The 57671-nt window shown below is 52.9% G+C and carries 43 protein-coding genes (2 of these 43 cut by a window edge); 17 read left to right on the plus strand and 26 right to left on the minus strand.

Features of this window, described 5'->3' with window-relative positions:
- The 3 genes from putA to KDM89_RS15155 all read left to right on the plus strand — a co-directional run.
- On the plus strand, nucleotides 1–2545 hold the 3' portion of the coding sequence (putA, locus tag KDM89_RS15145) for a trifunctional transcriptional regulator/proline dehydrogenase/L-glutamate gamma-semialdehyde dehydrogenase (protein WP_212688758.1). It extends 1109 nt beyond the left edge of the window; the window shows 2545 of its 3654 coding nt (coding positions 1110–3654); the start codon falls outside the window, past its left edge; its stop codon occupies nucleotides 2543–2545.
- A 407-nt stretch (nucleotides 2546–2952) separates the two neighbouring features.
- Nucleotides 2953–5016 carry an NHL domain-containing protein gene (locus KDM89_RS15150; RefSeq protein ID WP_212688759.1) on the plus strand — a complete coding sequence of 688 codons (2064 nt, stop codon included), beginning with the start codon at nucleotides 2953–2955 and terminating at the stop codon, nucleotides 5014–5016.
- A 403-nt stretch (nucleotides 5017–5419) separates the two neighbouring features.
- Complete coding sequence (locus KDM89_RS15155; protein ID WP_212688760.1) at nucleotides 5420–7420, plus strand: NHL repeat-containing protein; 2001 nt, start codon at nucleotides 5420–5422, stop codon at nucleotides 7418–7420.
- 345 nt (nucleotides 7421–7765) lie between these two features.
- On the opposite strand, the gene KDM89_RS15160 is transcribed toward KDM89_RS15155, so the two are convergent.
- Complete coding sequence (locus KDM89_RS15160) at nucleotides 7766–8539, minus strand: L-asparaginase (RefSeq protein ID WP_230427896.1); 774 nt, start codon at nucleotides 8537–8539, stop codon at nucleotides 7766–7768.
- Between the two features lie 220 nt (nucleotides 8540–8759).
- Here KDM89_RS15160 and KDM89_RS15165 point away from each other — a divergent pair, with 220 nt between their 5' ends.
- Together KDM89_RS15165 and KDM89_RS15170 are read left to right on the plus strand one after the other, a co-directional pair.
- Nucleotides 8760–9245, plus strand: coding sequence for an asparaginase domain-containing protein (locus KDM89_RS15165; protein ID WP_212688761.1), 486 nt, complete (start codon nucleotides 8760–8762; stop codon nucleotides 9243–9245).
- A 27-nt stretch (nucleotides 9246–9272) separates the two neighbouring features.
- Nucleotides 9273–9767, plus strand: coding sequence for a hypothetical protein (locus KDM89_RS15170; RefSeq protein WP_212688762.1), 495 nt, complete (start codon nucleotides 9273–9275; stop codon nucleotides 9765–9767).
- 70 nt (nucleotides 9768–9837) lie between these two features.
- Here the strand turns inward: KDM89_RS15170 and KDM89_RS15175 are convergent, their stop codons facing one another.
- The 4 genes from KDM89_RS15175 to KDM89_RS15190 all read right to left on the minus strand — a co-directional run bounded on the left by KDM89_RS15175 (nucleotide 9838) and on the right by KDM89_RS15190 (nucleotide 13360).
- Nucleotides 9838–10329, minus strand: a complete 492-nt coding sequence (locus KDM89_RS15175; RefSeq protein ID WP_212688763.1) for a hypothetical protein — start codon at nucleotides 10327–10329, stop codon at nucleotides 9838–9840.
- A gap of 195 nt (nucleotides 10330–10524) precedes the next feature.
- Entirely contained in the window at nucleotides 10525–11508 is a 984-nt protein-coding gene (locus KDM89_RS15180) for a DUF6929 family protein (RefSeq protein WP_212688764.1), read from the minus strand.
- Between the two features lie 125 nt (nucleotides 11509–11633).
- Entirely contained in the window at nucleotides 11634–12620 is a 987-nt protein-coding gene (gene phnD, locus KDM89_RS15185; RefSeq protein WP_212688765.1) for a phosphate/phosphite/phosphonate ABC transporter substrate-binding protein, read from the minus strand.
- Between the two features lie 227 nt (nucleotides 12621–12847).
- Nucleotides 12848–13360: a hypothetical protein gene (locus tag KDM89_RS15190; RefSeq protein WP_212688766.1), complete on the minus strand. Its 513-nt coding sequence runs from the start codon at nucleotides 13358–13360 to the stop codon at nucleotides 12848–12850.
- Nucleotides 13361–13571: 211 nt separating this feature from the next.
- Here KDM89_RS15190 and KDM89_RS15195 point away from each other — a divergent pair, with 211 nt between their 5' ends.
- On the plus strand, nucleotides 13572–14417 hold the full coding sequence (locus tag KDM89_RS15195) for a Dyp-type peroxidase (RefSeq protein ID WP_212688767.1): 846 nt from the start codon (nucleotides 13572–13574) through the stop codon (nucleotides 14415–14417).
- 34 nt (nucleotides 14418–14451) lie between these two features.
- Here KDM89_RS15195 and KDM89_RS15200 read toward each other — a convergent pair whose 3' ends face one another.
- The 6 genes from KDM89_RS15200 to KDM89_RS15225 form a co-directional block, all read right to left on the minus strand.
- Nucleotides 14452–17430, minus strand: a complete 2979-nt coding sequence (locus tag KDM89_RS15200; RefSeq protein ID WP_212688768.1) for a bifunctional diguanylate cyclase/phosphodiesterase — start codon at nucleotides 17428–17430, stop codon at nucleotides 14452–14454.
- A 776-nt stretch (nucleotides 17431–18206) separates the two neighbouring features.
- Nucleotides 18207–19271: an ABC transporter ATP-binding protein gene (locus tag KDM89_RS15205; protein WP_212688769.1), complete on the minus strand. Its 1065-nt coding sequence runs from the start codon at nucleotides 19269–19271 to the stop codon at nucleotides 18207–18209.
- A gap of 41 nt (nucleotides 19272–19312) precedes the next feature.
- Entirely contained in the window at nucleotides 19313–21091 is a 1779-nt protein-coding gene (locus tag KDM89_RS15210) for an ABC transporter permease (protein WP_212688770.1), read from the minus strand.
- A 79-nt stretch (nucleotides 21092–21170) separates the two neighbouring features.
- A complete protein-coding gene (locus tag KDM89_RS15215) occupies nucleotides 21171–22265 on the minus strand; it encodes an ABC transporter substrate-binding protein (protein ID WP_212688771.1) in 1095 nt (364 codons plus the stop codon).
- Nucleotides 22266–22317: 52 nt separating this feature from the next.
- Nucleotides 22318–23289 (minus strand): Bug family tripartite tricarboxylate transporter substrate binding protein, encoded by a 972-nt coding sequence (locus KDM89_RS15220; protein WP_230427897.1) that lies wholly within the window; start codon nucleotides 23287–23289, stop codon nucleotides 22318–22320.
- Between the two features lie 149 nt (nucleotides 23290–23438).
- Nucleotides 23439–24590 (minus strand): ABC transporter substrate-binding protein, encoded by a 1152-nt coding sequence (locus KDM89_RS15225; RefSeq protein ID WP_212688772.1) that lies wholly within the window; start codon nucleotides 24588–24590, stop codon nucleotides 23439–23441.
- Nucleotides 24591–24782: 192 nt separating this feature from the next.
- Here KDM89_RS15225 and KDM89_RS15230 point away from each other — a divergent pair, with 192 nt between their 5' ends.
- The 4 genes from KDM89_RS15230 to KDM89_RS15245 are packed head-to-tail and all read left to right on the plus strand — an operon-like array spanning nucleotide 24783 to nucleotide 28036.
- Entirely contained in the window at nucleotides 24783–25460 is a 678-nt protein-coding gene (locus KDM89_RS15230) for a response regulator (RefSeq protein ID WP_212688773.1), read from the plus strand.
- Nucleotides 25457–26947 carry a sensor histidine kinase gene (locus KDM89_RS15235; RefSeq protein WP_212688774.1) on the plus strand — a complete coding sequence of 497 codons (1491 nt, stop codon included), beginning with the start codon at nucleotides 25457–25459 and terminating at the stop codon, nucleotides 26945–26947. Before KDM89_RS15230 ends, KDM89_RS15235 begins: the two co-directional genes overlap by 4 nt.
- Nucleotides 26937–27248: a metal-sensing transcriptional repressor gene (locus KDM89_RS15240; protein ID WP_212688775.1), complete on the plus strand. Its 312-nt coding sequence runs from the start codon at nucleotides 26937–26939 to the stop codon at nucleotides 27246–27248. The genes KDM89_RS15235 and KDM89_RS15240 overlap by 11 nt, the downstream gene beginning before the upstream one ends.
- Complete coding sequence (locus KDM89_RS15245; RefSeq protein ID WP_212688776.1) at nucleotides 27248–28036, plus strand: substrate-binding periplasmic protein; 789 nt, start codon at nucleotides 27248–27250, stop codon at nucleotides 28034–28036. Before KDM89_RS15240 ends, KDM89_RS15245 begins: the two co-directional genes overlap by 1 nt.
- A gap of 648 nt (nucleotides 28037–28684) precedes the next feature.
- Here KDM89_RS15245 and KDM89_RS15250 read toward each other — a convergent pair.
- Nucleotides 28685–30211 (minus strand): B12-binding domain-containing radical SAM protein, encoded by a 1527-nt coding sequence (locus KDM89_RS15250; RefSeq protein WP_212688777.1) that lies wholly within the window; start codon nucleotides 30209–30211, stop codon nucleotides 28685–28687.
- 787 nt (nucleotides 30212–30998) lie between these two features.
- Between KDM89_RS15250 and KDM89_RS15255 the strand changes: the two genes are divergently transcribed.
- Nucleotides 30999–31637 (plus strand): LysE family translocator, encoded by a 639-nt coding sequence (locus tag KDM89_RS15255; protein WP_212688778.1) that lies wholly within the window; start codon nucleotides 30999–31001, stop codon nucleotides 31635–31637.
- Nucleotides 31638–31756: 119 nt separating this feature from the next.
- Here KDM89_RS15255 and KDM89_RS22870 read toward each other — a convergent pair whose 3' ends face one another.
- Both KDM89_RS22870 and KDM89_RS15265 read right to left on the minus strand, forming a co-directional pair.
- A complete protein-coding gene (locus tag KDM89_RS22870) occupies nucleotides 31757–33478 on the minus strand; it encodes a methyl-accepting chemotaxis protein (RefSeq protein ID WP_212688779.1) in 1722 nt (573 codons plus the stop codon).
- A gap of 38 nt (nucleotides 33479–33516) precedes the next feature.
- Nucleotides 33517–34029 carry a chemotaxis protein CheW gene (locus KDM89_RS15265; protein WP_212688780.1) on the minus strand — a complete coding sequence of 171 codons (513 nt, stop codon included), beginning with the start codon at nucleotides 34027–34029 and terminating at the stop codon, nucleotides 33517–33519.
- A 316-nt stretch (nucleotides 34030–34345) separates the two neighbouring features.
- On the opposite strand from KDM89_RS15265, the gene KDM89_RS15270 reads away from it, so the two are divergent.
- A complete protein-coding gene (locus KDM89_RS15270; protein WP_212688781.1) occupies nucleotides 34346–34651 on the plus strand; it encodes a hypothetical protein in 306 nt (101 codons plus the stop codon).
- Nucleotides 34652–34763: 112 nt separating this feature from the next.
- Here KDM89_RS15270 and KDM89_RS15275 read toward each other — a convergent pair whose 3' ends face one another.
- Both KDM89_RS15275 and KDM89_RS15280 read right to left on the minus strand, forming a co-directional pair.
- A complete protein-coding gene (locus KDM89_RS15275) occupies nucleotides 34764–35798 on the minus strand; it encodes an HDOD domain-containing protein (RefSeq protein WP_212688782.1) in 1035 nt (344 codons plus the stop codon).
- Nucleotides 35799–35888: 90 nt separating this feature from the next.
- Nucleotides 35889–37190 carry a glycoside hydrolase family 18 protein gene (locus tag KDM89_RS15280; RefSeq protein WP_212688783.1) on the minus strand — a complete coding sequence of 434 codons (1302 nt, stop codon included), beginning with the start codon at nucleotides 37188–37190 and terminating at the stop codon, nucleotides 35889–35891.
- Nucleotides 37191–37367: 177 nt separating this feature from the next.
- On the opposite strand from KDM89_RS15280, the gene KDM89_RS15285 reads away from it, so the two are divergent.
- Nucleotides 37368–37583, plus strand: a complete 216-nt coding sequence (locus tag KDM89_RS15285) for a SlyX family protein (protein WP_212688784.1) — start codon at nucleotides 37368–37370, stop codon at nucleotides 37581–37583.
- Between the two features lie 14 nt (nucleotides 37584–37597).
- Here KDM89_RS15285 and KDM89_RS15290 read toward each other — a convergent pair whose 3' ends face one another.
- Together KDM89_RS15290 and KDM89_RS22875 are read right to left on the minus strand one after the other, a co-directional pair.
- Nucleotides 37598–38566 carry an MBL fold metallo-hydrolase gene (locus tag KDM89_RS15290; protein ID WP_212688785.1) on the minus strand — a complete coding sequence of 323 codons (969 nt, stop codon included), beginning with the start codon at nucleotides 38564–38566 and terminating at the stop codon, nucleotides 37598–37600.
- Between the two features lie 225 nt (nucleotides 38567–38791).
- A complete protein-coding gene (locus KDM89_RS22875) occupies nucleotides 38792–40333 on the minus strand; it encodes a methyl-accepting chemotaxis protein (protein WP_329604677.1) in 1542 nt (513 codons plus the stop codon).
- A 418-nt stretch (nucleotides 40334–40751) separates the two neighbouring features.
- Between KDM89_RS22875 and KDM89_RS15300 the strand changes: the two genes are divergently transcribed.
- Nucleotides 40752–42134, plus strand: a complete 1383-nt coding sequence (locus KDM89_RS15300; RefSeq protein WP_212688786.1) for a hypothetical protein — start codon at nucleotides 40752–40754, stop codon at nucleotides 42132–42134.
- 228 nt (nucleotides 42135–42362) lie between these two features.
- Here the strand turns inward: KDM89_RS15300 and KDM89_RS15305 are convergent, their stop codons facing one another.
- The 3 genes from KDM89_RS15305 to KDM89_RS15315 form a co-directional block, all read right to left on the minus strand.
- Nucleotides 42363–42827, minus strand: a complete 465-nt coding sequence (locus tag KDM89_RS15305; RefSeq protein ID WP_230427898.1) for a DUF2721 domain-containing protein — start codon at nucleotides 42825–42827, stop codon at nucleotides 42363–42365.
- 171 nt (nucleotides 42828–42998) lie between these two features.
- Nucleotides 42999–44339 (minus strand): ATP-binding protein, encoded by a 1341-nt coding sequence (locus KDM89_RS15310; RefSeq protein WP_329604678.1) that lies wholly within the window; start codon nucleotides 44337–44339, stop codon nucleotides 42999–43001.
- The gene (locus KDM89_RS15315) at nucleotides 44336–45055 is read right to left on the minus strand and encodes a response regulator (protein WP_212688787.1); all 720 of its coding nucleotides are present in this window, start codon (nucleotides 45053–45055) and stop codon (nucleotides 44336–44338) included. The genes KDM89_RS15310 and KDM89_RS15315 overlap by 4 nt, the downstream gene beginning before the upstream one ends.
- Before the next feature lie 284 nt (nucleotides 45056–45339).
- Between KDM89_RS15315 and KDM89_RS15320 the strand changes: the two genes are divergently transcribed.
- Entirely contained in the window at nucleotides 45340–45864 is a 525-nt protein-coding gene (locus KDM89_RS15320) for a Spy/CpxP family protein refolding chaperone (RefSeq protein ID WP_212688788.1), read from the plus strand.
- Between the two features lie 25 nt (nucleotides 45865–45889).
- Here the strand turns inward: KDM89_RS15320 and KDM89_RS15325 are convergent, their stop codons facing one another.
- The 3 genes from KDM89_RS15325 to paeA all read right to left on the minus strand — a co-directional run bounded on the left by KDM89_RS15325 (nucleotide 45890) and on the right by paeA (nucleotide 50858).
- The gene (locus KDM89_RS15325) at nucleotides 45890–48115 is read right to left on the minus strand and encodes a bifunctional diguanylate cyclase/phosphodiesterase (protein WP_212688789.1); all 2226 of its coding nucleotides are present in this window, start codon (nucleotides 48113–48115) and stop codon (nucleotides 45890–45892) included.
- A 102-nt stretch (nucleotides 48116–48217) separates the two neighbouring features.
- On the minus strand, nucleotides 48218–49492 hold the full coding sequence (locus KDM89_RS15330) for an Hsp70 family protein (protein ID WP_212688790.1): 1275 nt from the start codon (nucleotides 49490–49492) through the stop codon (nucleotides 48218–48220).
- Nucleotides 49493–49550: 58 nt separating this feature from the next.
- Complete coding sequence (paeA, locus tag KDM89_RS15335) at nucleotides 49551–50858, minus strand: polyamine export protein PaeA (protein ID WP_329604679.1); 1308 nt, start codon at nucleotides 50856–50858, stop codon at nucleotides 49551–49553.
- 159 nt (nucleotides 50859–51017) lie between these two features.
- On the opposite strand from paeA, the gene KDM89_RS15340 reads away from it, so the two are divergent.
- The gene (locus KDM89_RS15340) at nucleotides 51018–52265 is read left to right on the plus strand and encodes a TCR/Tet family MFS transporter (RefSeq protein ID WP_212688792.1); all 1248 of its coding nucleotides are present in this window, start codon (nucleotides 51018–51020) and stop codon (nucleotides 52263–52265) included.
- Between the two features lie 87 nt (nucleotides 52266–52352).
- Here the strand turns inward: KDM89_RS15340 and KDM89_RS15345 are convergent, their stop codons facing one another.
- A complete protein-coding gene (locus tag KDM89_RS15345; RefSeq protein WP_212688793.1) occupies nucleotides 52353–53651 on the minus strand; it encodes a dicarboxylate/amino acid:cation symporter in 1299 nt (432 codons plus the stop codon).
- A gap of 526 nt (nucleotides 53652–54177) precedes the next feature.
- Here KDM89_RS15345 and KDM89_RS15350 point away from each other — a divergent pair.
- Nucleotides 54178–56868 carry a TonB-dependent receptor plug domain-containing protein gene (locus tag KDM89_RS15350; RefSeq protein WP_212688794.1) on the plus strand — a complete coding sequence of 897 codons (2691 nt, stop codon included), beginning with the start codon at nucleotides 54178–54180 and terminating at the stop codon, nucleotides 56866–56868.
- A 299-nt stretch (nucleotides 56869–57167) separates the two neighbouring features.
- On the opposite strand, the gene KDM89_RS15355 is transcribed toward KDM89_RS15350, so the two are convergent.
- Nucleotides 57168–57671, minus strand: the 3' portion of a protein-coding gene (locus KDM89_RS15355; RefSeq protein WP_212688795.1) for a hypothetical protein. Its footprint extends 135 nt past the window's final position; 504 of the gene's 639 nt are visible here — the last part of the coding sequence; its start codon lies off the right edge, out of view; it ends in the stop codon at nucleotides 57168–57170.

The following is a 57671-nucleotide window of genomic DNA, read 5'->3' on the forward strand; positions in this document are numbered from 1 at the left end:
GGATGCGGAAATCAAACGTGCGCAGGTTGATGGCCAGACCGGCTTCCCTGTTTACACACGCAAGGTCTACACCGATTTGTCTTACCTGACCTGCGCTCAGAAACTGCTGGCTGCCACCGATGTGATTTATCCGCAGTTTGCAACGCATAACGCGATGACGCTGTCCACGATTTACACCTGGGCCAATGCCGCCGGTGTGACCGATTACGAATTCCAGTGTCTGCACGGCATGGGCGAAACTTTGTACGATCAGGTGGTCGGCAAAGACAATCTGAACAAACCTTGCCGCGTGTATGCACCGGTCGGTTCGCATCAGACTCTGCTCGCGTATCTGGTACGCCGCCTGCTGGAAAACGGCGCGAACTCTTCGTTCGTGAATCAGATCGTGGATGAAGCGGTACCGATCGAACAATTGCTGGCCGATCCGATCACCGTATCGCGTGAACTGGGCGGCAAAATGCATTCCGGTATTGCGATGCCGGTCGCGATGTTCGGTAAAGAACGTAAAAATTCCAAAGGTCTGGATTTATCGAATGAGCAAACGCTGGCAGAAATCACCGCGCATTTTGAAGCGGTGGCTGCCCAGTCTCAGCATGCCAAACCGCTGCTGCTGAACGCGGTCAGCGCAACGGCCAGCCGTCCGGTCAGCAATCCTGCCAATTTGTCGGATGTGGTTGGCAGCGTTACCGAAGCGGATGCGCAGGATGTACAACACGCCTTGCAGGCCGCTGCAGAACACGCGCCGGAATGGGCTGCTGTCGCACCGGCGCAGCGCGCTGCTGCTTTGTTTGCCGCTGCAGACCGTATGGAAGAACGCATGCTGGACTTTATGGCACTGGCGGTACGCGAAGCCGGTAAGAGTCTGCCGAACGCCATCGCTGAAGTCCGTGAAGCGATCGACTTCCTGCGTTATTACGCAGCGCAGGTCGAACATCAGGCACCGGTGCAGCCACTGGGCCCTGTGGTCTGTATCAGCCCGTGGAATTTCCCGCTGGCGATTTTCATCGGTGAAGTCAGTGCTGCACTGGCCGCCGGTAACGTTGTACTGGCCAAACCTGCTGAACAGACACCGCTGATCGCCTTCCGCGCTGTGGAACTGATGCACGAAGCCGGCATTCCGCGCGCGGCACTGCAATTCCTGCCGGGTACCGGTGAAGTGGTTGGTGCGCAACTGGTGGCAGATTCCCGCGTACGCGGCGTGATCTTCACCGGTTCTACCGAAGTCGCACAAATTATTAACCGCACGCTGGCACGCCGTTCTGTCGAAGAAGGTATCGACATTCCGCTGATTGCTGAAACCGGTGGTCAGAATGCGATGATCGTCGACAGCAGCGCCTTGCCGGAACAAGTCGTGAATGATGTGGTGTCATCCGCATTCGACAGCGCCGGTCAGCGTTGTTCCGCACTGCGTATTCTGTGTCTGCAGGAAGATATCGCCGACCGCACTATCGAAATGCTGCACGGTGCAATGAAAGAATTGCGCATCGGCGTGACCGACCGACTGGTCACCGACATCGGCCCGGTCATCGATGCGGAAGCGCAGCGTAATCTGCAGGCACATATTGATCAGATGCGCAGCAAAGCACGCAATTTCCACAGCCTGACGCTGGATGCACAATGCAGCAACGGTACTTTCGTGGCACCGACCGTCATGGAAATCAAAGACTTGTCCGAACTGAAAAAAGAAGTGTTCGGTCCGGTACTGCACATCCTGCGCTATCACCGCGACCAGCTCGGTTCCCTGATCGATCAGATCAACGGCACCGGTTTCGGCCTGACACTGGGCGTGCATTCCCGTATCGATGAAACCATCGACTTCATCGTCAATCGTGCGCATGTCGGCAATATCTACATCAACCGTAATATCGTCGGTGCAGTGGTCGGCGTGCAGCCGTTTGGTGGCGAAGGTAAATCCGGTACCGGCCCGAAAGCCGGTGGTCCGCTGTACCTGAAACGTCTGCAGCGTCAGCCGCAGATCGGCGTCGGCGGCAATACCGTGTTTGAACGTCAGACCCCGCAGGCACTGAACGCGCTGCTGGTCTGGGCTAAAGCACAGAAACTGCCGGTCGTGGCGCTGGGTGAGCAATACGCACATCACAGCCCGTATCAGGTCACCATGCTGTTGCCCGGCCCGACCGGCGAACGCAATACCCTGAGCTTCGTGCCACGTGGTCAGATTTTCTGCGCCGCCAGCAACACCAACACCCTGCTGAACCAGATCGCTGCTGTACTGGCGACCGGTAATCAGGCCGTGCTGCCACCGCAAACCGCCGCGCTGTTGCCAGCCAATCTGCCGGCAGAAGTGAAAGCGCAGATCGTACAGGCCGACGTTGCTCAGACCAGCGCACAAATCGCACTGGTCGCCAGCGACCTGCTGCGCCAGTACCGTCAGCCGTTTGCGGATAAAGACGGCGCGATTGTGTCCCTGATCGACACCAACGAGCAGGACAACATCCCGCTGTGGCGTCTGGTCGCGGAACGCGCACTGTGCGTCAACACCACCGCCGCCGGTGGTAACGCCAGCCTGATGGCAATGGCTGCCTGAGGCAGTTCAGCTTCAGCCCGAAAACGCCGGAGTGATCCGGCGTTTTTTTTATGTCCGCGCCCTCGCCGCTGTGAACTTTCATCCGGCGTATATCGATCAAGCCAAGCCCGCCAGCACCCGCCACGCATTACCAGCCGCCCGCACACCGCTGCTACAGTCCGTCCAGGCCCCGTTTTCAGTCAAAAAATACCCCCTGGGGTATCTAAAAAGCCCCAGCATTCATGCCGACTACCAGCCGGTTTTCGTAAAAACAGGGGGGAGTATCTGTTTTCAACCACAAAGTATCCAAATTCAGCGAAATAACGATGCTTAAAATGCATCAATGTTTCATGTGAAACATCGTGGGCAGTTTTTTACATTGTTAAAAAAGTTTACAATGTTTCTTTTTTGTAAAACTCATACTCAAGATGAATTCCCTGATCAAAACAGCAGTGTGCAGTGCAATAGCAGGTATGTTTCTGGCCGCGTGCGGTGGTGGCGGTGGCGGATCCGCAGACGCAGGAAACAGCGGCTCGGGTAGTGGCAGCGGAACGGGTGGCCCGGTGACACCACCGGTTGTTACTGCTCAGGCAGACATATTGATGGGTGAAACCGGAGGTGCTGCATATCTTGACGGACAAGGAGATATGGCTCGCTTCTTCTATCTGAAAGATATTACCGCTGACAGCAAAGGCAATATCTATGTTGCTGATGGAAGTACGATCCGGAAAATTACCGCTGACGGCGTGGTAACGACATTTGCAGGTAAGCCGGGGGAATACGGATATCAGGACGGTACTGGTGGTGATGCACGCTTTAAAGCAGCTTTCTCTGTAGTTGTGGACAGTCAGGATAATATTCTGGTCCACGACTTAGACTCTGTTCGTAAAATAACACCATCGGGTGTTGTGACAACACTGGCGAGTTTTAAAGAAACCGATCCGTTCAGTCCGTTTAACTTGTATTCCGAAGACGTGGATGCAAGACCTAAAAATATGGTGATTGACAGCAAGGATAATATTTATCTTGGTATTGAGCATCAGTTCCGGATTAAAAAAATCACACCAACAGGTGTCGTTTCTGATTTTGTTGTTCCGGTCGCCAGCATTGATGGCGTAAAAGCAGTCGAAACAGGGGGGCAATACTTTTATTATGTAGGTAAGTTATTAATGGATTCTAACGATAACCTGCATATTTTAGACTTAGGAAACGGCGCTGAAATTGTTGCTTCACCGACGGGAAACATGAAAATTGACAGCACGTTTTCCAAAAATTTGAGTGATCGCGATTTTGGATACCGTCATTACGATAAGTCAGGAAATCTGTTCAGAACTGATGCAGGCACGATCGTCCGTCACGACACAGATCATATAGTTCATTTTTACGCAGGCCATCCGGGAACCGGGCCTGCTTTAAATGGCTTCGGTACTGAGGCTGTATTGCAAGATCCGCGCGCAATGATCACTACACGGAAGGGGGAGCTGTATTTTATTGACGGAAATACAGTCCGAAAAGTAGACATTAAAGGAATGGTGACGACTATAGCAGGAAAGGATATCTATATTCCGCCCCCGTATATCAAACCCGAATCTGTTCTTCCTTTACTTCGGGTTACAGGAATAACCGCTGGTCCGAATCAGACGCTATATATAGCTGATGCCGGCATCGGTTACGAAAATATTCGTCAGTACAATCCAAAAGATAAAAACTTTAAAGAGATGTACAGCTCAAGGAACTGGTTAGCTCAAAACATGGATGCATCCACAACCAGGCCAATCATTGAAATGAGTGCAGATGGAGCTGGAAATTTATATATCGTTCAAAACAGAAAAAATAATATATATAAAATTGATAATAAAGGTACTACTACAACATTACCGATTAATAAGAGCCCGCCAGAATTTCCAGAAACAGTTTTGGATGTAACAGTTAGTAAAGAAGGAAAAGTATTTTATATTGATAACTATGCCGCTATCCGACAGTTAAATGCTGATGGAAGCTCAATCGATATTGCAGGAAATCATTTTGAGCTTGGTCAGAAGGATGGTTCCGGAATACAAGCACGTTTTAGCTATATAAGAGACTTTGCTATAGACTCAAAAGGCAGTTTCTATGTTCTTGAAGATAACGCGGGAACTATCCGAAAGGTTTCAAGTAACGGGCAAACCAGTCTGTACGCGGGCTCTTACACGAAAAAAGGCCATAAGGACGGTGCGCTGACAGATGCTGCCTTTCAGTGTCCTGCCAGTATTACAGTTGATGATCAGGACAATCTGTATGTCGCCGACACGTGTGATAACGCGATCCGTAAAATCAGTACAGACGGAAAAGTCAGCACGATTGAACCGCAATGGACGACGGCTTCCGGTTTGAAGTCTCGTGTGATTCCTGCACCGCGCCGTGTATTCTGGGTTAACGGCAAACTACATGTATTTGCAGGCGGGGATGCGCACGAAACCGGTGGTGTCATTTTCCAGATAACGCTGAACTGACTCCAGGCAACCCAATATATGCCCGTCATCCCCGGCGGGCGGTTACTTTACTCTCCCTTACCACCCCGCACTTTGCTGCGGGGTTTTTTATTCCCGGAGCGTCCAACGTCCTCATAACGCTCACTTTTGCTCGAAAAATACCCCAGGGGGTATCTGAAAACCCTCAGTATTCATGCCGACTACCAGCCGGTTTTCGTAAAAACAGGGGGGAGTATCTGTTTTCAACCACAAAGTATCCAAATGCAGTGAAATAACGATGCATAAAATGCATCAATGTTTCATGTGAAACATCGTGGGCAGTTTTTTACATTGTTAAAAAAGTTTACAATGTTTCTTTTTTGTAAAATTCATACTCAAGATGAATTCCCTGATCAAAACAGCAGTGTGCAGTGCAATAGCAGGTATGTTTCTGGCCGCGTGCGGTGGTGGCGGTGGCGGATCCGCAACTGATGCGGGTACGAGCGGCGGCAATACCGGTAATAACGCGGGTGGCAACAGCGGGCCGGTGACACCGCAATTATCGTTTAAAGCTGAGCTGCTGATTGGTGATCCCGGTGGTAATTCATATCTGGATGGTCAGGGCGATATGGCGCGTTTGTCAGAACCGCAAAGCATCGTCGCTGACAGCAAAGGAAATATTTTCGTGCTGGATTTGCTGAGTGTCAGAAAGATTACTCCCGACGGAAATGTCAGTATATTCGCAGGTGCGCCATATCACGGTATTTCTGCGGGCACGACTGGCGATGGTACCGGCACCTCAGCGCGTCTGGCATACGGCATGGCGATGACGATTGACAGCGCTGACAATATTTTTGTTGCCTCAGGTGCATCGATCAAGAAAATCACTAAAGACGGAGTCGTAACGACTTACGTCAGCTTGCCGGCTGGCTACCGTTATGTAAATGGTAGTCAGCAAGCTACGACTGCCGATATTGTCGCAGACAGTAAAGGCAACTTGTACTACTACGATGGGCAAAATCAGCAAATCAGCGTGATCAGCCCTGACGGAAAAACAGCTGCATACGTGAAAGCCGCTCAGCAGATTGATGGTCGTAATGCTCAACCCGGAACTTCATTTCTCGGCAATGTGACAGCACTGACGATTGACGGTGCAGACAATCTGTATGTCGCAGATAGTATTAATGGTGTTCTCATCGCTATTTCTCCGAATAAAGCGATGTCAATTCCGGATACACGGTTATCTGTAAAAAGTCAGATCGGGCCAGTTACGAGAATGACAGCAGACCAGAAAGGAAATCTCTATATTCCGGTTCGCAGCTCGATCAGTGTGTTCGATAAGAATGGTAATTTAAATCCTTACCTGGGTAATCCCGGATTTCCGGGCGATCTGAACGGTAAATTACTGTTTGCGCTGGCACGTAAAGTCGGTGCGCAGTTCTGGACGCAACAAGGTGAAATGGTTTTTATCGATGAGAACGTTGTTCGGAAAATTGACCGTGACGGTAACCTCAGTACGGTAGCAGGCAAAAATACCCTTCTGCCACAGAATGCCGTGAGTCAGGATAAATACATCAACATTATTCGTGATCTCGCTGTTGGCCCGGACCAGAAACTTTATGCGAGCGAAGGTTACACAATCCGTCAACTGAATCTGGCTGAAAAAACATTAACAGTGATTCCTGCACTGGCAAAGTTGAATCAGACGATTATCGCAACATCACTGTCATTTAATCCTGCAGGAAATCTTTGCTTCACTTATCCGGCGAAGAATCAGATTTTTGAAATTGATGCGTCCGGGGCGATGAAAATTATCGGGGGCTCCGGAACAGATTCGGGACAGAGTTCAGCATTTGGCAAAACCGTATCACCGCGTGTGATACGCCATATCAGCGATGGCAGGACGATTATCGTCGACAACAATATGCTGCGGCAGTTGAATGCGGATGGAAGTATTACAGACATCGCGGGTGCACTCAGCAATGATCCGGCAACGGACGGAGCAGCAACAACCGCTCGTTTCGTTAATATCAAAGGAATTTCATCAGACAGCAAAGGTAATATTTTTGTCGTCGAAAATAATCGTGGCGGACAAGTGCGTCAGACCCTGAAAGACGGAACGACACGTCTTTATGCAGGATCATTTACCGAGTGGGGAAATACTGATGGAATGCTGACTGAGGCACGTTTTATCTGCCCGTCAAGCGTGACCAGAGATGATAAAGAGAACCTGTATATCGCTGATTCATGCACGAATGCAATTCGCATGATTACAAAAGAAGGAAAAGCCTATACCTTAAAAGTGCAATGGGCTACGCCTGATGGCAAACAGTATCAGGTGCTGCCGGGACCATTTCATATCGTATGGAGTGCCGGAAAGCTTTATGTGTACGGTGACTCCAATAACAGCTTAAATGGCGCGTTGTTCCAGATCCCACTGAACTGATTCCGTTCAGGCTGACACTTGCCCGTCATCCCCGGCGGGCTGGTACTTTACTCTCCCTTACCACCCCGCACTTTGCTGCGGGGTTTTTTCTTCCCGAAGCATCCAACCTCCCCAAAACCCTCACTTTTGCCCGAAAAATACCCCCGGGGGTATTTCGTAAAGCCCAGCATTCATGCCGACGACAAGCTGATTTTCCTAAAAAACAGGGGGGGTATCTGTTTGTTTGCCGGAATGACGCTGATTTATTGTTGATATCTGTATGTTTGTGCACAGGGTGTGCGATGTGCCGCAGCGGACTATCTGGGCTGGTCGTGTACAGAAAAAAGCTGGAAATCCGGGTGCGGCTTACCATTCCATCGGCAGATTCCAGCCGCGACCGGCAATGTCGTGGCGGACGGTGGCGGCTTGTTGCAGATGGGTGCTCAGATCGCGGGCGGGCCAGCTTTCTTTCCAGCCCGGTGGATAAGTCAGACGATGTACACAATCGGGTTTGCGGGCGCGTACCGGCATGGTTGGTAAATACGCTGGAAACGGTAATGTTGCATCGCCGCTGCCGAGGCTGAATGCGTAATCGGGCAACAGTTGTTCACAGACTTGTGCAAACCACGCTGCGTAATCTTCATCACGACCGAGCGCCAGCGCCAGCCCTTCCGGATCGAAACGTGCAAGCGCATCAATCAGTTCTTCGGTGCCGGCGCCGGGTGCATCGCCCCAGCCCATGACGGGATTAAAGATGTAATCAGCGCCATTCCCGTACCAGCCATGCCGCAGCGGACGCTGCAGCCACTGGCGTGGTCCGGCAAACAGATGCCAGCGCCAGTGCAGGCCGGAGGCGACCGGAAAGCTGTACAGATACAGGCGCTGATATCCGGCGCTGTGCAGTGCGCGCACCATCGCCATCAGCCGCGCATGCGGCATACGCTCCGGTGGTTGCAGACGAAAGCGGATCGCTTCGCCATCCGCATGCTGTAACTGATCGGTGGATAAGTTCAGGTCCAGACAACGTTGTTCCGCACCAAAGCGTGCACTGACCCAGCCGGTCATCAGATTGACGGCGGTCAGCACACCAAATCCGCGGTGGCGGTGAAAAATAACGGTTCCGGGGGCAATCGGCTTCATGCTTGACTCAAAAAAAACCGCAGCGGTCGCCAAAACGACCGCTGCGTGGTGCCGTGGTCCGGAAAATGCCGCTTTCTGCGTTCTGAGACTGCGGGCCGGTACACTGGCGGGGCGCGTAGCGCCTGATCGGTACAGTGTAGCAGCTTTCGGCAAAAGCGCAGGCAGGCTACAATCAGCACCAATTTGCATGACTTTCGACTTATCCACAGACAGGACGATTATGAGCTTACGTATTCTCGCCACCGGCGGCACTTTTGACAAACACTACAATGAAATCGCAGGCAAACTGGATTTCGCCGAAAGCCATTTGCCGGAAGTGCTGCAACGTGCACGCCTGACCGTGCCGGCCACGCTGGAAGTCTGCATGCTGATCGATTCGCTGGAAATGGATGACAGCCACCGTCAGACAATACTGAAGGCTTGCCAGAATGCACCGGAAAAAGCGATCGTGATTATTCACGGCACCGATACCATGCGCGAAACTGCAGAAGTGCTGGGCGCGGCCAATCTGGATAAAACCATTGTGTTTACCGGTGCGATGATTCCTTACGAAGTAGCAGGTTCTGATGCATTCTTTAACCTCGGCTTTGCCTGCGCTGCAGCGCAATTATTGCCGCCGGGTTGTCATGTCGCAATGAATGGCAAGATCTTTCCGTGGCATGATGTGAAAAAAGACCGTCAGGCTGGTGTATTTATTAATAAATAAATTGGTATCAATCAAAAGGAGAAACGGATGAAATCGCTGCTGGCTGCCCTGTTACTCAGCTGCTGCACACTGGTGCAGGCGGCGGAAGTCCGTTTCGATAATTTTTATTTTTATCAGTCTGAAGCCGTGATGACTAAAAAAGGTATCACGGTGGATAATCTGGGCCGGTATTCACGCGGCGTGCAAAGTGCAGTCTATAAAGCACTGAAAAGCGCCAAGCTTTCACCGAGCGCAGGTTATCTGGTGATTGCGATCCGCTCGGATGGCGATGTCGCCACCTGGCTGGATATGAAACCGACGGTGCACGAATACTACGATAACCAGATCTACGAAACCGTACGCCGTCTGCAACCACCGCTGATCAAAGAAGGTATTTTTGTATTCGCGATCAAAATGGCGATCGATACGCCGGTACACACCAAAAAAGCTGTACCGAATCCGCCGGGCTTTGATGAAGCGCGTAAAAAACTGGCAGATCCGAACAGCATAGAGCATCTGGTGCTGTCACTGTGGCCTGAATAAGTGGCCTGAGTAAGTGGCCAGAATAAATCCGGATTTATCCACACGGCGCTGAACACATCAGCGCCAGATCTCAGGGCCAGACCAGCGGTTCGCTGCAGTTATCCACCAGTGTTTGCTGCGTGCGCGTATCGTTCGCGACATATACCTGATTCGTTGCGGACGCCGGTAATACTTCACCGCTGGCACATTGCGCGCTCTGCCCCGGCCCGATCACTACCCGCACACCTGGTTTCAGGGTACAGGTTGCCGCCGCATTCAGCGGGCTCCACTCCGGACAAATCGCATTCTCCGCTGCATATTGAGCCCTCGGCCCCACCGGCACCTGCAAAGACCACCAGCGGCCGTATAAAGAAGCAGGTTGCGCAGCGTTGTATACACGGAACAGGCGTACCGGTTTGTCCACTTCAAATACACTGGCAGTGCATAAACTGCCTTTACCGGGTTCGCCGAGTGCTGCTTTCAGCAATGCATCATCCTGTACTTCGCGCATGCCATCCGGCGTGCTGATGACTTGCCCGTTGCATTGTTGTGCGATGGCCGGTATCGCACAGAGGCTCAGCAAACTGAGTAAAACCGTACAACCGAAGCGGCTTGTTTTTTGAGAGATTCTGAGCATGGGAATAAAAGAATATCTATATATTTAAATAATTAAGAGACAATAACACTGAACGTAAAAAAGGTGTGCATTAAGCACACCTTTTTACTGTCTGCGCTGCGGCTTACAACACCGCAGACCACACACACGCTGCGGGCGATTTCAGTCTTTGCGGCGCAGGCGGAACCCGAAAAATTCGCTCGCACCCTGATCGTTATCGCTGATCAGCGCACCGCGCACTTCATGCTCATCTGCTTTCTGGAAAGCAATCGATTCGATTTTGGTCAGCACCGGTTTGCCGTTCACCATCACCGGCATGGCGCTGCGGCTCAGATCCAGTGTCTGGCCTTCACGTAACTGATGCAGCGGAATGACGCCGACAAAGCTGCCGAGAATCGCCCCATCGCCATACGCATCACCGGTGGCTTCCACTGAAGCGGTGTATACCAGTGCGCGTGCTTCAGGCCAGTAATCGGCGCCGGATAAGCCGGCTTCAAATTTGTCGATAACAGGCAGTTTCACATCGAATTTTTTGACTTCGGCAACCTGGGTGACTTTACCCGCCAGATAGTCAGACATATCGGATAATCTGACGCGGAAAATCATATTGGTCGCAGAGTTACCCCGGTTCAGAAAGTACATATACTGATGGTCAACCGTCAGGCCTTCGATATTGATGGTCTGCGTTGGCGTCAGGCCGCCCGCCACAAAAAACTGTTTGTACAAATTTGTCAGGCGGAATTCGATTTTCTGTTTTCCGTCATACGACAGCAGGTAGCCGTATTCGCGCAGATCCGGTTTGCTGCCGGAACCGATCACCATGCTCCACAATTGCTTGTTCCAGACCAGCGGCGTCATCGCTTCAAAATCCGGTTTGATCTTTTTATCGATGCGGCCCTGCGCATTCACCGGATAGTCTTTGATGAGGGTCTTTTTAACGACCTGAAATCTCGCATCCACTTCAAACAGATACGGTGAATCATCACCGACGACCAGATAGTGCTGTTGAAAAGTCGGACTCATGCCGGAGCCGGACGGAATGGCGGTATTCAGCACCGGTGGATGTACCTGCAATTGATAAGACGGGCCGGCGGCAAGCGCCAGTCCGCTGAAGGCGAGACTGATCAGTCCTGTGAGTAACTTCATGTTTTTCCTCGTGGTCAAAATCGCAGTGCTGCTCCGGTGTGTATTGCCGGAGATTACCGCTGTCATGATGCAGTCCCGTGCGTTTGCCGGACTGCGCTGGTACGGTCTGGCGGATAGCTGCCGTGTTAAGGGGCCGCTGCATCGAGCTTGAGTTTCAGATCAAGCTTGCTGAAGCGGGCAATCAGGTTGTCGTAAGCTTTTTTACGCTCCTCTGCGGAGCGGCTGCTGTCCAGTTCATTGGTACGCAGCAAATGGAACAGTTCCAGATCAGCAATCGGAATCAGTTGTGCATTGGTGGAACTGCGAAAGCCAGACCAGCCGGATAATTCATCCAGTATGCGTGCCTGACGCGGATTATTTTTACCGAACTGAATAAAAAATTTCTCAATTTTATTTTTTATATTTTCAGGGAGATCGTTGCGCAGAATGACGGGATCGTTCGGCAGTACAGGTGATTTCCAGATGACTTTGATCTTACGTGCATCCAGCGGCCGCTCTGTCTGCATCTTATCTATGAATTCACTGCTGTTGGTGGCGACATCGGATTCGCTCTTCAGAACAGCATCAAAATTTTTCTGATGATTACCCGTGGCAACCGTTTTAAACAATTGCTGCGGCGAGGTTTTGTTTTTGGAGAACACATGGAATGCCGGCACCAGCGTACCGGAGGTTGATTTCGGATCGCCATTCATAAAGCGATACTGACCGCGCTGCACCAGTAAATCCGGCAGGCTGTTCAGCGGACTGTCAGCACGTGTAATCAGTACCGAGTGATAACCGCGTTCACCGTTCTTTTTCACAACTTGTGCAAAGACTTTGCATACGCCGGTTTCAACCAGTTCCAGCGACAGCTTATTTCCCATCGAAATCTGTGCTTTCCCCTGCCGCATTGCTTCGACCAGTTCGCTGTGTTTTTCAGAAACCAGTGCTTGCACCGGTACGCCAATGCGTTGCGACATTTCCTGCAAAAACGGTTCCCAGTCACGTTTAACCTGATCGGGATTACCTGCAGCGATAATCGCAAAGGTTAGTGTGGAGGATTCGCTGGCGAAAGCTGGAAAACACAAGGAAGACAGTGCAACAGCACAGAGGTGGCGGCGTAACCGGTTCATATCAGTCAGATTTCAGGTGGCAGACGACACGTTGTGTATAAGACCTGAGTCATGCACAACACGAGGTGCTTAAATTTAAAATACTGATGATATATTTAAAGATTGATGAAAGACATGTCCCCGAAGGAATCCCCTAAGTTGCGGTGGATTGCCTTGTTTGTCTTTATGTTTTGTGCACAGGAATGTTGTTATCCACAAACGTGCTACGCACCCGGGATTGCCGTGAATTATTTCTGTTGATTTTTTTTCTGGTAACGCCCGAGTGTCAGAAAATTCAGTACCGGCATCAGCAAAAATGCTGCGCAGAAAATTTCCATGACCCAGAACAGCCAGTGATCAGCACCACTCTCCGCAAACCGTAATCCGGTCTGGGCAGCCATCAGAAAACCGGCGGCCAGACTCATGGTTTCCAGCCACACAACCAGCGGAGCGCCGGCAGCGATTGCCCCCTGTTTTAAATCCAGTGTGGTGGTTTTGCGGACGGTGTATATGCGCCAGCCAATGTAGGCAAACTGGGCGAAAGATGCCAGCGTATAAACCCCGGCCCATTGCTCCGGTTCATCCTGCATCGCCAGAAAGAAAAAGACCGCCAGCAAGCCGGAATTCGCTCCCAGCAGCCATGGCAGCCAGCGCTGGTAATGCAGCCAGTCAACCACGCGGATATAACGCCGTGCAGGAGAAATCAAAAACGGAAAAAACGGGTTAATCCCCGCGCCCTGCCGGGTCAGAATCAAAACCATAAACAAACCTTTATTTCCTGAACAGCGAATGCTGCAGTCGCAGTCAGCGCAACATCCAATCTGTGATGTGGTGACTCTGCATACCAGTATAGCGGTTTTCCGGTATGCCTGTTCCGCCCTACCCGTCCGACATGCGCTGCTAACTGAGGCATAATGACAGGCAATCGGCCCGTTGCACCGTGCGCGGGTGACTGTTGAAGGAGAGTAAGCAATGTCGTATCAGCCAGCGATTCTGCAGGCCATTCCTGCCCACGCCAGTTATCTGACCTGGACGATCCGTTCCGGTACAGATCATTCAACCCTGCAGCAAACGGTACGCGCACTGTCTGCGCTGACCGATGGCGTACGCATCGTCACCGGTATCGGCGCATCCCTGGCGCAGGCGCTGGCGTTGCCGGTCAGCGGATTGCAGGAATTTACAGCGCCGGCAGGCAGTCTGGTAACGATACCTGCCGCACCGGCGGCATTATGGATCTGGTTGCGTGAAGATGAGCGTGGTGCGCTGGTGCATCAGCAATTGCGTATTGCCGCTGTGCTTGCGCCCGCATTTGAATTGCAGCATCAGGTCAGCGCTTTCAGGTACGCAGAAGGCCGTGATTTATCCGGTTATGAAGACGGAACCGAAAATCCGCAGGATGATGAGGCGCTGGCGGTGGCAGTCACGGAAGCCGGTGGCAGCTTTGTGGCGGTTCAGCAATGGCAGCATGATTTCGCTGCGCTGGCAGCAATGGCGCAACCGGCGAAAGATCACGCGATTGGTCGTCGTCTTTCCGATAATGAAGAACTGGACGATGCGCCTGAATCAGCACATGTGAAACGTACTGCACAGGAAGATTTTGAGCCGCCGGCATTTATGCTGCGCCGTTCTATGCCGTGGTCAGAAGGCATGCAAGGCGGTTTGTATTTTGTAGCGTTTGCGCGCAGCTATCAGGCATTTGAAGCGCAGTTGTGCCGTATGTCCGGTGCGGAAGATGGCATCACCGATGCATTATTCCGCTTCAGCCAGCCGCTGAACACAGCGTATTTCTGGTGTCCGCCACTGGGCTGGACAGTCTGAAAATCATTGTGCCGGCAAATGCCGGCACAAATCGTCATTCCTGAGAAAGCGCCGCTGTGCGGCGTTCACGTACCAGCTTTTCAAATTCCGGCAATGGTAAAGGGCGCGAGAACAAATATCCCTGAAATGCATTGCAGTGATGTGACATCAGGAATTCGCGCTGCGCATCGGTTTCCACTCCTTCCGCAATCACATCCAGTCCCAGATTCACACCCAGAGAAATGATCGCACGCACGATGGTTGCGTCATTTTCATCTTCACTGAGGTCACGTACAAACGACTGGTCGATTTTTAACTGCGTCAGCGGCAGTTTTTGCAGATAAGCCAGCGACGAGTAGCCGGTGCCAAAGTCATCCATTGAGAAACCGACACCCAGAGCGCGCAAGTCGCGCATGGTACGGATCGTGGTATCCACATCATCCAGCACCGTGCTTTCGGTCAGTTCGATTTTCAGGCGGTCCGGCGGGAAAGCGTATTGCTGAATCATTGAGCGTACCTGTTCCACAAAATCAGACTGGCGGAACTGGCGCGCACTGACGTTAACCGCCAGCGTCAGATCAGCGGTCAGCGGATCATGCTGCCACTGCTGTAACTGAGCACAAGCGGTTTCCAGCACCCAGCGACCGATAGGAATAATCAGACCAGCCTCTTCGGCAACCGGAATAAATTCGCCCGGCGAAATGAAACCACGATCCGGGTGGAACCAGCGCAGCAAAGCTTCTGCGCCGAGTAAGCCACCGGCGGCATTCACCTGCACCTGATAGTAAAGCTGGAACTGGTCCTGACTCAGCGCTACACGCAGATTCGATTCAAGCAGCATGCGTACCAGCAAAATGGCTTGCATTGCAGGATCAAAAAAGCGCACTGCATTTTTACCGGCAGTTTTGGCTTCATACATTGCCGTATCTGCGCGTTTAAACAAATCTTTGACGGTGATGTCCCGATCATTGAACAGACAGACGCCGATACTGCAGGATGCATGATGTTCAAAATCTGTGAACTGGAAAGGCTGATTCAGCACGCTGCGGATTTTTTCTGAAATCCGGTCAGTTTGCTGCACAGCTTCTTCTCTTTCTTCACTGAGGCTTTCCAGCACCACCACAAATTCATCGCCGCCCAGACGTGCAACGGTATCGCTGTCACGTACCGATTCACGCAGGCGACGCGCGGCTTCAATCAGCAGCAAATCACCGGCATCATGGCCACGCGTATCGTTCAGGGTTTTGAAATTATCCAGATCAATAAACAAAACAGCGCTGTGTTCGTGGCTGCGCTGATGCTGGCGCAGTAAATGATCCAGACGGTCGGTCAGCAAACGACGGTTTGGCAGTTGGGTCAGCGAATCATAAAAAGCCAGATTCCGGATTTCCGCTTCATAACCTTTGTGTTTGCTGATATCCGTGAACGAACCGACATAGTGGCTGAGGCGGCCATGATGGTCATGCAGCGCCGTCAGCGTGATCATGACCGGGAAACGGTCACCGTGGCAGCGGGTATGCCACAACTCGCCATGCCAGAAATGCTGGGTGGCCAGCGTTTGCAATAGCTCCGGCAAAATCTCATCAGACTGTGCACCGGTTTCCAGCAACGGTGATTTTTCACCGATCAGATCTGCGGGCGTAAAGCCGGTGATACGGCTGAACGCATGATTAATCCGCAGAATACGCCAGTCCGGTCCCATCACAAAAATCGCTTCCTGTGATTCAAAGGTGCAGGCTGCAATCATCAGATCGCTTTCTGCCTGTTTGCGGTCGGTGATATCGGTGATGAAACAATGCCAGAGCATGGCGCCGTCTTCTTCGGGTTCCGGTAAACCATCCATATACAGCCAGCGTTCGCTGCCATCTTTTCGGAAATACCGGAATTCACATTGCCATGGTGTCAGATGGCGCGTGGCTTCACGCAGCAAGGCGCGGCCTGCTTCAAAATCTTCGGGATGGGCGCGCGCCAGCAGGCGAGTGCCGTCATGCTGCACTTCTTCATAACTGAGCTCAAACATGTCCTGCAATGCGTCGCTGGCGTACGGAACCGTAATGCGCTGATCAGCGTGAATGCGGCACTGTATCGCCAGCCCCGGTAAGCGCGAGGCCAGTTTTTGCAGGCGGTTATACGCTTCATGCATTTGCTGGCTGAGGGCCTGATGTTCTTTGCGCAGTGCGGTAGTGATCAGGCTGATCATGGTCAGCATAAAGATAAAGCCCCAGCGCGTCAGCAAACTGATGCTGGTGTATTTTTCAAATACGCCGCTGCCGATGGATGATGCATAGGTTGCAGCGATTACCACCAGCAGATTCAGGCTTGCCGTCACCGGTACTTCAAACCGCATTGCCGGCCAGATCATCAGACCGAGCAGCAGGAAGGGTAAATGTAATTCCGGAAACGGGGAAAAGAATACAGCCCAGCAGGCGACGGCCATTACCATCGTCAGAATCAGTAATTCCTGTTTCTGATGACGTAAGCCGTCCAGCGCATGGCGGTTCATGGTCAGGAACACCGGTGCCGTCAGCATTGCGCCCAGTGCATCGCCACCCCACCAGACCAGTAAGGCAGACCACGGCGGCGCTTCCAGTCCGTTACCTGCGTGCCACATGGTGCCGGTGATGGCAGAGATTGCTGAACCGGCAGCAGCGCCTGCCATCAGGGTCAGTACCTGACGCCGGTTTTCCAGTGCCGGATCAAAACCGTAATGCTTCAGCAAACGGCAGCCCAGCCAGGGCCCCAGCGTACTGCCGGTGGTCAGTACCAGCACCGCCAGCAGATCGTGGCTGAATGTCAGATTCAGTATCAGGCCACCTGTGAAGATGGCAGGCAGCATTGCGCCACCCCAGCGCAACAGTGCGCCGAACGCGATACCTACCGGCAGCCAGATCAGGCTGATACCGGAGTTTTGAAACGGTACAGAGAAACTGTACAAGCCAGACAGCACATATAAGCCTGTCACCAGCAATAGCCGTCCGGCCAGAGAGCCGGGCTGACTGGTGGCAGGAAACATGCGCCGGAAAAAATTCAGCATGGATGTTCCTGTCAAAATGAACCAGACCTCAGACGTGCATAACGGTCTCCGGGTTCCGCCAGACCTTCAGAAAACGTAAACAGTCGGCTGGTTTTTGCGCATTATGCGGCATTCCGCTGAGAGGAGACAGAGGATTACAGCACCCTGAAGAAATTTCATGACGTATGCACCGCCTTGCCTGAGTCCGGAGTAATACGTGAAATGTATCTGCGTATGATAGAGCAGAGATATGACAGCGCAACTAGAACTCATTTCATAAATACCCGCGAGATGCGTTTGTCTCATAGCGCGGGCTGGCAAGGGTGCAGCAGGGAATTCATGCAGCAAAGCTGCATGCCTGCGTAACGATGTGCGCTTACCAGCGCACATGCGCCCTGCAAGGGGACAAGGCAGTGAATAGCGGTGCTATTCACAACGCGTCCAACGCTGTCCAGCGTGCGCTATGAGGCAAACCCTCCGGGAACGGAGGTGCCGGGCGCATTGCTTTGTTGCGTCGCTTGCACAGGCACCAGCCTGTGCTGCTGAGTGTAGCCTTCCGCAAATATGCGGAAGTCGCTTCGCAGGTGGATTGCGGTGCAATCCATTTATCCTGCTACGCCGCCGCGCACTGCATCCCGGCACCTCGCGTTCGCACTCGTGGCTATTTATGAAATGAGTTCTAAGACTGTGCAGAGCTGATGCGCAGGATGAATTGCTACCGGTGAACAATCCGGTGGTTTGCCGCTGAAAAACGGCAAACCACCGTAACCAGACCTGATCTGCGTTGTATCGCCGGATCAGTACAGCCAGAGTTTGTCAGCATCCAGTTGCAGCCAGTAATTACCGGCTTCCAGACGTTGCGGTGCATAGGCGCGGATACCTTCGCCAGCATGACCGAACAGGCATTCCCAGCGGTTACCCAGATACATACAGGTCGTCAGCGGCAACTCAATTGCATTGGCAGATGGGGTCTGGCTGATGCGGACTTTCTCAACACGGATAATCGCTGTTGCATCCTGACTCATATTCGCACCGCGCACGGTGGCATTCAGCTGACGACCGTTGACCTCGATGACTGCCTTGTCGCCATCACGCTGTAACACGCGTCCGCGCAGTTTATTGTTACTGCCCATAAATTCTGCCGTGAACAGGGTATGCGGCGTTTCATACATACTTTGCGGTGTGCCCTGCTGTTCGATCACACCATTGTTGAGCAACAGAATACGGTCAGAAATTGCCATTGCTTCGTCCTGATCATGGGTCACCATCAGTGCAGACAAATTCAGGCGCACGATCAGTTCACGCAGGAATGCACGCGCTTCTTCACGCAGTTTGGCATCCAGATTCGACAACGGCTCGTCCAGCAGAATGACTGGCGGGTTGTACACCAGGGCACGGGCAATCGCGACGCGCTGTTGCTGACCACCGGATAACTGGTGCGGATAGCGTTCGCCCAGATGGCCGAGTCCCAGCTGGTTCAGCACTTCTTTGACTTTAACCGCGATTTCCGCTGCCGGCATTTTGCGCAGTTTCAGGCCGTAAGCCACATTCTCATTCACGGTTTTATGCGGCCACAATGCATACGACTGAAATACCAGACCGAGGTTACGGTGTTCTGCCGGGATTTCGATATTTTTTGCACCGTCAAAAATCACCCGGTCACCGATCTGAATACTGCCGGTTTTCGGGGATTCCAGCCCTGCCACAGCACGCAGCAAGGTTGTTTTTCCGGAGCCGGAAGGACCCAGCAGCGCAACCACTTCGCCACGCTGCAATTCCATCGATACGCCTTTCAGAATCGGGTTGGCGCTGGCGCCGCTGCCATATTCCAGAGTCAGGTTTTTTACACTTAAATCAGACATGATGCTTCTCTCTTTTTCGGTAATGAACAGGCAGCGCTGTATCAGTGATTGAGTTTGACGCCAAAGCGCAGCGCAATGCCGAGGCCGATGGCAACCAGTGTAATATTAATAAATGATAAGGCGGCAACCAGATCGACCGAGCCGCCGGCCCACAGAGAAACAATCAGCGCGCCAATGACTTCGGTACCCGGCGACAACAGATACACGCCGGTTGAGTATTCACGTTCGAAGATCAGGAAAATCATCAGCCATGCACCGAGCAGACCGTATTTAATCAGTGGCAGTGTCACATCGCGTGTCACCTGACCACGGCGCGCACCGACCGCACGTGCGGCTTCTTCCAGTTCCGGCCCAACCTGCAGCAAGGCAGACGAAATCAGGCGCAGGCCGTACGCCATCCAGACTACGGTGTAAGCGATCCAGACCGATACAATGGTGGAGCGCAGCGCACGCAGTTGCGGAATCAGGTTTTCCTGCAACCAGACCGATAAACCACTTTCGCTGGTGCGCAGTAAGGTTTCCAGCCAGCTAGGAACAAACAGGAATACCCACAGGAAAGCCAGACCAGCCAGCAAACCCGGTATGGCACGCGGTACCAGTACCGAGTAATCCAGCATGCGGCTGACCATATCCGGTTTGCGGTGCATCGCCAGCGCGATACCGCTGTAGCAGATCACAGCCAGTGCACCACCGATAATGCCGATCAGCACAGTATTCAGAATGCCGCGCATCAGCGATGGCTGTTCCAGAATATCGCGGAAATGCTGCAGAGTCAGTACTTCGGCCAGCGGTACGCCTTCACCCCAGTAAGACACGAAAGAACGCAGTGCAATACCGGACAAAGGCAGAACAATGGTGAACAGCAGCCAGGCTGCGATCACACCGAATGCCAGCCATTTCCATTTGCCCAGCGGCAGTGGTTTCTGGCGTGAGCCCTTGCCTTTAATCGACACATACTTATTCGCTGATTTCAGTAACCAGCGCTGCACCATCACCAGTGGCATCGTCACGGCGACCAGACAGACTGCCGTTGCTGCCATCAGATGGTAAGAAGGTGTACCGAGTTTGTTGGTCAGTTTGTACAGATAGGTCGGCAGTACCAGATGGCCTTCCGGATCACCGAGTACCAGCACCAGACCGAACACTTCAAAACCGAGGAAAAACACCAGCACGCCGGCAAATGACAGCGCAGGCATAATCATCGGCAGCGATACATTCAGCGCGACGCGGAAAGGCGAAGCACCACTGACCCGCGCTGCTTCTTCCACATCCGAACCCAGACTTTTCAGCGCGGAAGAAGAATACAGATACACGTGCGGTACGTGCGTCAATCCGGCAATGATGACAATGCTGGTGAAGGAATAAATATTCCACGGTTCAATACCAATGAACTGTTTTGCCCATAAAGTATAAAAACCGACCGGCCCCATCGCGACCACGTAACCAAAAGCCATTACCATCGGCGATACAAAAATCGGTACCAGAATCAATGGTTCCAGCCAGCTGCGCCCCGGTAAATCGGTGCGGGTCATCAGAAATGCCAGCATACCACCCAGCGGTACAGCGATGGCGGTCAGGCCTGCTGCCAGAATCAGGCCATTACTGAATGCCTGACGGAAATCCGGATCATCAAAAATGAAGCGGAATGAATCCAGCCCCAGTTCTTTGACCGGTGCAAAAAACGGCGCATTTAAAAAGCTTTGATAAAAAATCAGTGACAGTGGTGTCAGGATAGCGATCAGTGTCAGCGTGACGACAATGGCACGCGTCCAGTGAAAGCGCTGCCACCATTGGGGTGCAGTCAGCCCGGGCGTATTCATAAGCGACCCTTAATATACAAATTAACAGTAAGAATGCCGGGTCAGAATGACCCGGATCATAGACAGAAGAAGCGGTAACTTATTTTTTACCGGCTGTTTCTTTCCATTGCTTCAGGAAGGACAAGCGTTTCGCCTGATCCAGATACTGCAGCAACATCGGATTGACCGGCAGCGGTTTGAGGCCGGTACCAATGACTTTCGCCAGTTCGGCGGAAGTGGTTTCGCCTTTCACGTCTGAACGGATCGCATACAGCTTGGCTTCATTCGCGATCATGGTTTGTCCGCGTTTGGACAGGGTGTAATCCAGCCACAGTTTGGCTGCATTCGGATGTTTTGCACCTTTGCTGATGAACATCACGCGCGACATTACCAGGGTGTAATCCTTCGGAATCTGAACACCGATGGACGGATCTTTGGCCGCGCGTACCAGCGCGTAGGAACCGAGAATGTTATAGCCGAGCAGGTTTTCGCCGGAAGAAATACGTTCCAGCATCGTGCCGGTAGAGGATTGCACACGCAGGGCAACACTGCCGAAGGCTTTGGCCAGATCCCAGAATTGCTGATTTTCGCGGCTGTCCTGCGTAATGAACATAAAGCCGACACCGGATTTTTCGATATCGTAGGCGGTGACTTTATTGCGGAATTTATCGCCTTTGGTCGTCAGCAGTTTTGCAAATTCAGCATGGGTTTTCGGGACTTCATCAGCCGTCACCAGACGTTTGTTATAGACGAACACTGCCGGTTCAAATGTGGTGCCGTAAGCGGCATTGTTCCACACCGCCCATTGCGGCATGGCCGGAATTTCCGGCGATGCATATGTCATGCCGTAACCGTCAGAAACCAGTTTGACCTGCAGATCCATCGCAGAAGACCACATCAGGTCAGCGCTGTTGCCACCGGCTGCCATTTCGGAAATGTAGCGGTTATACACTTCGGTGGAATTCATATCGTTGTATTCCACCTGCACATCCGGATACATGGCGCGGAAATCTTTGATCATCGGTTCCACTGCTTTGGTATCGGTCGCGCTGTAAATCACCAGCTTGCCTTCTTTCTTCGCACCATCAACGATCTTCTGATAATCCGCAGGGTAGCCCGCCGGAACTTGCGCAATGGCTGTACCGGAAACGCTGATCGCAGCCAGCAAGCCGGTCATAAAGTGGCGTCTTTGCATGTTGTCTTCTCCTGTTATTTTCTGGTTTGGTTTTTTCCGGGAAGTGCAGGTATTACCTGACCATCCCCAGTTCTTTTGCCTGCACCCGGTAACGTTCCACCGTTTGCATCACATAATCGGTTAAGGCTTTTCCTGTCATCGAAAACGGATATAAACCCATCGCTTTTCGCTGTTCTGTAAAGGAGGGATTTTCCATTGCTTTCTCAAACTGGCTGACCCAGTACTGATATTCACCATCACTGATACCGGGGCTCATGTACACACCACGGATAATCGGCCAGGTCACGTCATAACCTTGTTCACGTGCGGTCGGAATCTGTTCCAGTGCTCCGGGCAGGCGCGCATCTGCCAGTACCGCCAGCACCCGGATGTCACCGGCTTTGGCATGCAGACTGGCTTCTGACACATCGCCGGACACAATCTGCACATGGTTGGCCAGCAAGGCAGTGAAGGATTCACCGCCGCCTTCAAAGGCGACCAGTTTCAGTGCTTTCGGATCGACACCGGCGATGCGGGCGATCTGCGCCATTTTCAGCCAGTCCTGACTGCCGACTGTGCCACCTGCACCGATCGCAAAGCGGCCAGGTTGCTTGCGCAAGGCTTCCATCAGTTCGCGCAGGGTTTTGTACGGCGCATCTTTACGAACCGCGATCATGCCGTAGTCAGTACCGATGGCGGCGACCCAGCGCACCTGCGTCGCATCTGCCTTACCGAATTTGCCTTCAGCAATATTCAGCAATGAGCCGCCGGAAAACGCGACCATCGTGTTTGGAATGGCTTTGCGCTGACTGAGCAGTGTTGTCCATGCTACTGCACCGACACCACCCGGCAGATAGCTGATCTGAAACGCTTGCGATGGCATCACTTTTTGTACCAGTTTGCAGCTCAGATCCATTCCGCCACCGGGCTTCGCCGGTACGATACAGCGCGGACGCACCGCATCCGGTGTCTGGAAAACACTGGCGCTGGCAACTGGTACGAAAGCTGTCAGCAACATCGTGCAAAGGAGGTGGCGCATCGTCATAAGCGGTCCGGTTTTTTTTACATTCAGAGGAATGATGCACAGATCTTAAAAGGCCAAGACTTTCAGCAAGCTTTCAGATGTCTGGAGTTCCGGAACGGAGTACGGTCTTATGCGGGAAAACGACAAAAAACAGAAGAAAAAAATTGCGTTCAGCGCACAACCGTACCGTTCTTGCCCAGTATAGTCAGTTCCGCGAACGAAGAGCCAGCATGATTTTTCTTGCTGTAGCTGATCTGCAGGCCGCCCAGATCCGTCGCTGGCATACTTTCCAGTGCGCTCATGAGTTGCGACGCTGTGAGTTCTGTAACACAGCGCTTCAACCCTTCGCACAGCAGTTTTGCAGCAGCATAACCTTCGAGTGACGCATAGCTGGCAGGCATTCCTGCTTTGAACTGGCGGATCGCTTTATGAAATTCACGCACCAGTGGTACACCGATATCCTGCGGATAAGGCATAACCTGCGTGACGCCGATACCACGCCCCGGATCGCCGAGCTCACTGTAAAACTGCTGCGAGCTGACATTCGACAGCATCAGAAACTGCGGACGTTGCCCTGAAGCCAGTACCTGCTTCATGATCCTCAGACAAGCAGACGGCGTGCAGGCCATCATAACGGCTTGCGGCTGCTGGCTGATAATGGCCGCAATGATCTGATTTAACTGGGTATCCTGCCGCGAATATTTCAATTGCTGTAAGGGCTGGATCTGCAGCCGGTTCAGCTGGAGCTGAAATCCTGCGAGGCCGTCTTGTCCGAAACTGTCATCCTGTGTGACAGTCATGATGCGTTGCATTTGCATACGTTGCAGCATGTCACCCATGCGCGCAGCTTCATCGTGATAGCTTGCCCGCAGATGAAAGATATAGCCCTTGCCTTTTTGGTGCAGACTTTGTGCGCCGGAAAAAGGTGCAATTAAAGGGATCTGATACTGTTCCAGTAACGGAATAACCGCTTCGACAGTTGCCGTGCTGCGGTAACCGAATAACGCGGTTACACGGTCTTCACGGATCAGTTTTAGCGTGTTGGCACGGGCTTTTTCCGGCAGTCGCTGATCATCATACGAAATCAGTTCCAGTGGTCGTCCGTGTATGCCGCCGCGCTGATTGATCTGTTCGAAATAAAGCAGTGCACCCGAACGGTTTTCAGATGCAAGTCCCTGAATTTCTGCAGACTGGCCGATGCGGATCGGGTTATCGGCACGGGCCGGAACAGCACTGAATAATAAGGCGGGATAAAGTGATAACCAGCGGCGACGGGATAAGGGCATGGAGAATAAATGATGCATTGCGGAAACAGTGCGCAAATGTATAGATCCATGCTTTCAGTTCGCTTTCATTATGCAAACACGATTTTATGTGTTTGATCGGCGCAAAATGCACAGCCAGACATCGCATTTGACGGCAAACTGTGCCATTCTGAATTTGAAAAAATTCAGAATGTGTGCCGGTACCGACAGAAAACGGTACTGATTTTCCCTATACGATGGAATGAATATATGCGGATATTGCTGGTTGAAGATCATCAGGAATTATCGCACTGGGTGGCGCGTGCTTTGCGTGATGCGCGGCTGACAGTGGAGACAGCGGGTAATGGTGCGGATGCGGATGCGTTGTTGCTGACGCAGGAATACGGACTGGTGATTCTGGATCTGAGCCTGCCGAAAATGGACGGGCTGGAAGTACTGAAACGCATGCGCGCGCGTGGCAGCAAATGTCCGGTACTGATACTGACGGCGCGTGGCGGTTTGCAGGATAAGGTGCAGGGCTTAAATCTGGGCGCAGATGATTATCTGGCCAAACCGTTTGAACTGGCAGAACTGGAAGCGCGGGTGAAAGCCTTGCTGCGGCGTTCGCAGGGCAATGAAGCTGTGGTACTGCAATGCGGACAATTAAGCTTTGATACGGTGTTGCGCCAATTCTTTTATGACGGTACGGCGCTGTCGCTGACGCCGCGCGAATATGCTGTGCTGGAAGTGCTGATTTCGCGTCCCGGGCAGGCTGTGCCGAAAGAGAAATTATTCGATCAGGTCTTTGCGCTCGATGATGATGCGAATGTCGATGCGATTGAAATTTATATTCACCGTCTGCGTAAAAAGCTGGACGCCGTCAGTCAGGGACATGTCGCGATTGTGACGCTGCGCGGCATCGGATATTTGCTGGAAGCGCGTCCATGAGCAAACCAGCGCAGCCGGGCAGTCTGCACGGTCAGTTTTTACGCTGGCTGCTGATCCCGCTGATTATGCTGGTGGTGGTGAATGCATTTTCTGTTTACAACAATGCCTTAGAAGCGGCCGATCTGGCCTATGACCGTTCTTTGCTGTCCTCTGCACGGGCGCTGGGTGAGCGGGTGGCGATTGTGGATGGCAAAGTTACAGTCGATGTGCCGTATGTGGCGCTCGACAGTTTTGAAACCGATACGCTGGGTCGCTTGTATTACCGCGTGACCGGCATACGCGGTGAATATGTGTCCGGATATGAAGATTTGCCCGACTTGCCGCGCAATGCCGCAAGGTCGGATGTGTATCCGGCGTTGGTGCATTTTTTCCATGCCGAATATCAGGGGCAGCCGGTGCGCGTGGCTGCTTTGCATCAGCCAGTGTATGACGATCAGATGCGCGGCATCGCGCTGGTGGAAGTGGCAGAAACGCTGGATGCCCGTCGTGGTTTGTCGCGCAAAATCCTGATCGATACGCTGATGCGGCAGGCTTTGCTGGTGCTGGCGGTAGCTGGTCTGGTGTGGCTGGCGCTGCACTTTGTGCTGCAACCTTTGCTGGAACTCAGCCAGCGTGTGGCGGAACGCGAACCGACCGATTTATCCGGATTTTCGCCGGATCTGGTGCACCATGAAGTACGTCCGCTGATTCTGGCAATGAATGGCTATATGCAAAGGCTGGATCAGTTAATCAGCAGCCAGAAACGCTTTATTGCGGATGCCTCACATCAGTTACGCACGCCGCTGACAGTACTGAAAACCCAGGCCGAGCTGGCTTTGCGCGAACAGGATCCGGAAGCGATGCGCCGCATCGTCGAAAGTATTGCCACCACCACCGATACCACGGTGCATCTGGCAAACCGCTTGCTGACGCTGGCGCGAACCGGGCATGGTCTTGCTGCGGCAGATATGGCCAGCCTGAATCTGGCGGATCTGGCGCGCACAGTCTGTCTGGAGCTGGCTTTGCCTGCGGTCCGTAAGCAAGTGGATCTGGAACTGGACGCGCCGCCTGCTGTGTATCTGCACGGACATGCGCTGCTGTTGCAGGAAATGCTCAGCAATCTTGTGGATAACGCAATCCGTTATACACCGGCTGGCGGCTCCGTCACGGTCAGGTTGCTGCAGGAAGGCAAGCAACTCAGACTCAGCGTTTGCGATACCGGCCCGGGTCTCAGCGCGGCAGATCAGGAAAAAGCGTTTGAACCGTTTTTCCGTGCCAGCGGCGCACAACACACCAATCCCGGTGGCAGTGGTCTGGGGCTGGCGATTGTGCACGATATCGTGATGCTGCATCACGGACAAATTCGTTTATCCGATGCCTGCCCGCAAGACAACAGTCACACGCGCGGTTTGTGCGTGACGATACACTTTGCTTGCCTGGCTCCGCCGGATTCTGCGATACTCCCCCCAGGTATCTCACCGAAGCCCACAGAACATCATGACAACTGAGCACACCCCCTCCCCGGTATCAGAAGTATCAGGCGCGTTGCAAACGACGCAGCGCAAAGATCTGCTGCACCGGCTGGCACGGGTGGAAGGCCAGATCCGTGGCATACAAAAACTGATTGCGCAGGAACAGCCAGCCGATCAGGAACTGGTAGCGCAGCAAATGCTGGCAGCGCGTAAAGCACTGGATAAGTCATACGCCCTGTTGCTCAGTTACGCTGTGCAAAACGCCAGCGCAGACGATGCGGAAGGCTGGCAACAGCAGCAACAGCGCATTGCCCGCTTACTCGAAAAATTTGCCTGATGAACGGGCAGCGCCGCACCTTACTCTGCGGACTGGCCCTGCTGGCAGGGATGCCGGTATCCCACGCACAAATTCAGCCATTGCTGAAGATGGTGTTGTATGTGCGTGAAAACCGGAATGAAGCCGGACAAATGCTGCCGCTGCGCGACGAAGTACGGCGTCTGCTGGATCTGATTGAACAACGGGCCGGTCTGCAATTTGAGATTGAACGTTATCCGTATCCGCGCTTACTCGAAAAAACCCGTAACCATGAAGGCATTGCGTTTGGCCTCAGCATGAACCGCAATCTGAGTGAACTGATACTCAGCGACCCGTTTATGAGTAATCAGGTCTGGATGGTGGTGCGCAGTGATGCGGTGTTCCCTTTCCGCAGCATCGAAGATTTGCGCGGCAAAACCGTGGGTGTGGTGCGCGGTTCCAGTTACGGCGATGAATTTGATGCACGGCGTAACAGCCTGTTTAAAATCGAAGAAGATGTCAGCTCGCACACAGCGCGTTTGCGTAAGCTGATGAACCGCCGTATGGATGTGATGCTGTTCGGCGATTTCCATACTCGCGCTGATGAAGTCAGCCTGTATCTGCATCAGTTACTGGCCGAAGAAAAATCACCGCTGAAGCCCGGCGAAAACTTTGTGGTCATCGAACGTCCTTTGCTGATCGACGAACTCTGCTTCGCGGCAACGCCCAAGCACGAAGAAATCCTGCGTCGTCTGAATCTCGCCATCGGCCAGTTGCGCCGTAACGGTGAATTGCAGCGTGTGCTGCTGTCACCGCGTAAACCGGGCTGAAGCAGATACCGTTCAGCGCGGGATTTTCCTGAAAAATTTTATCCACCGGCTGTTCAGTGTTTATACAGCACTTATCCCTGTGTTTATCCACTGAAAATCAGGCATTTATCAGGTTTATCCTGTTGTTATTCACTGATACAGAGTACTTTTTCACAGTGTTATCCACAATGTCGTGAGCGATAGAATACGTGATGGCTGTGATTTTCCTTCCTGCTGAACGCTTGCATTGCGTGTGGTTTCTGGCAATGCAGGATTGCTGATATTTTCAGCAGCAGAGTATCTGTTTTTGCTGCTGAGGAAAAACAGCTTGCTGATCTGCTTACTTGTGAAAGGAATATTGAAAACACAGGTGTTTTCAGGTGTCTGATGCTGACAAGCAGCAAGTTATCCCTGTATTTTCCCGTACTTATCCCTGCGGATATCAACAATTCAGGCGGGGTTTATGCACACATTTATCCACAGAAAAAACAGGAAGACGTCTGACAGGCTGCCGCAGCGCTGAAAAAGGCTGAAAATGCCTTAAATGCGGTGTTCTGCATAGCGATCCGGCGGTCGTCGGCAGAAAGTCCGGGCCTCAGAAAATGCCTGATGCGGACTTCTGCACAATGATGACGGGAAAAACAGCCAGCGGGCGCTGGCTGCGGGGACTCAGGCAGCCAGATGCTGGCGCTGGCGTTGCGGTGTGGATTTGCCTTTGGCTTCTTTCGCTTGCTGACCTTTGTGGCTGGCACCCTGCTGATGCTGGGCACTGCCGGCGTAATCGCCTGCCAGCAAGGCTTTGACCTCGTCGGCCGGCATTTGATCATGCTGCTGCAGCCACTGGCTGACCAGCGCGGCAAGACGGTCGAGTGCGATACGGTGGGTAGCGTCGGTATTCGCAAAAATCCAGTCAGAGAACGCCATGAAGCGGGCAAACGGTGCATCGCCCAGCATTACCGGCAGCGTGTTGGCAAAACGACCGGAATTCGCCACCATGTCCCAGTAACGCGCAAAACGCACCAGACGCTGCATGTCAGTGAACGGAATGTCGCGGTTTTCCAGAATCGTGTACGGCGGTTGCGGATCGAAACGCAGCGCGTATTCATCGGTATGGCGGATGATCGGCGTGCCGCGCAAACGCTTCAGAATACCAAACTGAATTTCATGCGGTCCGACCTCAACCAGATGATCAAAGCCTTTACCAAAGCTTTCCATGGTTTCACCCGGCAAACCGGCAATCAGATCCACATGCAAATGCGCATGCGATTCGGTACACAGCCAGCGGATATTTTCAGCGGCTTTCTGATTATTCTGCTTACGACTGATCAGACTTTGTACTTCCGGATTAAAACTCTGAATCCCGATTTCAAACTGCAGCGTTCCTTCCGGGAATTTGCGTATGCCTTCTTTCAGCGCATCCGGCAAATGATCCGGTACCACTTCAAAGTGCGCGAACACCGGATCAGCAGGATTGGCTTCCAGCTTATCGAGGAAGAACTGCATGATCTTCAGACTGGTCTTAATATTCAGATTAAAAGTCCGGTCGACAAACTTAAACAGACGCGCACCGCGCTGATACAGCGATTCCATTTCCGCCAGAAACTGGTCAATATCAAATGGCCACGCGGTTTTATCCAGTGATGACAAACAGAATTCACACTTGAACGGACAACCGCGCGAGGCTTCCACATACAGCGTGCGGTGACGGATATCGGTGTCGGAATACAGCTGATACGGCAGCTTCAGCTCGGTCAGCGGCGGCTGCGCACCGGCATGGACTTTCATCAGCGGTTTCGGGCCGTTCAGAATCTGGCGGCACAGTTCAGCAAAAGTAATATCGCCCCAGCCGGTAATGACATAATCGGCCAGACGGATAATTTCCTGCTTATCGGTTTCATGCGAGACTTCGGGGCCGCCGAGGATGATCACCACTTCCGGTGCCACCTGCTTCAGAATCGCCACGATTTGCGTGATCTCGATCACATTCCAGATATACACACCAAAACCGACGATCAGTTTCTGATCCGGCTGACGGTGCGCCAGAATTTTTTCCACGATATCGGTTGGCCGCAAGCCGATCACAAACTCTTGTATCGTGGTTTGCTCCGTTAGTTCGCCCATATTCGCGAGCAGGTAACGCAATCCCAGCGCGGCATGGGCATAACGGGCATTCAGGGTAGTCAGCAAAATAGTCATGGTACGGCCATCAGAATCATTCAGCCGGTATTGTACGCTGACACAGGCGGCCATCACCGTCTGACACAGAATTTGACCCTGTGGCAGCGAGGCAAAAAAGGACAAGCGCGTGCAAAGTCAGCAATCTGCTGTGAAAGGAAGTGCAGCGGCACATACCGCAAAACGGGGGAAAGAATCAGAAAGAGGGAAAAACTGCCGGACAACTTGTCACCGGTGCGGAAAGGATGTGACACACATCGCACCAGGATCTTGCTGACAACGCCGTCGCTGTGGACGGGCAACTCTCCGGCGGGAGTCGCTGAACTGAACGAACGTTCAGTGGAAGACAGGAAGTACTACAAACAATCAAGCTTATGTTGCGGTGCAATAATCAGTCAGCCAGAGCAGCAGTCAGAATAGCAATACTTGCAACGATTTGAGCCAGAATCATCAGACTAATCATGGTGTTTTCTCCTTAAAGGGTTGGTTGATTCGATGTGCGTATGATAGAGAGTGAGCAGAACCGAATCCAATGACATATTCAAATAATGAGATATACGCTTTTTGAATGTCATTAGAATTTCACATTTCATATGCTTATTTTTAAATTGTGCACTGCAAAATACGCATACTGCCGTATTTCCTTCGATAAAGTCTGGTGTTAACTGAATGGAATCATTTTGTAAGCATCTGTTACGATCGAATTGTTTCAAGCCTGTCTGCACTCTTATGCCGGAAAATGCAGCACGATAGATAAAATCTGATGCATGATCCGGCATCTCATCGTTTGAAAGTCTGAAAGCCTGAATTGATACTGCAAACCCTCACTACCATTGCCCTGATGCACTGGATTTTGCTGGTTACCCCCGGCGCCAATTTTTTCTTGGTCAGTCAACTGGCCGCCAGCGGCCAGCGCCGCACCGCATTGCAGGCATCGCTGGGTATTTGCACGGTAACGCTGGTCTGGGCCAGCCTGGCCGTACTGGGCATAGGCTGGGTATTTCACGCTTATCCATGGCTGCGCATTGCCATGCAACTGGGTGGCGGTGGCTATTTACTGTGGCTGGCATGGAAGCTGTGGCCGTCTGCTGCACCTGCCGGACAGGCAGCAGCCAGCGCACCGCTGCGCTATACCGGATGGCAGGCTTACCGCACCGGTTTTCTGACCAATATTCTGAATCCGAAAACTGCGCTGTTCTTCGGCAGCGTATTTGCCACCGCTCTGCCGCATCAGCCACCGGTCTGGCTGATCGCCTGTGCTGTCCTGCTGGCATGGGCCAATGCCATGACCTGGCATTTGTTTATTTCGCTGGCATTTTCACAAACGCTGATTCAGCGCTGGTATGCCCGTTCCGCAATCCAGATGACCCGGCTGGCGGCACTGGTGATCGGGGGATTCGGCATAAAATTGCTGTGGACAAGTCTGGCGTGGTTCACAGGGAGCTGAATGCGAACCTGAACCTTGTTCAGCGTATTCAGCAAAAAGAAAAAGCGCGTCATCTTACTGTGACGCGCTTTTTTTCAGCCTGTGCAGAATGACGATCTGCATGTATGCCGATGTAAGACTCAGAATTCTTCCCAGTCTCCCGCATCGTCATCTTTGGGTTTGGCGCGGGACGGCGTAGCCGGACGCGGTGCGGGTACGGCTTTTAACGCGGGTTTGCCAGCTGGTTTGCGTGCTGCGGCAGCAGGCGCAGCCTGTGCCACGACCGGACGGCTGGCAGCCGCACTGAATCCTGAAGCAGCTTGCCCGCTGTGCTGATTCACTTTGAAACCATCCACAATGACGGAAAGCGCATGTGCCTGATCCTGCAGCGCAGATGCAGCCGCAGCCGCTTGTTCCACCAGCGCCGCATTTTGCTGCGTGGTTTCATCCATTTGTGTAACTGCCACGTTGATCTGATCAATACCGGCAGTTTGCTCCTGACTGGCAGCAGAAATTTCACTGACCACATCGGACACATGCTGCACGCTCTGCACCACTTCCTGTATCGTGCTGCCCGCCTGACTGACCAGCGTTGTGCCGCGTTGTACCTTGCCTACAGAATCATCAATCAGCACTTTAATTTCTTTGGCAGCCGTTGCGCTGCGTTGTGCCAGGCTGCGTACTTCGGCAGCCACCACTGCGAAGCCGCGACCCTGCTCACCGGCACGTGCCGCTTCCACCGCTGCATTCAGCGCCAGAATATTGGTCTGGAAGGCGATACCGTCGATAACACCAATGATGTCCACAATTTTGCGGGCAGAATCATTGATTTCATTCATGGTTTCCACGACTTCGCCAACCACGGTGCCGCCTTTGCGCGCAGTTTCTGAGGCACTGGTGGCCAGCTGATTGGCCTGACGCGCATTGTCCGCATTTTGTTTAACGGTACTGGTCAGTTCTTCCAGCGACGAAGCGGTTTCTTCGAGTGAGCTGGCCTGACTTTCAGTGCGGGACGACAAATCCATATTGCCGCTGGCAATTTCTGTGGATGCAGCATTGATGCTGTCGGTGCTGGTGCGGACGCTGCCGACCAGTGTGGCCAGCGAGCCGTTCATGGTATTCAGCGAATTGAGTAACTGCCCTACTTCGTCGTTGCTGCTGACGTCGATAGTACGGGTCAGATCACCTTTAGCCACTGTTTCTGCGATATCCACTGCGTAGTCCAGCGATGACACTATTTTACGGATCAGCGTTAAACCCATAAATAAAATGACACAGATACCTAATACAGATACGCCCAGTGCAATCATGGTGGCGTTACTGACGGTACTCCGTGCAGTATCAGCACCTTCTTTGCCAAGTTTGACGTTGTAGTCATAGCTTGCTTTGAATGCCACTGCCATTTTTTCAGGAATGGCCTGATTAGCTAAGATGTAATCTCGGGCTTCGTCCAGTTTGCCTTCTTTGGCCAGACCGACGGTCTTTTTCCGCAGATTAGAAAAATCTTCGTAATTTTTTCGGATATCAGCCAAAAGCTTTTTATCAGTGTCGTCTGATAAATTTTCTTTTTCATAATGGTTCAACGCATCTTCAACAGCTTTATCGTTGTCTGCCATTTTTGCAATGATCTTGTCGCGGGTCGCCGGATCATCCACTGCCATAAACTGCCATACCCGCAACCGGGCGAGTGCACCATTGTTCATTGCATCATTCAAATCAGCCAGGCTCGGTACCGTGTTCTGATTGCCATAATTGGCCGCATCAAACACTTTGTGAATCTGAATCAAACCTGCCGCTGCCACGATCAGCACACTGATCAGACTGGCTGCCATCAGCAGATATAAACGTTTTGCAATAGACATCGTTGTGCTCCCCCGGGTTGTCAGAGCCTGATGCGGGATTATTTTTGTCCGAACTGCAGTCCCATATCAGGTGTTTTCATGAGTAATGCGATATCGATCAGGATCACCATACGCTGATCCAGTGGTGCCAGGCCGCGCAGGAAGCTGGAGTCAATGGTTGATCCCAGTTCCGGTGCCGGTTTGACTTGCTGATCGTTCAGATTAATAACGTCGGAAACGCTGTCGACCACAATACCGACGATGGTGTTTTCAATATGCAGGATGATGACGACGGTGAATGAGTCATAGGTTGGCTCACCCAGTTCAAATTTGATGCGCAGGTCGATGATAGGCACGATAACACCGCGCAGATTCATGACACCTTTCATAAAGTCAGGTGCATTCGCGATGCGGGTCACGGATTCGTAACCACGGATTTCCTGCACCAGCTGGATATCAATACCATATTCTTCCTTACCCAGACGGAAAGCCAGATATTCTGACGTTTTTGAGCTGCCAGCGTGATGGTCGTCGTTGTGAGCGTTAGCGGTGGATGCAGTGCTGTTCAGCATGAAAATTACCTTTTGAATAATCAAATTGAAGGAAAATGCGGGCCGGCCCGACCAGAGTCAGACCACGCAACCATGATAGTGCTGTCAATTCGGAAATGCCAGCCCGTCACAGACTTAGCTTGCTCACAAGCAACGATCCTTACATTCAGGATAGTGCAAAACACACCAATTGATTGCTACCTTCACAAAAGTTCACACTCATTCCGCTTTCCCGCACTTCACGCCGCGAATTCCGCATTTTGTCGCAATGCGGTAGATAGACATCCGGTGCTCCTCTACAGTACAGCTATCCGATCACTCAACAAGGAGAACTGAAATGAAAACCACGACACTGAAATCCCGCCTGATTCTGACAATTGCTGGTTTTGCCGGCCTGATGGCAGTAGCACAAGCATGGAACACGCCGGTACAGACAAACACAGCACCGGTTGCTGATCAGGTTGTCACGGTCACCGCGAAACGCATGAGCACTGAAGAGAAAATCGCGTTTGATACACAAGGTCAGGTGCCACAGCAAGTGGTCATCAGCGCACGCAAACTGACAGAGCAGGAAAAACTGGCATTTGATCAGGCACATCAACCGGAAGTTGCACAGGCATACCGCGCCAATGATCCGAGCTGATGGGGTTTTCTGATGTTAAGAAAACAAATTGATAAGCAGCGCGAAATAAAGATCACCGCCCGGGTAACATGTGCACAGAAGGCAGCGCGGGGGATCAGAACACAATGCTTCGTCAGTGCGGAACATTGCGTTGTGATTCTTCGCCATCCTGCTCCAGTGCATCCATGGCTACCCAGCAGCGGTTCAGCGTCGGATAAGGGCTGAGCTGGAACAGGCATTCTTCACGTTCCATGACACCCGATCCGCACAGCTGATGCATACGCGCCAGTTGCTGTGCCTGATGCAGGCACAGTGATAAGCCTTCCTGCGCGTGATCTGTCGCATCCTGCGCTAACACTGCTTCTGACACATGATCAGGGAAATGCCATTGCTGTCCGATTTGTGCAGACAGTAATGAAGCTTTCTCATTTAACTGATTCAGAAACTGTGCGGAACCCGGCAAGGTAGCGGATACGCCGGTACGGTCAATTGCGCGACAACAGGCGATCAGCCCGACGTTCAGCAGCATCCCTGCCAGAAAGCCATTAAAACTGTCATGCCCCTGCTGGGTGTACAGCAGACTGGTGGCAATGCTGGTACGTTCACTGTGCGCCCAGACCAGCGGAGCCAGCTGACTGGTCAGCAAGCCCTGATCCGACTGAATCAGGGGCCGGAATGCTGTGCGCGCAATCAGAATGCGCAAACCCTGTAAGCCCAGCAAGGTCACGGCTTTATCCAGACTGCGTATCGGTGTCGCCGGACTGTAATAAGACGAATTCACTTCACTGAGCAGCGCGCCGACCAGCACTACATCTTTGGCAATTTGTTGCGCCAGTCCCTGCGCGGTGGCATCGGGATTGCGTAAGTCTTTCAGCAATTGCGGCAGGATTGCCGGCACCCGAGGAATCAGTTCAGAACTCTGGCTGTCGGTCAGCAGCTTATCGATGGCTGCGTTCAGCGTGCGTTCTATATAAGGACTTGGTGGCCCGAGTTTGTCGCCCAACAGCCATTGCTGATAGCGCGCCCGTAAGCGTGGTCCGGCATCCCACTCGAAGCTGACGGTGGGCGTTGCTTCCAGTGTACCCATGACAGTCTGACCGGACTCTGCAGGACCGGAATCTTGCCTGCTTTTTTGCAGGCCGAGTAAGCGTAAGAGCAGAGATTTCAATCGTTCTGGCGGAAAAAAGAAAGAGAACAAACATCCTGTGCCGGTATGTGCCCCGGCATCTCTGCTCACATCTTAGCTGAAAGCCGGAATTCAGGGGTGTGCTTTCTGCATCAGTTCCAGTGACATGATTTGCAGCAGACTGTGTTGCGGGTGGTCGCCGCCAAGCTGCCAGGCCATCGCACCGGCCAGACCCTGTTCACGGATGTAACGCATTTTGCGTTGTACTACTTGCGCACTGTCGTAAGTGACAAAAACACGCCGCTCCGGATGCCAGACCCAGCTGGCCTGACTGTGATCTGAAAAATGCGCTTCATATCCCTGACGGCTGTTGAGTAAATTCACCAGATCGGCGTAATCCGGAATGCGCGGATCGCCGCTGCGCTCGCAACTGACACAGCCGGGCAGCAAATTTTTAGGCCCAGTGTAGTGATCTCCGGCCTGTGTGACGAATGGCTGAAATAAACCACGGTTCGCGCTACCTGTCTGAAAAAATGCGCGGCCATAAAACGGAATACCCATCACCAGTTTACGTGCAGGGGCGCCACCGGTGTGGTATTGCTGAACTGCTGCATCGATTGTCATCGCAAACATCGGCGGGTAAAGCCGGTCTTTCTCTGTATCGCTCAAATCAGCCGGTGCCAGTGCACGCAGCGGATGGTGGAACAGTGCTTCATCTTTTTCTGCGAATAAATGCGCCTGATGATGGGTTTGCTGATCCCAGGGGCCGTGTAAATCATAGGTCATCAGTTGCAGATAATCTGCCTGCTGCGCGATGTCGCGCAGATGTGTGTAAATGCGTGATAAACCGAAAGCAGAACCCGGCACTGCAATGGTGATCTGATACGAAGGCATATTTTGCGCTGGCAGTCTTTCCATTTCCGTACGTACTGTGCGCAACAGTTTCGCAAAGTTCAGACTGTCTTCAGGGCGCGGATATTCCCAGTCGATATCCAGTCCCTGCAAACCGAATTGCCGCACCATGCGCATACAGGATTGAGCAAAGCGGCGACGTCCTTCTTCCGAAGCGGCAGCCTCACGGAAAAATGCAGCTTCCGGGCTGTCATCATTGCTGTGCGCCCAGCCGCCGACCGATAATAAAATCCGCAGCGAAGGATTTTCACGACGTGCTTCCCGCCAGGCTGTCTGTTGTGCTTTCAGATCTTTTGCACTGAGCGCCGTTTCCGTGATGCATTCGCCTTTAGAATTCAGTGTCAGAAATGCCATGTTCAGATGCGTCAGCTGCTTTGCCTGCACGGCACTCAGCCGGAACGCTGGTTTTCCCGGCTCAGGCATCAGCCCGTAAGCCATGACCACATGTTCAGCAGGCGTTTCTGCAGCGAGAGCCGCTGGCATCAGTGGTAAGCAAAACAGCAGGGATAACAGTCGTTTCATAGCGCACAATCCGGTTTCTCAGTGCCGCATATGCTCAACGGCGCCCGGCATGATGGTCAAGACATTTTTCTGCGGCATCAGACCAGCCTCGTCTGACACTCGGCAGCGCTGCATACCAGTGTTGTACCGCAACGGCACTGGTATGGCATACTGCGCCGCTATTGCAGGAGATTGAAGATGAAAACGACTGAAGAACGCCTGATTGATCTGGAGAGTCGCCTGACTTTTCAGGAAGATTTGATTGATACGCTGAACACGACCGTGTTCAGGCAACAGCAGCAGATTGATGAGCTGGAATTACTGTGCACACGCCTTGCGCAGCGTCTGCGTGAGGTGGCTGATCAGGCAGCGTTGCGGCCGGCGATCATTGATGAACGCCCGCCGCATTACTGATCAGAGCGGGTAGCTTATGGCTTAACCGGTGAATAATTAACCGGTGTAAATGCGTAAGCTTTTTTATCCCCGCGCACATAGCCGAGGCCGGGGAAAGATAAGTGCGCTGCACCGATCATGGCGCCGGTACTTGCCGCACTGGCATAGGCTTTTTTGCGTTCAGCCGCAGCTGCTTTATTGTCGCTGTCGAACTGAATGGTGACGGAAGGTTCTGCGAACTGTACTGCCGCCACATGCATCAGATCACCCCAAAGCACCAGTTGCTGATTCTGGCTGCTGATCTGATAAATCGTATGACCGGCAGTATGGCCGTGGCTGGCAATCGCACGGATACCCGGTTGCAATTCCGTATCGCCTTCAAAGGCTTTGAATTTACCCGCCTTCACATACGGGTTCAGCGATGCCATTGCTCCCTGGAAAAAACCTTTGGCATCAGCCGGTGCTTTTTCCATGTTGGCTGTACTGAGCCAGAAGTCCGCATCATGCTGATCTGCCCGTACAACTGCATTCGGGAATACCATGTTGTCGCCACTGGTCAGACCGCCAACGTGGTCAGGATGCATGTGGGTGATATAAATTTCATCGACTTGTTCCGGGCTGTAGCCAGCAGCTTTCAGATTGCTCAGCATTTTTCCCAGTGTCGGGCCGAACAGGTTGCCCGCGCCGGTATCGATCAGCACCAGTTTGTTACCGGTATTAATCAGATAAGCATTGACGCTGGTTTCCAGCGGGCTGTGCTGGTGGGCTTTGTGCAGTGCTTTGCTGACTTTTTCCGCAGTGGTATTGGTCAGTAATTTATCGACCGGTAACTCCACCGTACCATCAGACAGCGCAGTGACTTCAAACTGACCCAGCATGACGCGGTAAAAACCGGGAGCACTGGTTTTGACTTGCGGCGCGGCGGCAAAACTCTGGGTCGCAGGAATGGCCAGCGCAGTCAGCGTGGCAAATAAAACGGAACGCAGGGAGAGTGTGGTTCGCATGAACATTTCCTTTTCTCAGAAAAAACTGAACGGCAAATTATGCGCCGGTTCAGAAAAAACTGCAGATGGCTGAAAAACGTTTGACGTCTGAAGAAGTTTCCACCGGATACGCAGATCTCCCTTATGTTGTACAGGCACATAAAAAAGGGAAGCTACTGAAACAGTGCCTCCCCCGGAAGAATACGAAGTGTGTAAAACAGATAAAAGATATTGTGGTGCCTGTCGTTACAGTTTGAATGCAGAGACAACCCGTGCCAGACCGGCAGCCTGCTCTTCCAGACTTTCTGCCGCAGCCGCAGCCTGCTCAACCAGTGCTGCATTTTGCTGTGTCATTTCATCCATTTGTGTAATCGCGCGGTTCACTTCTTCAATGCCCGCACTTTGCTCCTGTCCTGCGGCAGTGATTTCCGACATGATGTCAGCGACATGGCGGACAGATTTGACGATTTCTTCCATCGTTTGTCCTGCGCCGTTCACCAGTGCGCTACCGGTATCCACCTTATCCACAGATGTATGAATTAAAATCTTAATTTCTTTTGCAGCTGAGGCACTGCGCTGTGCCAGACTACGGACCTCAGAAGCTACCACCGCAAAGCCGCGTCCCTGCTCACCGGCGCGTGCAGCTTCAACGGCAGCATTCAGCGCGAGAATATTGGTCTGAAACGCGATACCGTCAATCACGCTGATGATGTCCACAATTTTGCGCGAGCTCTCTTTGATTTCATTCATCGTTGCCACAACTTTGCCGACTTCTTCACCGCCCTTCACTGCAAACTGTGATGCCGAAGTGACCAGCGTGTTTGCCTGACGTGCATTGTCCGCATTCTGACGCACAGTAGCGGTGATTTGCTCCATTGAACTGGCGGTTTCTTCCAGTGCACCAGCCTGATGTTCGGTGCGTGAAGACAAGTCTGCATTGCCGAGTGAAATTTCGCTGGACGCGGTGGCAATGGCATCAGTACCGGTACGTACTTCGCGGACTATGCGGTACAGGTTGTCATTCATTTCTTTCAGCGCATTCAGCAACTCGCTGATTTCGTCGCGGCCATCACTTTCTTTCAGGTGCGCCAGTTCACCTGCAGCCACTTGCTTTGCAATGCCGACCGCGTCGCGCAAAGGCCGGGTGATACTGCGTGTGACGAATAATGAAAAGGCAGCGCCTGCACCGATAACGATGAGCGACAAAACAATAATGGTGATACTGAGTTTGCGGTCGCTGCTTTCAGCCTGCTCTGCCGCTGCGGCCGTAGCGTGATCCTGCATATCCACCAGCTTGTTCAGTTCCACCAGTGCTTTTTGCTGCAAAGGATCAATTTGTGTTGCGATCAGTTTGACGGCTTCTTCACCATTGAATGAGGATAGCATTTTGAATGCTTCTTTCAGTGGTGCATCGGTTTGCTGGGACAGTGTAACCACTTGCGCGATCAGTGCTTTTTCTTCATCGCTGATATCCAGTTGTTCCAGTTTTTCACGGGCTTCATTGAAACGGCCCTGATAGGTTTTCACCAGATTTTTTTGCTTTTCGATTTCACCGATATCTGATTGCAAGCCGATATTACGGATCGCAAGGCCGCCTTCGAGCAGGCTGGTTTTCATGCTGGCTGCCAGTGCGGTTTTGGTTTTGGAGAGATTCAGGCCCGTCATCATTTGCTGACGGTTACGGGTACTCAGCGTATTGCTGACCAGAATCATGATGAACATGCTGGCAAGAACAACCGCAAATCCGGCAACAAGGCGTGAGCCAATGCGTAACTGACGTAAATTCATACTCAATTCCTCATCAAAGCTGAATCTGGGCGAGTGCACTGAACATACAGGTCAGCAGACACGGTATCTGTCCTGCTTGCAGATGCAGGGCTTCAGGATACCCGCTGCAGCTGGCAGTGTATGCGTGCGCTCGTTATGCGCGAAGCGGGTGGTATCCTCATACTATGTCAATTTGGCAGGTGTGCCTAGTTGTTGCCGAACAACTTATGAGCTTGCAATAAATGTTCACACATTTTTAACGATTGCTTTTTCTTCCGGCTCTAAGCGAATGAAAAAACCTCTGGCAAAAATAGTACTTTAACAAGGGTATTCTGCAATTGCTCGCTTACAATAGGGCCTATATTTTTTTATTTGATACGCTGTTAAAGCTGATGCGTTAACAGCCGTAATTCTTGTGATGAATTCGTCAGGAGGTGCTGTGTCAACATTATTTCGTGTTGCAGCCGGTGTGGCTGTGCTGGGTTTACTGAGCGCCTGTGGCGGTGGTGGTGGCGGAAGTACGACAAGCGCAACGACATCGCCTGTCAGCCTCAATGTTCCGGTGCCGCAAACGGTATCTACCAGTGATGCACTGACGTTTACCGCGAAAGCATCGAGCAGCGCTGGCACCATCACCAAAATGTTCTGGCAGATTGAGACGCAGACGCTGGGCGCGAATCCTTTAACCGGTGTGACCAACGCGGATTGCAAAACCGTGACCACCGACAGTTCCGGTACGACGTGTGCATTGCAGGTGTCGCCACCGGCAACACTGACTGCCGATTACACCTACAAAATCAGCTTTTTTGCGTATGACAGCGCCGGTAACAGCAACACCGGCGCAACCACGCTGAAAGTGCTGCAATCAGCATCAACGACGAATAATCCGGTTGCCAAAACCGGTGCGGATGCCACCGTGACTTCCGGCGATAAAGTCAGTCTGACCTGTGCCGGCAGTGGCGGCACACCGGCCAGTTCCGGCACGTCGTATGCGTATCAGTGGGTGGTCAGCGATGCCGCTGGCCTGACGCTGACACTGGCGAATGCGGGCGCCGCCAGTGCCAGTTTTGTGGCACCGGTGGTCACGCAGGCGACGGCGGTGAAACTGCAATGCCGTGTCACCGATGATAAGCAGCGCACCGGTACTGCGACGCAGACGATTACGATTAATCCGGTGGTGAAACCCACTGTGGTGCCGATCTCTTACAGCGGTGGCACAGTGCAGCCAGGCACGGTAGGCACGCTGGATGGCAGCAAATCGGCGATGTATGACGCCAATGGTAATCTGACCACCGGCACGCTGTATTACCTGTGGCAGTACAAATCCGGCCCGAGCGGCAGCACGCCGCTGAGTGTGAATAATGCAGGCAGCGCCGTTGCCAGTGTGCTGTTCCCGAGTGTGGTGACGACCACGTCGACCTATGTGTTCACGCTGAATGTTTCTACGTCGCCAATCGCACCGGACGGCACATCGAAAGATGTGGTCAAGCAGCTGGATGTCTTGTTTTATGTCAGCGCCCTGCCGCAGATTACGCTGACGCCGGTGCAGCAGATTATCCAGGTGCGTTCCGGTGATGCGGTGCAAATGCAGGTGAATGCCAGCGCATCGAATACAGTGCCGGTGTATTACGCATGGACGCAGATTTCCGGTTCACCGCTGGCGACGCTGGTGGGAGCGAATTCCTCCAAAGCCGGTTTTATTGCACCGGCAGTCAGCGCCACCACCACCATGATGTTCCGCGCCTCGGCGTCGTATCAGCCGGTGACAGTCTCGAATCCGGGTGATGCCAGCGCCGATCTGATCGTTCAGATTCAGCCCTGAGTCTGCATCACTGATACACCAGTAAAAAACACCGGCCTGCGTTTGCAGAGCCGGTGTTTTTGTTTTCGGAAGCCGGAGAAGGTCTGACATTGCCTGAAACCGCCTGAAATTGCCCGAAATGCGGTGTTCAGCATAGCGATCCGGCGGTCGTCGGCAGAAAGTCCGGGCCTCAGAAAATGTCAGATGACGATTTTTGCACAGACGCTGACGCTGATCCGGCCTGGCTGCTCAGCGTGACAGGCGGCGTATGCGGTCACGGGCATGCTGGCGGTGCAGGGTGCGGGTCGCGACGAAGATTTCCCGCATGAAGTAAATAAAGCTGCCGATCAGCGATAACACACCGCAGACGAACAGCGACGCAATCCATTTATCCAGCCCCAGGCCGGTGGCATCACCCATGAACAGCAGTGCAATGACCAGACAGACAAACAACCCGCAACTGGTGCTTAAGGTAATCGCGCGGTTAATCAGGTAGGAGCGCTGATACAGCTCATCCAGTTCCGCTTCGAGGTTGTCGCGATCACTCGGGTTGTCTTCATCCAGCAAAGATTCCACCGCCCGCGCACGGTCAATAATGCGTGCCAGACGGCTGGTTAACACCGATAACTTGGTACCGACGCCGGTGAGCAGAAATACCGGTGCAATCGACAATTGAATAATGTGACTGACATCACCAAGCTGCAGGTTGATCATGCGAATTCCTTTTTTGTACTTTTACTTGCTTTCAACAATGCCGTTGCCTGTCAGGCAAAACGGCGAACGGTATTCACCATAACGTAAAGCAAGTTGGCATTCAAGCACATGTCTGTGCGGCAGACCTTAAAAAGGCAGCAGAAACCGCAGATTTTGCAGCAGGAAAAGAGATCAGACTGTGTGGCGTGGCAGGGTCAGCCGGACTTCGAGTCCGCCGCCTTCCAGATTTTTCAGACGCAACTGACCACCATGCTGCTGGGTGATGTTTTGTGCAATCGTCAGCCCCAGACCGGTGCCGCCGGAATCGCGCGAACGTGAAGATTCCAGCCGGAAGAAAGGTTCCAGCACTTGTTGCAGGTATTCGGTGGGAATGCCGGGGCCCTGATCACGGACATAAATATGTACCAGATGCGCTTCCGCCTGCTCACCGGCTTTCAGGCGCACAAATGCAGACTGGCCGTATTTCACTGCGTTATCCACCAGATTGGTCAGGCAGCGGCGCAAGGCTTGCGGTCTGCCCATAACCTGCAAGCCGGACTGACCTTCAAACCGTACAGTTTGTCCGGCATCGTGCGCATCTTCGCAAATACTGTGCAGTAAAGATTCCAGATCGACCTGCACCACGGGTTCTGATGAATCCATACTGCGCGCCAGATCCAGCCCTTCGCGTATCATCATTTGCATGGCCGATAAATCGCCGATCAGCTTTTCACGTAATTCCGTGTCCTGCACTTTTTCCAGCCGCAGACGCAGGCGCGTGACCGGTGTTTGCAAATCATGCGTAATCGCCGCCAGCATATTGGTGCGCTGACTGATGTGCTGACGGATACGCGCCTGCATCGCATTCAGTGCATGAGTGGCCTGACGAATTTCGATACTGCCCTGTTCTTTGACCGGCGGACGGTTGATATCCAGCCCGAGTTCCGCAGCCGATTGCGCCAGATGCTGCAGCGGACGCATCGTCATTTTCGCAATCAGATAAGCCAGCACGCCGATACACACCAGCAGCAGCATCAGGATTTGCATGAAGTCCTGACGGAACGGTGGCAACGGCGAGCGCGGTGGTAAAACAGTCATGCGTAAGTTCGTGCCATCGTGCAGGCTGATGCCGAGCACTTCGCAGTTTTTGCCTTCTGCTGAAGGCGGACACAGCATATGGTCATTGTCACTCAGAGAGACCACGCGGAAGCGTTTGCCGAGGCGCTGGCTGACTGCGCGGGCATAATCTGAATGGGCGTTGCTATTACCGGCGACCAGTGGCAGCGGCGTTACTTCCAGCCCGAGCTTGGGTGCAGTCGCCAGAAACTGAGCGCGGTTATCGGCAGGCAAAACATCGAGCGCGCGAACTAGTTGTTCAATGCGGTCTATCGCATGATTTTCACGGAACTGGGTCAGGGTTTTTTCACGTTCACCGAACGCCAGCCAGCCGGTCAGTCCGGCGCTCAGCACAACGCCGAGCAGAAGCAGGGAAAATACCCTGCCCCACATTGAGGAAAGAACCGGAATACTCACTCGTCCGTGCTGACGATGACGGACAGCACATAGCCACCGTTACGTACAGTCTTAATAATTTGCGGAGAACGTGCATCTTCTCCCAGCTTTTGCCGCAGACGGCTGATCTGAATATCAATCGAACGATCAAACGGATCAGCGTCGCGGCCATGTGTCATGTTCAGCAACTGATCGCGGTTCAGAATCTGGTTCGGATGCTCAAGGAAAATCGTCAGCATTTTGTATTCCGCGCCGGACAGCGACACGATGGTGTTGTCCGGGCTGACCAGATGGCGGGCAGTGGTATCGAGCACCCAGTCACCAAAGCGGAATTTACGCGCTTGTCCGGTTTCCGGGCTCTTGGTGGCTTGCGTACGACGCAACACGCTGCGGATGCGGGCCAGCAATTCACGCGGTTCAAACGGCTTCGGCACATAATCATCCGCACCCATTTCCAGACCGAGAATGCGGTCCAGCGGTTCGGAACGTGCGGTCAGCATAATCACCGGTGTCGCGGATTTTCCGCGCAAGGTACGGCACAGACTCAGACCGTCTTCACCCGGTAAATTCAGATCCAGTACGATCAGTGCAAAATTCTGTTGCTGCAGCGCAGCCCACATGGCTTTGCCATCGGCTGCGGTGGTCGCTTTAAAACCATTTCCGTCCAGATATTCTCCGAGCAGGGAGCGAATATCGCGATCGTCATCAACGATCAGAATGTGTGTAGAAGTATCCATGCAATTATTATGCGTTGGCAGCAGGCGGTTAAGTGGGGCGGTTTGTATCGCTTTGTTATGATAACGCGTTGTCAGGAAAACTGTGAAACATGGCATTCCGCAAGCACAGTCTGCCTGTTACTTAGGGATACAATGTCCTGCATAAATGATATGTTCCGGCGCGATAAAAAAGGCAAACTTCATCCTGTCGCAGCGAACATGGCCTGATACCGGAAAACGCCGCGCAGAAGGATACAGTTTCTGACAGCCCGGTTTGTGCCGGCGTGTATTGAGGAGTGAGGATTATGAAACGTCACCAGCAATGGATTATCAGCGGCCTGCTGGCCGCAGTCTGCAGCAGCGCAGCATGGGCACAAACGCCACCGCCACCACCGCCGGCTGAACCGGGTCATCCGCATCATCCTGCGGGTCAAATGGATATGGAAAAATGGCACGAAAAAGCGCGTGAGCGTATGGCAAAGCGTCAGGCTGAATTACATGATCAGCTGAAAATCACCGCTGCGCAGGAAGGTGTCTGGAAAACATTTATCCAGAGTATGGAACCAAAAATGCCACCGAAACCGCGTGATCCGCATGAAATGGATAAGCTGAATGCGGTCGAGCGTATGGAAAAAAATCTCGACGGTATGCGTGAACATCAGGCGCAGATGCAAACCCGTCTGACGGCAATGAAAAATCTGTATGCAGCACTGAATCCTGAGCAGCAGAAAATTTTTGATGAACAGCACAAGCGCATCAAAAAAGAAATGCAGGACCGTATGGCAAAACAGATGATGCGTCGCGACCCCCCTGCGCCGGATCGTCCGTAATGTCTGACCATGGCTTCCCGTGGTTTCAGCCGCGGGAAGCTATCCATTGCATCAGATCGGTTTCTAGCATCGGCATTCCGATAAAGTAGCCCTGCCCTTCCTGACAACCTGCCGCGCGCAGATAATCCCAGTGCTTCTGACTTTCTATGCCCTCGGCAATGACCGCCAGATTCAGCTTTTTCCCCAGTTGTATGATCAGTTCTGCGATACGCGGTCCGGCAGCGCTGTCGATTTGCGTGACAAAGGCGCGGTCAATTTTCAGCCGGTCGGCCGGTAATTTGTCCAGATAACTGAGTGAAGAAAAGCCGGTACCGAAATCATCAATGGCAATGCTGACGCCGAGTTGTTTGAGTTCAGCCAGACGCTGTTCAAACAATGCACTGCCTGTCATCGTGACGGATTCTGTGATTTCGAGTTCCAGGCAGGCTGGTTCCAGTCCGCTGTCCCGCAAAGCTTTACGCACAGTCGCCACAAAATCATCCTGTCTGAACTGTACTGCGGAAACATTGACTCCCATTCTTTTTGGTGCGCGCTGCTGTTTTTTCAGTTGCGCCATGAAAAAGCAGGCTGTGCGCATAACCCATGCACCGAGACTGACAATCAGCCCGGAATACTCGGCTAAGGGAATAAATTCAACCGGCGGTATCATTGTGCCGTTATCGCTGCGCCAGCGTATCAGCGCTTCCAGTCCGGTGAACTGGCCTGTATTCAGGTCGATTTGCGGCTGGTACATCAGGAACAGCCGTTCCGCATCGAAGGCTTTGTGTAAGTGCTGCATCAGCGTGGCACGTTCACGGATTTCGGTTCCCATTTGCCGTGTGAATACGGTGTAGCTGCCGCGCTGCGTGGATTTGCTGCGCTTCAGCGCAATACTCGCATCTTTCAACACATCGGCACCACCGGTACTGCCTTCGTAAAGGCTGACCATGCCGATGGAGCAGGTGACGGTATGCTGGGTTTCTTCGATCGGAAACGGCTGGGTAAATAAGTGACGCAGATTTTCCGGTTGCAGCAAATCCGCAGGCCCCAGTAAACCGAATACGTCGCCGGAAATGCGCGCCAGAAAGACTTGTTCACCCAGTTCATTACCTAATCTGCGTGCAATGGATTGCAGCAGCAAATCGCCATAATGATGACCGAGTACATCATTCATTTCAGCGAAATCATCAATATCCAGCAGGGCAACGACCAGATCCGGCAAACCTTCGCTGAGTACGGTATCAATCTGTTCAATAAAGCGCAGCCGGTTTGGCAAGCTCAGTAACTGATCACGGTAAGCATGGTTTTTCAGCTGACTGACCAGATTCAGATTATCGAGACAGACACCGAGGTTGGAACAGAAGACTTCCAGCAGATTACGGTTAATTTCGGACAGCGCAAACGGCAGATCAATATAGGCTGCCAGCGGACGGTTACCGCGCCCTGCAAAATACAGGGTCATGTTTTTTTCCTGATACAGCGGCTCCCGTCTGGTCAGCACATGCAGCAAGGCTTCGCGAATCACGGGGTTGCTGATATCGGTAATGCTTTTATGCATCAGGTCGCGGTATTGTCCTGCGGATGCAATCACATTGAATTGCTGCTCCTGTGCGCCATCAGCGCTTTCTCCCTGCGCGCACAGCAAGCCTTCCGGTGGTACACCGCACAGTGCAGAAATCTGGGTGATCACTCCGGCTGCGAAGGCTTGAATGCCGTGGTCGAACGTGAATGATGCACTGGATTCGATGATCTGATGCAGGCCACGGCGGCTGGCATCAATAGTGCGGATCTGATCGTAAGAGCGTATCGCTGCCGTTAATGAGGTCAGCAGCTTTTTGCGTGTCAGCTCACTCTTGGTTTTGTAATCATTGATATCGAAGTCGCGGATCGCATCTTCTTCGGGCGCATAACCGGGTTGCCCGGTGCGTAAGATGATGCGGGTATCGGTCCAGCGTAATTCATCACGGATAAAGCTGACCAGTTCCAGGCCCGCATGTTCAGTTTCCATCACCACATCCAGCAGAATCACGGCGACATCGTTCAGCGACGGGAATAACTGGCGGGTTTCGGCTTTGGAGTAAGTGTGAATAAATTCCAGCGGCCGGTTCAGGATGGTGGTTTGTTGCAGCGCGAAGCGGGTCGATCGGTGGACATCTTCATCGTCATCCACAATTGCGATTTTCCACGGCGGCAAGCCGGAATGTTGCGCCGCATCCGGCTGATTATCGTCATCGTCGTCAATAAACAGCGTGTCATCTTCTTGCTCAGCCATCTTACCTCCGGTAATGAACTGCACCAGGAATCTTGCTCCCAGTATAACCGAAGGTCAGAGGCTGTCATTCCGGAAAACACGGTGCGCGGGCACCGTTGTTGTTTATCCGAAATGTTGTTGTGCCTGACGTGCCAGACCCGCGCCGATACTGCCGAACAAATCACCTTCCACCGCACGCGCCTGCGGCACCAGTGCATGAATATGACGACGCAAACCGTGTACTCCGCTGGCGCCGCCGGTGAAGTACACCGTGTCGACTTGTTCAGCACGCACGCCGGCTTGCTGAATCACCGTGTCGACTGCGGCAGCGATCTGGTTGCACAATGTCAGCGTGCTCAGATCAAAACCTTCGCGGTTCAGGTTCAGTGCCGGTGCACTGGTTTCCTGCGGCAACTTCAGACGGTCCAGTGCTAATGCCAGACTTTCCTGTTCAGACAAAGCAATTTTGCTGTGTTCCGCCTGAATCGCCAGCCAGTGACCATCGCGGTATTCCACCAGTTGCAGTAAACGCGCAAACGCTTGTTTATCGGGGCCAGCGGCCAGATCACGCGCCACATCCTGCAGTTCGCGCCAGACTTTCTGGGTGTAGGCCAGATTAATCGTATGCCAGGTCGCCAGATTAAAATAATAAGCGGACGGAATCGAATTGCCGTTGGCCAGTTGTCCGCCGTAACCGAGCATCGGCATCAGGTGCGCCAGACTTAAGGTTTTATCAAAATCCGTACCGCCCAGATGGACACCGGCATTCGCCAGAATATCCTGCGAGCGGTCTTCACGCTTTGCCGCTTCCGGTGATAAACGGATCAGTGAAAAGTCCGAAGTACCACCGCCGATATCCGCCACCAGCACCAGTTCTTCTTTGCTGATACCGGCTTCGTAATCCAGCGCAGCAGCAATCGGCTCAAACTGAAATAAGACTTCCTGAAAACCGGCTGCGCGTGCGATGTCTGCCAGCGTATCCTGTGCCAGCTGATCAGCTTTGCTGTCATCATCAATAAAATGCACAGGACGACCAAACACCGCATGCGTCAGCGACTGGCCGCTGGCGCGTTCTGCACGCTGACGTAATTCATGAATAAACTGACTGAGCAGCGCACGGAAAGGCAAAGCCCTGCCCTGCACTTCCGTCTGACCTTCAATTAAAGGCGTACCGAGCAGGCTTTTCATCGAACGCATTAAGCGTCCTTCATCACCGCTCAGATAACCGGCCAGCGCCGCACGGCCATAGCTGACCTGATCTTCATCCGCATTAAAAAAAACGGCAGATGGCAGGGTTTGCTTATCCTGCTCCAGCGGCAGCAAATGCGCTGCCGTGCCGCGCATCACGCCGACGGTTGAGTTAGAGGTACCGAAATCCACACCACAGGCATGCACCATGTTTTTCCTTCTTCAAAACAAAAACGCCGCCAGCAGGCGCTGACGGCGCGTTTTCCGCTTACTGACCGGATGCCGGCGGGCTTTGCCGCACCACCAGTAACTGATCAATCCGGAAATGATCAATATCCACGACTTCAAATTTGTAGTCGCCGACCATGACAAAGTCGGTACGCTTGGGTATCCGCTTTAGCATGGTCATCATAAAACCGGCTATCGTCTCATAGCTGCCCTGCTCCGGCAAGTGATCCAGGCCCAGAGCACGGCAGACATCTTCGGTGGACGTCGCACCGTCAATCAGCCAGCTTTGCTGATCGCGCTGTACGATCTGATCTTCCGAGAACGGATGCACCAGATTGCCCATCAGTGTATTCAGCACATCGCTGATGGTAATCACACCCACGACCAGCGCGTATTCATTCATGACCACGGCAAAATCTTCACGTCCGGCTTTGAATTGCTCAAGCACATCGGACAAAGTCAGCGTATCCGGAACCGCCAGCACGTTGCGTACCGATAATTCATTCAGACGGGTAAAGGACTGGCCGGTCAGTACACGGCGCAGAATTTCTTTGGACTCCACATAACCGACAACCTGATCAATCTGTCCGTCACACACCAGAAATTTGGTATGCGGATGTTCTGCGACCTTTTGCCGTACTTCATCTTCACTATCCTGCAGACTCAGGTAAATGATGCTGTCGCGCACGGTCATCGCAGACGGTACGGTGCGGCTGTCCAGCTCAAACACATTGCCGATCACATGCTGCTCATGTTCCATCAGCACGCCGGCTTCGGCACCGGCATCCACCATCGCCACGATTTCATCTGAGGTGATTTGTTCATCGCGGGTTTGCGGTAACTGGAACAGGCGGAAAAATAAATCGGCCACGCTGTTGAATAACCAGACCAGCGGTTTAAACGCGCGCAGGCACAGCAACATAGGGCTGACCACCAGCAATGCGACTTTTTCCGGTGCAATCATTGCTAGCCGTTTCGGAATCAGATCGGCGAATAAAATAAAAACCGAGGTGACGGTCAGGAACGAGCTGACAAAACTCAGCGTCGGTATCCAGCTCTGATTGCCGGCCAGCCAGTTCAGACTTTGTTCGATGTAAGGCGTCAGCGCCTGTTCACCGAGAATACCGCCGAGTATGGCGACGCCGTTCAGACCGATTTGCACGACCGTGAAAAAATGACCGGGTGCCTGCTGTAAAGCCAGCACCCGCGCAGCACGCGAATCGCCTTCCGCCTCCAGCATTTGCAGCTTCATTTTGCGCGCTGCTGCCAGCGAAATTTCAGACATGGAAAAAAATGCACTGATCGCGACCAGCAGGCCGATGATCAGTAAATGATCGATAAACGCCACGGGACAAACTCCTTTCTCATATGCGCAGGTACGCATACGCTTGTCTGCATCATAACGTACTCTTGTGACCACAGAATGGCAAGCAAGAGCGCAGCGCCGGATGTGCAGCGGAAGGCAGACTGGCGCATACTGTCAGTTTTTTGCTGACGCTGAAAATCTATGCAAGCCAATCAAGCAGCGACTGACGGGCAAAGCCCGCCACCTCTACCGCGCTCTGTGCGCTTTGTTTTACTGACGGTATTTCTGGACATTCTCGGTGTCGGACTGATCATTCCGGTGCTGCCGTCGCTGGTCGGCGCGTTCGGGCTGAATGCCTCTGATCAGGCGCACTGGTATGGCTGGGTGATTGCGATTTACGGCGTGATGCAATTCTTCTTTGCCCCGCTGATCGGTGCGCTGAGTGACCGTTACGGCCGCCGCCCGGTATTACTGACTTGTGTTGCCGGACTGGGGCTGAATTTTCTGGCGATGCCGTTTGCTCCCAGTGTGATCTGGTTATTGGTGATACGCGCAGTCGGCGGTATTACTGCAGGTAATTTGTCGGTGGCGAATGCCTATATCGCCGACGTGTCGCCACCCGCGCAGCGCAGTCAGGCGCTCGGCAAAATCGGTGCGATGTTTGGTCTTGGCTTTATCTGCGGACCGGTACTCGGCGGCGTGCTGGGTGAAGTGGATCTGCATTATCCGTTTTATCTGGCAGCAGCCGTATCGCTGGGGAATTTTATTTACGGTTATTTCTCGCTGCCGGAATCGCTGGCAACGGAACACCGCAAGCCTTTGCGTCTCGGCGCAGCCAATCCGTTCACCGGCCTCACCGGACTGGCGCATTTGCGCGGTGTTGGACAACTGGTGTGGGTGTATGCGCTGACGATGTTTGCGCAATTTATTATCCAGACCAGCTGGGTATTATCGACCACGCTGCGCTTTGGCTGGACGCCGTTGCAGAATGGTTTCTCGTTGTTTCTGGTCGGCGTTTCCAGTGTCGTCATGCAAGGCTTGCTGCTGGGGCCGTATATCAAGCGGGTTGGTGATGCCGGTGCGGTCACCATCGGACTGGCGTCGTCCGCACTGACGCTGCTGTGTTATGCGGTCGCACCGCAAGGCTGGATGATGTATGTGCTGATCATTTGTAATCTGCTGGCCTTCGGTACCGGCCCGGCTTTGCAGGCTTACTTTTCGCGTGCGGTGGATGCCCGTTCGCAAGGCGTGGCGATGGGCTCGCTGAGTTCACTGGCCAGCCTGATGAGTGTGGCTGCAACGCTGGCCGGCACTTCTTTGCTGGCGCAGGTCAGTCATTTTCCGGCAGGCAGTATCTGGCTGGGTGCGCCGTTTTTTCTGGCTTCCGCGATGCAGATTGCAGCCTTACTGCTCGCACGTCATACCCTGCGCCGTTTGAATCCTGTCTGAATTTAGTCTGGTTTGCCCGGGCTGCAGACGAAAAAAAACCTCACTGCCGCATTGCCGGGAGTGAGGTAACCAGGGGGAAACTGTTAATCAGCGACCGTCTGTGCCTTCGTTGTAGTCATCGCTGTGGGCGACGCGGCCATTAATCTCCCGGTCGAACACATCATGATCCACATCCTTGCCCCACTTACCAACCACGATGGTTGCCACACCGTTACCGATCAGATTGGTCAGTGCGCGTGCTTCAGACATAAAGCGGTCGATACCCAGAATCAGCGCGAGACCGGCTACCGGTACGCCTTTGACCGCAGATAAGGTGGCTGCCAGCACGATGAAGCCACTGCCGGTAATGCCTGCCGCACCTTTGGAAGTGAGTAACAGGACGGCCAGCAAAGTCAGCTGCTGACTGATACTCATCGGTGTGTCAGTTGCCTGCGCAATAAACACCGCTGCCATGGTCAGATAAATCGATGTGCCGTCCAGATTGAATGAGTAGCCGGTAGGAATCACCAGACCAACTACCGATTTCTTCACACCCAGACGCTCCAGTTTCGCCATGATGCCCGGCAGTGCAGATTCAGAAGAGGAAGTACCGAGCACGATCAGCAATTCTTCTTTGATGTACCGGATAAACTTGGTCACGCTGAAGCCGTGCAGACGGGCAATCGTACCCAGTACCACGAAGATAAAGATCAGGCAGGTTGCGTAGAATGTACCCATCAGGAATGCCAGCGACGACAGCGATTTCACACCGTATTTACCGATGGTGAATGCCATTGCGCCGAATGCGCCGAGTGGCGCCACTTTCATGATGTAGCCAACCATGGTGAACAGCACATGGGAGAACTTATCAATCATCAGATACACCGGATTATCACGGCCACCTAAGCGGTGCAACGCGAAACCGAATAACAGCGCGATCAGCAGCACTTGCAGAATTTCACCTTTGGCAAACGCATCGACAAACTGGCTTGGAATCACACTCAGCAGAAAATCGGTGGTGGTTTGCATTTTGCCCGGTGCGGCATAGTTGTTGACTTCTTTGGTGTCCAGCGTGGTCACGTCGATATGCATACCGGCGCCAGGCTGAATCACATTCACCATAAACAGGCCAACGATCAGTGCCAGCGTACTGACGATTTCAAAATACAGCAGCGCCATCCCGCCGGTTTTACCGACTTTTTTCATATCTTCCATACCTGCAATACCGGTGACCACGGTACAGAAAATAATCGGAGCGATCATCATCTTAATCAGTTTGATGAAGCCATCGCCGAGCGGCTTCATTGCAGCGCCGGATTCCGGGTAGTAGTGACCGAGGCCCACCCCGATGAGGATGGCGACAATCACCTGAAAATACAGGGATTTATAAATGGGCTGCGCTGACATAAGGCGTCTCCGGATGTTGGTTTTATTCAGAATAGTGGAAAAAAGGGAATTATCCACAGGAGATTATTGAAAAATGTTTGCATCAGAACCATTGGTGTTTTCCACAGCTGTGGAAAACACGTAGGGCAAAAAAGCAAAAAAATGGTGATGGAAATACGCCGGTATACGCACAGAAAGCCGGAAAAGCGCGAAATAGTATGTTGCATTGAACAAAATTTATGCACCTATCGGTTTACATGTGATTTGTTCGATTCATGCTTGGATTTAAACGATTTATCCTTGATCTGCTTTTATCTTCAGAAGTTTTTTGTATATCAGTTTCTTTTTAGAAATATTCATTCTGCATCGCATATAATCCATTTCCCCTGAAATTTAGTGATCAATCTGTATATCAAAGAACGATTTTTGTTCTGTCCGGTTTGCCGCTGAACGAGGGGAAAACAGGCAGGCGGGCGGCACGGTGCGGGGCATCCGTACAACAGTGTTGTTCAGCAGGCCACACAGCAAACACTGAGGATAAGCAAGAATGAAAACAATTCAGGAGAAATCCTGTGCCCGTGCAGTCCGCATCGCTTGCGGCCTGCTGGCTGGCGCAACCCTGCTGACTGCCCACGCGCAGGAAGCAGAAAAAGCACAACGTGTCGTCATTACCGGTTCCAACATTTCCCGTATCGACGTGGAAGGTCCTACTCCGGTAGAAGTCATCAAACGTGACGCCATTGAAAAAACCGGTGCAGGCACCGTGGCTGAACTGCTCAGCAAAATTCCTTCGATGTCGATTGCGCTGGATGGCACATCGACTTCCACTTTCGCCGGTGGTGCAGCCTCTGCGCAATTGCGCGGTCTGGACGCAAAATACGTTCTGGTTTTGCTGAACGGCCGCCGTCTGGCGAACTACGGTTTTTCTGACAATGCAGAAAACACCTTCGTTGATCTGAACAGCCTGCCGCTGGCAGCGATTGAATCGGTAGAAATTCTGCGTGACGGCGCGTCCGCGATTTACGGTTCTGACGCGGTGGCGGGTGTCATCAACTTCAAAACCCGTAAAAACTATCAGGGCACAGAAATCAGTGCCAACGTCGGTCAGAATGAAAAAGGCGACGGCGGTTCTTACAACGTCAGCCTGACAGCCGGTTTCGGTGACATCGACAAAGATGGCCAGAACCTGTTGCTGACACTGGATGCATTCAAACGCACTCCGCTGTGGAACAACAAACACTCCTATTACGCGAATCCGGATCACCGTCAGTACGGTGGTTCTGATGGCCGCAGCACCAGCCTGTATCTGGGCAGCGTGCGCGACTTCGACAATGGCGAACCGGGTTATGCCATTCCGGGTTGCCGTGGCACCGTGGGCACCAGCGCCGGTACCGGCGATCAGGTTTGCTTCACCAGCCCTGTGAACCAGATTTCTCCGCATATCGAACGTCTGGGCGTTTCTGCGATTTACACCAAACAACTGAGCAACGGTAACGAACTGTTTGCCGAAGCCGGTGTGACCACCAGCAAAACCACGGTACAGCAAGGTTTCCCGCGCTTTAACAGCGCCTTCATCGGCAACACCGCAGGTTCGACCAATCCTGGTCTGGCCGGTTTGCCTGGCCCAAGCGCAGACGGCAGTCTGGCAGGCTTCACCATGGGTGACCGTCTGCAGGTTTTCCGCGACATCTACGAAGCAGGCCGTTCTGAACAAGTGCTGGCCAGCGACACCGTACGTTTCGTCGGTGGCTGGCGCGGCACGATCGGTAAATGGGACAGCGAAGCAGCGATCAGCCTGAATCAGAACCATGTGACCGACACCACCAGCAAACAAGTACTGAAAGATGTGTCCAGTGCTTCCCTGCAGGCTGGCTTGCTTGGTCAGGCCGGTGGTTACGATCCGTTTGTATACTGGAATCCTGCCAGTGTTGTGAACCCGATGCTGACCACCACCGTGCGCAGCGCGACTTCGCGTCTGGGCATGCTGGAATGGAAAATGTCTAACCCTGAACTGTTTAACCTGGCTGGCGCACCGGTCGGTTTTGCATGGGGCGCACAATTCAGCCGCGAAACCATCAACGACGTACCTGATCCGGTGATGGCAGCAGGCAATATCGCTAACTACGGTGCGGTATCGTCCAAAGCCAGCCGCAGTGTTGTTTCTGCTTACGGTGAATTCAATATTCCGGTTGCAAAAGATATCGAAGTACAAGCGGCACTGCGCGGCGATCACTACAACGATTTCGGTAACTCCGTGAATCCTAAACTGGCGATTGCATGGCGTCCGACCAACACCGTCATGCTGCGTGCAGCGGCGACAACTTCGTTCAAAGCACCAACGCTGCCGGAAATCAATTCCACCACCACCGCGTACACCACGGTGGCTGACTGGGCGCGCTGCGGTCCGCTCGGTTATGTTGGTCCTAACTGCTCTTACAGCCCGAAAGCTTACCTGAAAGGTAATCCGGATCTGAAAGCAGAAAAAGCGAACAACTTCTCTGCCGGTATCGTTCTGCAACCGGTCAAAGATTTGTCCGTGGCGCTGGACTGGTACGCGATTTATCAGCGTGACACCATTCAGGCACTGGATGCACAGTACCTGCTGGATAACGAAGACAAAATCGCCGGTTTCGCCGCGCTGATTGGCCGTGATCCGCGCAATGCAGCGCTGGAAGCGAAATACCCAGGTCTGAATAAAGGTCGTATCAACAACGTGACTTTGCCGTACATGAACGTTGGTAAGACACAGATTCAGGGTCTGGATCTGGATGCGAACTACACGCTGAAACTGGCCGAATTCGGTAAAGTGAAATTCCGTGAAACACACAGCCACTTCCTGAGCTACAAGCAAAGCATCGCTCCGGGTCAGGACCCGACTTCCCGTCTGGACGGTGTGTATCATCCGAAATGGAGCAACTCTTTCCGTACTTCGTATGAATACAAACAATATGAAGCCGGTCTGACAGCGCGTACTTATGCCAGCACCAAAAACATCGATGATCCTACACACAGCCAGGATCCTGCTGTTACCAACAAACGTATTCCTTCCTACACCGTATGGGATCTGAACTTCAGTACCCGTCTGCGTGCAGGCTGGAGTGTTAACGTAGGTGTTAACAACCTGTTCGACAAAGGTGTTGTATACGCAAACGCAGCCAGCATCGATGCACCGGTACAATCGAAGAGCGATCTGGTTGGCCGTTACATCTACGCGAACATGCGTTATGCATTCAAATAATCCCGTCTGAAAAAATCGGGATGATTTGATGCGGTGACACACTGCGCAGTGCTGGCTACCAGCGTCTGCGCAGACTCACCGGAAAACAAAAAAGGGATGCTGTCACGGCATCCCTTTTGTTTTTTCGCGTATTTCTTTCACGGAACTGGCCGTGCATTGTGCAGAGATCCGCATCCGCCATTTCCGGAGCCCCGGACTTTCTGCCGACGACCGCCGGATCGCTGTGCAGAACACCGCATTTGAGGCTGAAAACGGCTTTCAGAGGCTGATAAGCAGCCTGCTGGTCATGTCTTGCTCAGTCAGTGCAGTTGCGGTGCTTTCACACCGTGTGTCATGGAGAAATGCTGTAACTGATCAACGATGTGCGGGTTGGAGACCGGTACGCTGATCACACTGTTCTGGGTATGTTTGAGCCAGAATTTCACATGGCCGTTTTCCGGACGGCTGAATACCATTTTGCGCAGCAGGCCGAATACGGTGGTGCCGGTGGCGAGGCCGATGGCGGCTTTTTTTGCCAGTGCGGCGGCGTCGCCCTGCCCGCTCAGTGCCTTCATCAGTTCGTTGGCGGGATAATGCATTTCCCAGTGCAGGATATCGTCCGGCGTGGCTGTGGTGCGGCGCTGGCCGTCGATCAGGTAAATGGTTTTTTGGGCGTAGTTCAGTGCAATCGCGCTGCCGTCGCAGACATCGACGCAGGTTTCGTCGCTGACTTGTGAAAACTGGCTGATTTCCGACAACATTTGCCGGCGCTCCCGCTGGCGCGTGGTCAGGGCGCGATACACGAAATACACAAAGCCGAAGAA

The sequence above is a fragment of the Cognatundibacterium luofuense genome, from assembly GCF_018139685.1.
Classification (GTDB): Bacteria; Pseudomonadota; Gammaproteobacteria; order Burkholderiales; family Burkholderiaceae_D; genus Undibacterium; species Undibacterium luofuense.

Bases quoted from the DNA above. Each gene is read 5' to 3' on its own strand.
- KDM89_RS15270 (WP_212688781.1), top strand. From the start codon at position 34,346: ATGAAAACCACGACACTGAAATCCCGCCTGATTCTGACAATTGCTGGT.
- KDM89_RS15325 (WP_212688789.1), bottom strand. From the start codon at position 48,115: ATGGCTGAGCAAGAAGATGACACGCTGTTTATTGACGACGATGACGAT.
- KDM89_RS15315 (WP_212688787.1), bottom strand. From the start codon at position 45,055: ATGGATACTTCTACACACATTCTGATCGTTGATGACGATCGCGATATT.
- KDM89_RS15205 (WP_212688769.1), bottom strand. From the start codon at position 19,271: ATGTCTGATTTAAGTGTAAAAAACCTGACTCTGGAATATGGCAGCGGC.
- KDM89_RS15240 (WP_212688775.1), top strand. From the start codon at position 26,937: ATGACAACTGAGCACACCCCCTCCCCGGTATCAGAAGTATCAGGCGCG.
- KDM89_RS15165 (WP_212688761.1), top strand. From the start codon at position 8,760: ATGAGCTTACGTATTCTCGCCACCGGCGGCACTTTTGACAAACACTAC.
- KDM89_RS15330 (WP_212688790.1), bottom strand. From the start codon at position 49,492: ATGGTGCATGCCTGTGGTGTGGATTTCGGTACCTCTAACTCAACCGTC.
- KDM89_RS15150 (WP_212688759.1), top strand. From the start codon at position 2,953: ATGAATTCCCTGATCAAAACAGCAGTGTGCAGTGCAATAGCAGGTATG.
- KDM89_RS22870 (WP_212688779.1), bottom strand. From the start codon at position 33,478: ATGTCTATTGCAAAACGTTTATATCTGCTGATGGCAGCCAGTCTGATC.
- KDM89_RS15285 (WP_212688784.1), top strand. From the start codon at position 37,368: ATGAAAACGACTGAAGAACGCCTGATTGATCTGGAGAGTCGCCTGACT.
- KDM89_RS15290 (WP_212688785.1), bottom strand. From the start codon at position 38,566: ATGCGAACCACACTCTCCCTGCGTTCCGTTTTATTTGCCACGCTGACT.
- KDM89_RS15265 (WP_212688780.1), bottom strand. From the start codon at position 34,029: ATGCTGAACAGCACTGCATCCACCGCTAACGCTCACAACGACGACCAT.
- KDM89_RS15350 (WP_212688794.1), top strand. From the start codon at position 54,178: ATGAAAACAATTCAGGAGAAATCCTGTGCCCGTGCAGTCCGCATCGCT.
- KDM89_RS15220 (WP_230427897.1), bottom strand. From the start codon at position 23,289: ATGACGATGCGCCACCTCCTTTGCACGATGTTGCTGACAGCTTTCGTA.
- KDM89_RS15235 (WP_212688774.1), top strand. From the start codon at position 25,457: ATGAGCAAACCAGCGCAGCCGGGCAGTCTGCACGGTCAGTTTTTACGC.
- KDM89_RS15250 (WP_212688777.1), bottom strand. From the start codon at position 30,211: ATGACTATTTTGCTGACTACCCTGAATGCCCGTTATGCCCATGCCGCG.
- KDM89_RS15195 (WP_212688767.1), top strand. From the start codon at position 13,572: ATGTCGTATCAGCCAGCGATTCTGCAGGCCATTCCTGCCCACGCCAGT.
- KDM89_RS15340 (WP_212688792.1), top strand. From the start codon at position 51,018: ATGCAAGCCAATCAAGCAGCGACTGACGGGCAAAGCCCGCCACCTCTA.
- KDM89_RS15245 (WP_212688776.1), top strand. From the start codon at position 27,248: ATGAACGGGCAGCGCCGCACCTTACTCTGCGGACTGGCCCTGCTGGCA.
- phnD (WP_212688765.1), bottom strand. From the start codon at position 12,620: ATGAACCGGTTACGCCGCCACCTCTGTGCTGTTGCACTGTCTTCCTTG.
- KDM89_RS15190 (WP_212688766.1), bottom strand. From the start codon at position 13,360: ATGGTTTTGATTCTGACCCGGCAGGGCGCGGGGATTAACCCGTTTTTT.
- KDM89_RS15200 (WP_212688768.1), bottom strand. From the start codon at position 17,430: ATGCTGAATTTTTTCCGGCGCATGTTTCCTGCCACCAGTCAGCCCGGC.
- KDM89_RS15180 (WP_212688764.1), bottom strand. From the start codon at position 11,508: ATGAAGTTACTCACAGGACTGATCAGTCTCGCCTTCAGCGGACTGGCG.
- KDM89_RS15280 (WP_212688783.1), bottom strand. From the start codon at position 37,190: ATGAAACGACTGTTATCCCTGCTGTTTTGCTTACCACTGATGCCAGCG.
- KDM89_RS22875 (WP_329604677.1), bottom strand. From the start codon at position 40,333: ATGAATTTACGTCAGTTACGCATTGGCTCACGCCTTGTTGCCGGATTT.
- KDM89_RS15230 (WP_212688773.1), top strand. From the start codon at position 24,783: ATGCGGATATTGCTGGTTGAAGATCATCAGGAATTATCGCACTGGGTG.
- KDM89_RS15160 (WP_230427896.1), bottom strand. From the start codon at position 8,539: ATGAAGCCGATTGCCCCCGGAACCGTTATTTTTCACCGCCACCGCGGA.
- KDM89_RS15215 (WP_212688771.1), bottom strand. From the start codon at position 22,265: ATGCAAAGACGCCACTTTATGACCGGCTTGCTGGCTGCGATCAGCGTT.
- KDM89_RS15170 (WP_212688762.1), top strand. From the start codon at position 9,273: ATGAAATCGCTGCTGGCTGCCCTGTTACTCAGCTGCTGCACACTGGTG.
- KDM89_RS15320 (WP_212688788.1), top strand. From the start codon at position 45,340: ATGAAACGTCACCAGCAATGGATTATCAGCGGCCTGCTGGCCGCAGTC.
- KDM89_RS15345 (WP_212688793.1), bottom strand. From the start codon at position 53,651: ATGTCAGCGCAGCCCATTTATAAATCCCTGTATTTTCAGGTGATTGTC.
- KDM89_RS15210 (WP_212688770.1), bottom strand. From the start codon at position 21,091: ATGAATACGCCCGGGCTGACTGCACCCCAATGGTGGCAGCGCTTTCAC.
- KDM89_RS15155 (WP_212688760.1), top strand. From the start codon at position 5,420: ATGTTTCTGGCCGCGTGCGGTGGTGGCGGTGGCGGATCCGCAACTGAT.
- KDM89_RS15305 (WP_230427898.1), bottom strand. From the start codon at position 42,827: ATGATCAACCTGCAGCTTGGTGATGTCAGTCACATTATTCAATTGTCG.